At 31.2% G+C, this 57,671-nt stretch carries 43 protein-coding genes (1 of these 43 only partly in view); 10 read left to right on the top strand and 33 right to left on the bottom strand.

Annotated features, from left to right (window positions below):
- Window positions 1–48: 48 nt before the first annotated feature.
- The 6 genes from rplT (at window position 49) to rlmF (ending at window position 9,150) form a co-directional block, all read left to right on the top strand.
- Window positions 49–393 carry a 50S ribosomal protein L20 gene (gene rplT, locus G6N05_RS08560; protein ID WP_091312626.1) on the top strand — a complete coding sequence of 115 codons (345 nt, stop codon included), beginning with the start codon at window positions 49–51 and terminating at the stop codon, window positions 391–393.
- Between the two features lie 145 nt (window positions 394–538).
- Window positions 539–3,451 carry a sensor histidine kinase gene (locus G6N05_RS08555; protein WP_166126811.1) on the top strand — a complete coding sequence of 971 codons (2,913 nt, stop codon included), beginning with the start codon at window positions 539–541 and terminating at the stop codon, window positions 3,449–3,451.
- A gap of 5 nt (window positions 3,452–3,456) precedes the next feature.
- On the top strand, window positions 3,457–4,209 hold the full coding sequence (locus tag G6N05_RS08550) for a LytR/AlgR family response regulator transcription factor (protein ID WP_166126806.1): 753 nt from the start codon (window positions 3,457–3,459) through the stop codon (window positions 4,207–4,209).
- 91 nt (window positions 4,210–4,300) lie between these two features.
- The gene (locus tag G6N05_RS08545) at window positions 4,301–7,267 is read left to right on the top strand and encodes a choice-of-anchor Q domain-containing protein (protein WP_166126801.1); all 2,967 of its coding nucleotides are present in this window, start codon (window positions 4,301–4,303) and stop codon (window positions 7,265–7,267) included.
- Between the two features lie 117 nt (window positions 7,268–7,384).
- Complete coding sequence (locus G6N05_RS15540; RefSeq protein ID WP_187003001.1) at window positions 7,385–8,122, top strand: glycine-rich domain-containing protein; 738 nt, start codon at window positions 7,385–7,387, stop codon at window positions 8,120–8,122.
- A 113-nt stretch (window positions 8,123–8,235) separates the two neighbouring features.
- Entirely contained in the window at window positions 8,236–9,150 is a 915-nt protein-coding gene (gene rlmF / locus G6N05_RS08535) for a 23S rRNA (adenine(1618)-N(6))-methyltransferase RlmF (RefSeq protein WP_166126798.1), read from the top strand.
- A gap of 356 nt (window positions 9,151–9,506) precedes the next feature.
- Here rlmF and G6N05_RS08530 read toward each other — a convergent pair whose 3' ends face one another.
- Complete coding sequence (locus G6N05_RS08530) at window positions 9,507–10,349, bottom strand: isoaspartyl peptidase/L-asparaginase (protein ID WP_166126794.1); 843 nt, start codon at window positions 10,347–10,349, stop codon at window positions 9,507–9,509.
- An 87-nt stretch (window positions 10,350–10,436) separates the two neighbouring features.
- Entirely contained in the window at window positions 10,437–11,309 is an 873-nt protein-coding gene (locus G6N05_RS08525; protein WP_166126790.1) for a cyanophycinase, read from the bottom strand.
- A 290-nt stretch (window positions 11,310–11,599) separates the two neighbouring features.
- Here G6N05_RS08525 and cphA point away from each other — a divergent pair, with 290 nt between their 5' ends.
- Window positions 11,600–14,224, top strand: coding sequence for a cyanophycin synthetase (gene cphA, locus G6N05_RS08520; protein ID WP_166126786.1), 2,625 nt, complete (start codon window positions 11,600–11,602; stop codon window positions 14,222–14,224).
- 110 nt (window positions 14,225–14,334) lie between these two features.
- Here the strand turns inward: cphA and G6N05_RS08515 are convergent, their stop codons facing one another.
- From G6N05_RS08515 to G6N05_RS08405, 23 genes are all read right to left on the bottom strand, one after another.
- Window positions 14,335–14,841 (bottom strand): hypothetical protein, encoded by a 507-nt coding sequence (locus G6N05_RS08515; RefSeq protein WP_166126783.1) that lies wholly within the window; start codon window positions 14,839–14,841, stop codon window positions 14,335–14,337.
- A gap of 20 nt (window positions 14,842–14,861) precedes the next feature.
- On the bottom strand, window positions 14,862–15,773 hold the full coding sequence (locus G6N05_RS08510) for a glutaminase (RefSeq protein WP_166126779.1): 912 nt from the start codon (window positions 15,771–15,773) through the stop codon (window positions 14,862–14,864).
- A 292-nt stretch (window positions 15,774–16,065) separates the two neighbouring features.
- Window positions 16,066–17,196, bottom strand: a complete 1,131-nt coding sequence (locus tag G6N05_RS08505) for a PepSY-associated TM helix domain-containing protein (RefSeq protein ID WP_166126775.1) — start codon at window positions 17,194–17,196, stop codon at window positions 16,066–16,068.
- An 82-nt stretch (window positions 17,197–17,278) separates the two neighbouring features.
- Window positions 17,279–18,469, bottom strand: a complete 1,191-nt coding sequence (locus tag G6N05_RS08500) for an MFS transporter (RefSeq protein ID WP_166126772.1) — start codon at window positions 18,467–18,469, stop codon at window positions 17,279–17,281.
- A 1-nt stretch (window position 18,470) separates the two neighbouring features.
- Window positions 18,471–20,201 (bottom strand): IucA/IucC family protein, encoded by a 1,731-nt coding sequence (locus G6N05_RS08495; RefSeq protein ID WP_166126767.1) that lies wholly within the window; start codon window positions 20,199–20,201, stop codon window positions 18,471–18,473.
- 19 nt (window positions 20,202–20,220) lie between these two features.
- Window positions 20,221–21,150 (bottom strand): hypothetical protein, encoded by a 930-nt coding sequence (locus tag G6N05_RS08490; protein WP_225875146.1) that lies wholly within the window; start codon window positions 21,148–21,150, stop codon window positions 20,221–20,223.
- A gap of 116 nt (window positions 21,151–21,266) precedes the next feature.
- Window positions 21,267–23,591: a TonB-dependent siderophore receptor gene (locus G6N05_RS08485; RefSeq protein ID WP_166126758.1), complete on the bottom strand. Its 2,325-nt coding sequence runs from the start codon at window positions 23,589–23,591 to the stop codon at window positions 21,267–21,269.
- A gap of 508 nt (window positions 23,592–24,099) precedes the next feature.
- A complete protein-coding gene (locus tag G6N05_RS08480) occupies window positions 24,100–25,011 on the bottom strand; it encodes a glutaminase (protein ID WP_166126754.1) in 912 nt (303 codons plus the stop codon).
- Between the two features lie 62 nt (window positions 25,012–25,073).
- Window positions 25,074–25,772 carry a response regulator transcription factor gene (locus G6N05_RS08475; protein WP_166126749.1) on the bottom strand — a complete coding sequence of 233 codons (699 nt, stop codon included), beginning with the start codon at window positions 25,770–25,772 and terminating at the stop codon, window positions 25,074–25,076.
- A 3-nt stretch (window positions 25,773–25,775) separates the two neighbouring features.
- Window positions 25,776–27,359: a sensor histidine kinase gene (locus tag G6N05_RS08470; protein WP_166126746.1), complete on the bottom strand. Its 1,584-nt coding sequence runs from the start codon at window positions 27,357–27,359 to the stop codon at window positions 25,776–25,778.
- Between the two features lie 70 nt (window positions 27,360–27,429).
- The gene (gene coaE / locus G6N05_RS08465) at window positions 27,430–28,017 is read right to left on the bottom strand and encodes a dephospho-CoA kinase (protein WP_166126743.1); all 588 of its coding nucleotides are present in this window, start codon (window positions 28,015–28,017) and stop codon (window positions 27,430–27,432) included.
- Window position 28,018: 1 nt separating this feature from the next.
- Complete coding sequence (locus G6N05_RS08460) at window positions 28,019–29,014, bottom strand: glycosyltransferase (protein ID WP_166126740.1); 996 nt, start codon at window positions 29,012–29,014, stop codon at window positions 28,019–28,021.
- Window positions 29,015–29,102: 88 nt separating this feature from the next.
- On the bottom strand, window positions 29,103–33,110 hold the full coding sequence (locus G6N05_RS08455; RefSeq protein WP_166126735.1) for a GEVED domain-containing protein: 4,008 nt from the start codon (window positions 33,108–33,110) through the stop codon (window positions 29,103–29,105).
- 147 nt (window positions 33,111–33,257) lie between these two features.
- Complete coding sequence (locus G6N05_RS08450) at window positions 33,258–37,166, bottom strand: T9SS-dependent choice-of-anchor J family protein (RefSeq protein ID WP_166126732.1); 3,909 nt, start codon at window positions 37,164–37,166, stop codon at window positions 33,258–33,260.
- Between the two features lie 160 nt (window positions 37,167–37,326).
- Complete coding sequence (locus G6N05_RS08445; protein WP_166126726.1) at window positions 37,327–41,226, bottom strand: T9SS-dependent choice-of-anchor J family protein; 3,900 nt, start codon at window positions 41,224–41,226, stop codon at window positions 37,327–37,329.
- A gap of 167 nt (window positions 41,227–41,393) precedes the next feature.
- Window positions 41,394–42,584, bottom strand: coding sequence for an enoyl-ACP reductase FabV (gene fabV / locus G6N05_RS08440; protein ID WP_166126721.1), 1,191 nt, complete (start codon window positions 42,582–42,584; stop codon window positions 41,394–41,396).
- 57 nt (window positions 42,585–42,641) lie between these two features.
- Window positions 42,642–44,294, bottom strand: coding sequence for a DNA repair protein RecN (recN, locus tag G6N05_RS08435; protein ID WP_166126718.1), 1,653 nt, complete (start codon window positions 44,292–44,294; stop codon window positions 42,642–42,644).
- 1 nt (window position 44,295) lies between these two features.
- The gene (porD, locus tag G6N05_RS08430) at window positions 44,296–45,180 is read right to left on the bottom strand and encodes a type IX secretion system protein PorD (protein WP_166126714.1); all 885 of its coding nucleotides are present in this window, start codon (window positions 45,178–45,180) and stop codon (window positions 44,296–44,298) included.
- Window positions 45,170–46,381, bottom strand: a complete 1,212-nt coding sequence (gene coaBC, locus G6N05_RS08425) for a bifunctional phosphopantothenoylcysteine decarboxylase/phosphopantothenate--cysteine ligase CoaBC (RefSeq protein ID WP_166126709.1) — start codon at window positions 46,379–46,381, stop codon at window positions 45,170–45,172. Before coaBC ends, porD begins: the two co-directional genes overlap by 11 nt.
- Before the next feature lie 15 nt (window positions 46,382–46,396).
- Window positions 46,397–46,711 carry a DNA-directed RNA polymerase subunit omega gene (locus G6N05_RS08420; RefSeq protein WP_091312562.1) on the bottom strand — a complete coding sequence of 105 codons (315 nt, stop codon included), beginning with the start codon at window positions 46,709–46,711 and terminating at the stop codon, window positions 46,397–46,399.
- A gap of 8 nt (window positions 46,712–46,719) precedes the next feature.
- Entirely contained in the window at window positions 46,720–47,526 is an 807-nt protein-coding gene (locus G6N05_RS08415) for an outer membrane protein assembly factor BamD (RefSeq protein ID WP_166126702.1), read from the bottom strand.
- Between the two features lie 85 nt (window positions 47,527–47,611).
- Window positions 47,612–48,490 (bottom strand): 4-hydroxy-tetrahydrodipicolinate synthase, encoded by an 879-nt coding sequence (dapA, locus tag G6N05_RS08410; protein WP_166126698.1) that lies wholly within the window; start codon window positions 48,488–48,490, stop codon window positions 47,612–47,614.
- A 1-nt stretch (window position 48,491) separates the two neighbouring features.
- Window positions 48,492–49,010, bottom strand: coding sequence for a DUF6913 domain-containing protein (locus tag G6N05_RS08405; RefSeq protein WP_394351460.1), 519 nt, complete (start codon window positions 49,008–49,010; stop codon window positions 48,492–48,494).
- A gap of 46 nt (window positions 49,011–49,056) precedes the next feature.
- Between G6N05_RS08405 and G6N05_RS08400 the strand changes: the two genes are divergently transcribed.
- Together G6N05_RS08400 and G6N05_RS08395 are read left to right on the top strand one after the other, a co-directional pair.
- A complete protein-coding gene (locus G6N05_RS08400) occupies window positions 49,057–49,839 on the top strand; it encodes a 5'-nucleotidase C-terminal domain-containing protein (RefSeq protein ID WP_166126693.1) in 783 nt (260 codons plus the stop codon).
- A 26-nt stretch (window positions 49,840–49,865) separates the two neighbouring features.
- A complete protein-coding gene (locus tag G6N05_RS08395) occupies window positions 49,866–50,783 on the top strand; it encodes a bifunctional metallophosphatase/5'-nucleotidase (protein ID WP_166126690.1) in 918 nt (305 codons plus the stop codon).
- On the opposite strand, the gene G6N05_RS08390 is transcribed toward G6N05_RS08395, so the two are convergent.
- The 7 genes from G6N05_RS08390 to rpsF form a co-directional block, all read right to left on the bottom strand.
- Window positions 50,770–51,492 (bottom strand): hypothetical protein, encoded by a 723-nt coding sequence (locus G6N05_RS08390; RefSeq protein WP_166126688.1) that lies wholly within the window; start codon window positions 51,490–51,492, stop codon window positions 50,770–50,772. The two genes, G6N05_RS08395 and G6N05_RS08390, sit on opposite strands and share 14 nt — an antisense overlap.
- Window positions 51,492–52,172, bottom strand: coding sequence for a hypothetical protein (locus G6N05_RS08385; protein WP_166126685.1), 681 nt, complete (start codon window positions 52,170–52,172; stop codon window positions 51,492–51,494). The genes G6N05_RS08390 and G6N05_RS08385 overlap by 1 nt, the downstream gene beginning before the upstream one ends.
- A complete protein-coding gene (ligA, locus tag G6N05_RS08380; protein ID WP_166126682.1) occupies window positions 52,165–54,156 on the bottom strand; it encodes an NAD-dependent DNA ligase LigA in 1,992 nt (663 codons plus the stop codon). Before ligA ends, G6N05_RS08385 begins: the two co-directional genes overlap by 8 nt.
- A gap of 1 nt (window position 54,157) precedes the next feature.
- Window positions 54,158–54,634: a DUF6495 family protein gene (locus tag G6N05_RS08375; protein ID WP_166126679.1), complete on the bottom strand. Its 477-nt coding sequence runs from the start codon at window positions 54,632–54,634 to the stop codon at window positions 54,158–54,160.
- A 79-nt stretch (window positions 54,635–54,713) separates the two neighbouring features.
- The gene (gene rplI, locus G6N05_RS08370) at window positions 54,714–55,157 is read right to left on the bottom strand and encodes a 50S ribosomal protein L9 (protein WP_166126676.1); all 444 of its coding nucleotides are present in this window, start codon (window positions 55,155–55,157) and stop codon (window positions 54,714–54,716) included.
- 61 nt (window positions 55,158–55,218) lie between these two features.
- Window positions 55,219–55,506, bottom strand: a complete 288-nt coding sequence (rpsR, locus tag G6N05_RS08365) for a 30S ribosomal protein S18 (RefSeq protein ID WP_091312528.1) — start codon at window positions 55,504–55,506, stop codon at window positions 55,219–55,221.
- A 2-nt stretch (window positions 55,507–55,508) separates the two neighbouring features.
- A complete protein-coding gene (gene rpsF / locus G6N05_RS08360; protein ID WP_166077748.1) occupies window positions 55,509–55,850 on the bottom strand; it encodes a 30S ribosomal protein S6 in 342 nt (113 codons plus the stop codon).
- A 177-nt stretch (window positions 55,851–56,027) separates the two neighbouring features.
- Between rpsF and G6N05_RS08355 the strand changes: the two genes are divergently transcribed.
- Window positions 56,028–56,726 (top strand): LytR/AlgR family response regulator transcription factor, encoded by a 699-nt coding sequence (locus G6N05_RS08355; RefSeq protein WP_166126671.1) that lies wholly within the window; start codon window positions 56,028–56,030, stop codon window positions 56,724–56,726.
- A gap of 56 nt (window positions 56,727–56,782) precedes the next feature.
- Here the strand turns inward: G6N05_RS08355 and priA are convergent, their stop codons facing one another.
- Window positions 56,783–57,671 carry the 3' portion of a replication restart helicase PriA gene (priA, locus tag G6N05_RS08350; protein WP_166126666.1) on the bottom strand. It continues 1,553 nt past the right edge of the window, so the window shows 889 of its 2,442 coding nt (coding positions 1,554–2,442); its start codon lies beyond the right edge, outside the window; the stop codon is at window positions 56,783–56,785.

The raw sequence follows: 57,671 nt of genomic DNA, 5'->3' as shown, positions 1-57,671 counted from the left end.
AAGTCGAAAGTACTTAAAGTCGCCTTACTACAAAAAACATTTAAAATTATGCCAAGAGCAGTAAATTCAGTAGCTACAAGAGCTAAAAGAAAAAGAGTATTAAAACAAGCAAAAGGATTCTTCGGAAGACGTAAAAACGTTTGGACAGTAGCTAAAAATGCGGTAGAAAAAGCAATGTGCTATGCATACCGTGATAGAAAGCAAAAGAAAAGAAACTTCCGTGCATTATGGATCATGCGTATCAACGCTGGTGCAAGACAATACGGAATGAGCTATTCTCAGTTTATGGGTAAAGTAAAAGCTAACAACATCGAATTGAACCGTAAAGTTCTTGCGGATTTAGCTATGAACCACTCAGAGGCATTTGCAGCTATCGTAAATAAAGTGAAATAATCAACGTTTAATCATATTTATTCTTACTTATACAAAATCCCAACTGAAAGGTTGGGATTTTTTTTTAAGATTACTTTAGCAAACAGGAATGCGTTTTCAGAAATAATAATCAGAAAAGTATTTAACATTTATTAATATTGCAGTATTGAAAAAAGCAATCCAATATATCATATTCTTTTTTGTGTTCGTTTTTAAAACAAGCGCACAGGATCCTAAATACATAAAATTAACTGAAAAAGATGGTTTACCAGATATTGAGTTTTATGATATCTTAGAAGATAACAAAGGATTAATATGGCTGGCTGCTGATAAAGGCTTATACAGTTTTAACGGAAAAGACTACAAACATTACAACAACTCGAACAAAAGAGGTAACTCCGTATTTGGTTTAAAATTAGACCATCAAAACAAACTTTGGTGTAATAATATTTCCGGCCAATTTTTTAACATTAAAAAAAATAAATTAGTATTGTATTTAGATTTGAAAAATGAACTTAGAGGAGAACTCGCTGAGTTTTACTTTCTAGAAAATAAATTGTATATATTTTGCACTTCGTTCATTTATGTTTTGGATTTAAATTCGAAAATTAAAACAAAAATCCCATTACCAGAGACAAAAACTAAACCAATAATTAGAGCCAGTTGCAAACAAAAAAATCAAATTTATTTCACAATTGATGATAAGGTTTTTACAATTAATGAAAAAAATCAACTAACTAATAAAAAGATAAGTATTCCAAAATACGGAAGTAATATATTTCCGAAATTCTTCACCTATAAAAAAGAGAACTATTTTTTGTTATATGACAATGAATTAAACACGAACAAATTTTACAAAATAAATAGATTCGAGTTACTTGAAGTACAATTTCCAGCAGACTTATTACATACCAAAATCATTACTATTACAGAAAATGAAAGCAAATTATGGTTCAGTACCGCAAAAGGAATTATAATTGTTACTAATAAAAACCATCAATTTTACTCTGAAAATACTTTTTTAAAAAATGATTTTATTACTAAAACCATTTTAGATAAAAATAAAACCATATGGGTTAGTACTCTAAACAATGGAATTTACATCATTCCAAGTTTAAATATAAAATGGTTAAATGATGTAGTCATTAATGATAATATTTCTACTATTGAAAAAATATCTCCATCAAAAATTGCTGTAGGAACATCTAATGGAAATGTGTTTATCCAAGATATATCTAATGGAATAAAAGAAGATATTTCTATTAATGAAAAAAGAAAAATATCGGCATTGTTATATTTAAAAAATAAAAACCTATTATTAATTAGTAATGAAGTTGGTGCCTATTGTTATGATTTAAACACCAAAAAAACAACTGATTTAAACACTATAGCCAATTCAAAAGATTTACAATATATTGAAAAAAAGAACTTAATAATTAATTGTAGTTTTAATTGCGCCAATCTGTTTACATTAAAAAACAACCAATTCGTTTTATTCAAAGTTTTAAATAAAAGTAGAGCCTACAGGTCTTTTTATGACAAAGAAAACAACTTAATTTATGTTTCTTATGTTGATAATTTAATTGTATATGAAGCTAACTATAACAGTAAAATTATTAAATACAACAACAAAAGTATAATCGCAAAAGACATTTGTAAAACTCAAAATAATATCATTTGGATCGCAACTTTTAACAATGGAATATTGGGTTTTAAAAACAACAAATGCATTAAAAAAATTGATTTAAAAACAGGTTTAAAATCTGAAATCATTCAAGATATTAAAAGTGATGGTGATATTTTATGGATTGTGACAGATGTAGGATTACAATCATTTAATACAACAACAAACCAGTTTTTTCCAACATTAATAAATAACAATTTAAACGTTGGGAATATTAATGGTTTAATCATTAACAATGACAACATACTGTTCTCCAATCAAAAAGATTTTTTTGTAATGGATAAAAATACCAACTTAAAATCTTACAAGCCAAATGAAATATTAATAACATCAATAAAAATAAACGAAAAAGACACCTTAATAAAACCTACTTACTCCTTACCATATGACAAAAACCGTATTATGGTTGACTTTCATATTAATGGATATTATCCTGACGATGAATTACTTTATGAATACAGACTAATAGGACAAAATGAAAATTGGATTCCAATAGATGCAAATACTAAAAGTATCGGTTTTAATGGTTTACCATCTAATAAATACACTTTAGAAATTAGAGTTAAAGTTTTAAATACAGACCAATATTTATACAAAAATATCTTTTTTACCATCAACCAACCCTTCTGGAAAAAATGGTGGTTTGTTCTAACCTTGCTCCTATTTGCATTTGGAATTATCATTTTATTTTATAAAAACAAACTTCGTCAAAAAGAAAAAGAAAAAATTCAAGCTTTAAAAAATGCAAAATTTGAAAATAATCTGGCCGTTCTTAAATTAGAGAATTTGAAATCTCAAATGAATCCGCACTTTATATTTAACGCATTAAACTCCATACAAGAATATATTGTTTTAAATCAGAAACATTTAGCCAGTTCCTATTTGTCGAAATTTGCCGATTTAATAAGGGCTTATTTAGATCATAGTTCAAAAGGTTTCATAAGTTTATATGAAGAAATCGAATGTTTAAACATTTATTTAGAGTTAGAAAAACTAAGATTTGAAGATAAGTTTAGCTACGAAATTAATAATTTAGTTTCAGATGATTATATAAAAATCCCAACAATGCTAATACAACCTTATGTAGAAAATGCTATTAAACACGGTTTATTACATAAAAAAGAAAATCGTATTTTAACGATAACTTTTATACATTTAAATGAAGAAAACAGTTTAAAATGTATCATTTTAGATAATGGTGTTGGGCGAGAAAAAGCGTTACAATTACGTCAAACAAAGCATGAATCGTTTGCTACAAATGCCAATGAAAAAAGATTAGAGTTATTAAATTTTGGAAAAGATAAAAAAATTGGCTGCGTAATTGATGATTTATTAGATGAAAACAACAATCCAAATGGCACCCAAGTAACTTTACTTATACCCATTTTAAAATAAAAATTATGAATGTATTAATTATAGATGATGAGCCAAAAGCCAGAAATTTGTTAGAGATTTTAATTACTGAAAATACCAACAAAATTAAGAACATCTTTCAAGCAGAAGACTTACTTACAGGCGTAAAACTAATCAAACAACACAAACCACAAATTGTGTTTTTAGATATTGAAATGCCCGAACATTCCGGTTTAGATATTTTAAATTTTATAGACAAAGACGAACTAAATTTCGAAATAATTTTCACGACAGCTTATAGCGAATATGCTATAAAAGCTTTTCAACTTTCGGCTATCGACTATTTATTAAAACCTTTACGAGCTGAAACCGTAAAAAATGCTTTAGACAAGGCTTTTCAATTTATTGGTAAATCAGAAATCAGCTTAAAATTGGAAGAATTAAAGCAAAGTCTAAAAACATCAAATTTTAATAAAATTGGTTTACCATTTACTGACGGATTCAAATTTGTAAATATTGACGATATTATACTTTTGGAAGCTGATGGAATGTATACCATCGTAACTACAACAGAAGAAACCGATTTACTAGTTTGCAAACCCTTGAAACATTTCGTAGAACTTTTAGAAAAAAATTCCAACTTTTATAAACCACATCGCTCCTATTTAATCAATTTAAAATACATCAAAGAATACATCAAAAAAGATGGCGGATACATAATAATGGATAACAACAAGTCCGTTTCCATATCTAATGATAAAAAAGAAGAATTTTTAACCATTGTTCAAAATATTGGTTAATGCTTTAGCAAGTCAAAAACCTATTTCAGAAAGTCGTTTTAAAACGGCTTTTTTTTATGCTGAAATTTGTTATTATAAAAAAATAAAATTTATGAGAACAAAATTATTATTTCTGACATTAATTTTAAGTAGTTTCTTTGCGAAAGGTCAAACCATTTATGTAAACCAAAATGCCACAGGTTCAAATAATGGAACATCTTGGGCAAATGCATTTGTAAGTTTACAAACTGCTCTAACATCAGTAACTACAACGAACAAAACCATTTGGGTTGCAGCAGGAACTTATAAGCCAAGTCCTTCAAATCGAGAGACTTCTTTTACATTTAATTATTCAGGAACAAGCATTTACGGAGGATTTATCGGTACAGAAACGCTACTTTCTCAAAGAAATTCAAATGCAAATATTACTACACTTAATGGTGATTTATTAAGCAACGACAATTCTTCTTTGTTACCAGCAGAAACAACAAGACAAGATAATTCTTATCACGTGGTACAAATGAGAGGAAACATACAAAACATAATTATTGATGGTTTTACAATTTCTGGAGGTAACGCAAATGGCGTTGCAAATAATCTTTGTACTACAAGTGCCAACCTACAATCTTATCATTTACGTGGTGGTGCTATTTATGCTAATCCGTATGCAGGCGGACATAATTTAACGGCATTTGTAAGAAATTGCATTTTAGAAAAAAATTCAGGAACCGATGTGGCGGTTTATTCTGCATTTCATCCTTGTGGAATTACAGTTCTTTCAGACGATGTGAATTTTGAACAATGCACAATAAAAAACAATTATTCTGGTGGTAATAGCGCCATGTTATTTAGTGGTTCTAACGGATATAACACCTATTCGAGAGGTGCCATTATTAATTGTTTATTTTACAACAATACAGCCGTTAATGCATCTTGCATCTATTTAGGAGCAAGTACAGCAAGTGGTGGAAACGCAACTGGAATTGATGTGGATATTATTAATTCTACTTTTTCAAATAACATTGGTGCAAACGGAAATGTGATTACCATGACAAATGCAAGTAATTCAAGAGTTAGAAATTGTATCATTTATGGAAATGGAAGTACTACTCCATTAATAATTTCAAACGGAGCATCAGTAGTAAACAATTGTATTTTTGAAGGTGGGCAAGCAAGTACCACAAATTTAAATCCACAATTTACAGATGCATCCACAAACAATTACACTTTAAGTTCTAATTCTCCAGCAATAAATATTGGTAACAACACTTATACAACTGCAATAGTAGATTTAGCTGGAAATTCACGAGTTTTCGATACAACTATTGATTTAGGCGCATATGAATTTAGTGGTTGTACAGCACCAACTAACATAGTAACCTCTTTGGTTACAGGAACATCAGCAACAGTAACTTGGAACAACATTGCAGGAGTTACCTATAATTTAGTTTATGTAATTACTGGTCAACCAATTGCATCAGGAACAGAAATTACCAATATCGCTACAAATACGTACAATCTTACCAATTTAGATCCAAGTACAAAATATGATATTTATATAAGTAAAAACTGTACGGCATCCATCAATTCTGGTTGGACGGTTGCTACTTCTTTTCGAACTTTAGGTCCAATATATGTAAATCAAGCCGCAACTGGTAATGGTAGCGGTTCCTCATGGACAAATGCTTATACTACTTTAGACGAAGCTCTTTTAGGAATAACAACATCAATAACTGAAATTAGAGTCGCACAAGGAACTTATAAACCAAAAACTATAGGTTTAGCTAACCCTAGAAAAGCAACGTTTACTATTCCTCCAGGCGCACAAATTTATGGCGGTTTTAATGGAACAGAAACCACATTAAGTGAAAGAAATCCGTTGTTAAACATAACTACTTTAAACGGCGATTTAATCGGAGATGACAACACAACAATTGTACATACTAATGCTGCAAGAAACGACAATGCGTACCACGTAATATCGTTATTTGGAAACAACACACCAATTTTAATTGACGGATTTACCATTTCTGGAGGTAATGCAAATGGAAGTTTAGATTATACTTTAGGAGCAAATTCTTTTGACGATACCAGAGCTGGTGCCATTTATGTAAGTACCAAAAATGCATCAAACGTATATTGCGATGTTAAAAATTGTATTTTAGAAAAAAACACAGGATCAGATGTTGGTGTTTACGCTACCGTATCTGTTTTATCTGCAAATAGTTTAACCGTAAATTTCGATAAATGTATCGTTAGAAACAACCAATCTTCTGGCGGATTTAGTAATCTATTTTTCTACAGTTTTAGTAACAGTACCAATACAAGAACCGCTTATAGTACCATTTCAAATTGTTTATTTCATAACAATGTTTCTAACTATGCAGGTGGCGGGCAAGGTTCGTCATGCATTACTAATTACCAAGACGCAACTGCTGGTGGAAATTTCTCTACCTTATCAGTTTTAATTACAAATTGTACGTTCACAAATAATACCGGACCAAACGGAAAAGTACTTTCTTTATTAAACGCATCAAACACAAGAGTTGCTAATTCTATTATATACGGAAATGGCTCTACAACTCCAATATATTTAAACTCTACTGTTAACAATGTACCAACCGGAAATAATAACATTATTCAAGGTGGTCAATTAAGTGGTTTAAATAGTAATCCGTTATTTGTAAGCACAACAAATTTTCAATTATCAACTGGTTCTCCAGCTATAAATTCAGGAAATAATTCATATGTGAATGGAACAAAAGATTTATTAGGAAATGCAAGAATTCACAACACGACTGTAGATATGGGAGCTTATGAATATGATATGGCTTTAAATTCTGTATCTTTTCAAACAGAAAATAATTTTAAAATTTATCCGAATCCAACTTCATACATTTTAAACATTTCGATTACAGATGAAATAAAAGGAATAGAAATTTATTCATTAGAAGGAAAATTAGTTATAAGTAGTACCGAAAAAATAATAGATGTTTCTAGATTACAATCTGGATTCTATATTTTAAAAGTCATCAACCAAGAAAACAATTTATCAACTAAGAAATTTCAAAAAATATAATTAAATCCAATGAAAATCCCAACTGAAAGGTTGGGATTTTTTGTTTTAACCAAATCATTACTTTAGTTTAACTATTACATAATACAAAAGTTTTAAACTTTGTAATAATTAAATTATATGATAAAAGAACAAAAACTACTTTGGGAAAAAATTACCCAATTTAAAATTGATGATGAAAATAGTGATTTTACATTTTCAAAACGGTTAGCTCGAGAAAACAATTGGTCCCTCGAGTACTCAAAAAAGGTTATAGATGAATACAAGAAATTCATCTTTTTATGTTGTGTAACTAAAACTGGCGTTACACCATCAGACCAAGTGGATCAAGCTTGGCACTTACATCTCACCTACACCAAATCCTATTGGATTGATTTCTGCAAAAACACGTTAGAAAAAGAAATACATCACAATCCAACCAAAGGAGGAAAATCAGAAGCAACTAAATTTGATGATTTTTATTCGAAAACTAAAGAAGATTACAAAACGTTATTTGAAAAAGAACCACCAATTGAAATTTGGCCAAGTAACGAAAATCGTTTTAGTGAAATTGATTTCAAAAGAATCAATACACAAAAGAATTGGATCATAAAAAAACCGACTTTAAGCGAGAGAAATAGATACTTGACCTTGTTCTTTCTTCTTACTTCCACGTTCTTAATTCAAGCAACATTTTTAGATGATGATAGAATTTCAGCCATAATTTTAATTCTTCTATTTATTAGTATCGTTTACAATCAGGTAAAAAAGAATGGTGGTTCAGGATGTTCATCAGGTTGCTCCACAAGTTCTGGAGATAGCGGATGCAGCAGCAGTGGTTGTAGTGGTTGCGGCGGTGGCTGTGGTGGTGGAGATTAATTTTTTTTAAAACTATATTAATTATTTATATTCTAACTTCTGTTAGAATTTTTTGTTTATAAAAATAACTGATACTATTTTATTAATCGTAAATTTGCAACTTACAATAGTATATGGAAAACAATGAAACAAACCTTTCTTTTGAAGGTTTACACCCAAGAAACAAACATATTGGAAGATATGATTTTGCACAATTAATTAAAACGCATCCCGATTTAAACTTACATTTATTCTTAAATAAAGCAGGAGAAAAGTCTATTGATTTTTCTAATCCAATTGCAGTAAAAGCCTTAAACAAAGCGTTATTAATGCACTTTTACAATTTAGAATATTGGAACATTCCGAAATCTAACTTATGCCCTCCTATTCCAGGAAGAGCTGAATACATTCATCATATTGCCGATTTATTAGCGGCTTCAAATGGCGGAGTGGTTCCAACAGGAAACGCCGTTAGAATTTTAGACATTGGCGTGGGCGCGAATTGCATCTACCCAATTATTGGAAATCATGAATATGGTTGGACGTTTGTAGGAACGGAAGTCGACAAACAATCTTTATTGTCGGTTGAAACCATTTTAAGCAAAAACCCAAAATTAAAAGAAAACGTAACGGTTCGTTTTAACGATAACAAACGCCATGCTTTAAAATACATGTTAGAATCGGAAGAAGTTTTCGATTTTGTAATTTGTAATCCGCCTTTTCATGCATCTGCTGAAGAAGCAGCAAAAGGTTCGGAACGAAAAAGTAAAAATTTAGGTCAGAAAGCAACTGACAAACCGGTTTTAAACTTTAGCGGAAATAATAACGAATTATGGTGTGAAGGTGGCGAACTTGGATTTTTAACCAATATGATTTTTGAAAGTGTACACTTTAAAAGTCAATGTAAATGGTTTAGCGCAATCGTTTCTAAGAAAACAAACCTGAAACCGCTATACAAACAAATGAAGAAAGTAGAAGTTAAAAACAGCACAACACTTCATTTAACGAATGGAAACAAAACAACTCAAATTATTTGCTGGCAGTTTTAGTAACTATTTAAATATATAATAAGTTATAATATAAACTTTAGCTGTTATAATTCGATATTAAAAATAATATGTTTAGAAAAAAACATATCAAAACACAAACAACTAAAAGAACAAATCCAAAATTCGCATTTGTAAAAACAACTAGAATGTCGTTTTTACTATATTGTACCTCTTTTTTCATACTACTATTTTTTATAATATAAATATAGTATGTTAAATTAAAGTGTAACTTTTAAATGTTATGAGTGACATATATTTGTGTATGAAATACAGATTTATTTGTATAAAAAAAATTAAACAAAAACACCTGATACATTTTAAAACGTATCAGGTGTTTTTTATTGTTATTGATTTTCTTAATTAAAAACCTCTTCCTTTTCGCCATCAAAACTAGCAAAAACCATACTTGGATGCGAATCTTGATGAAACACATTTCCTTTCGAATCAATAGCAATCGCACCAGCAAAACCATCATAAGGTAATAATTCGTCAAACGTTTTAGCAAAAGCATCTTGTAACGAAAAACCATCCGTAACTCGCGTTACAATTTTTGCTGCTGTAGCATTACTTACAATATCTTCACCCACTCCAGTTAAACTTACACCACAAAATGGGTTGGCATAATTTCCTGCAACTGTAGCCGAATCCGAAATTCTTCCCACTAATTCAAAACCTTTTCCTCCAGTTGATGTCGCAACAGCAATTTTTCCATCTTTATCTAAAGCTACACAACCCACAGTTCCTAAACCTAACGATTTCACTTTAGCTTCATATTCTGCTCTTCTTTGTGGTATTTCAGTTGAAAACGCTTCAAATCCGTGTTGTCTTGCATAATTCGTTGCGCCACTTCCACCTAAAATTCGATCGTCTTCTTTCATTAAAACTTGGGTGACTTGAATGGGATTTTTAACGTTTTCAATGTTAATTACACCGCTCATTTTCTGCGTTTCGCCATTCATTAAAGCTGCACTCATTCGTATTTTTCCGTCGCTTTGTATTTGCGAACCAATTCCTGCATTAAATAAGGCATCATCTTCCAACATAGAAACCGCAAAAACCACTGCTTCCAAAGCAGAATGTGTTTGTAAATAGTCGTGAGATTTTTTTACAATACGAAGTAAAGCTTCTTGTTTAGCAACTTTAGTTTCAATATTTGTAGAGGATTCCGAAAAGAAACCACCGTGGATTATTATTTTCATTTTAGGTATTGGGTTATAGGTGTTGGTTTAAAGAAACTAGAATAAAGTTTTTCAACTTTTGCCTTTTCCCTTTTCCCTTAAACCTAATTAAACGTATTGCGAACTCTGAATCGTCATTCTAAACGTATCCAAATTAAAGGTATCGTTTTTACTCATAACGTGTGTCACTAAATGATTAATAGAAATCGGTTCACCTAATTCAATTTGAGTCAAGTTTGTATCTTTTATTTCTCTTCCGTCCACTAAAATAACAAGTCCTGAACCAATAGCTTCCATTTGTTTACCGTTAGTTATCAGTAAACCTGTATCTTCTCCTAAACCAATTCCTAAAACTTTCGGATTTCCAACAACCGCTTGAAACAAACGTCCAATTCTTCCGCGTTGTACAAAATGGGTATCGATAATTACACCATCAATTAAACCTAATCCCGAAGTAATTTTCACTTCACCTTTTAATAAAGCTTCACTACTACTTCCTTGATAAATCATATTGTTTGATGCTGCTGCAGCTCCAGCGGAAGTTCCAGCGTATATAAAATCTTCGTTTCTATATTTGTTAATTAACATATCGTCAAAAGCAGTTCCACCAAGCATTGATGTCAATCGCAATTGATCTCCACCAGTAAACATAACTACATCTGCCGCTTTTAATCTTTCTAAAACTTCTGGATCCGAAGCCTGCTTTCTTCTTTCTATATGAAGTACATCAACATTAGTTGCACCTAAAAAGTTTAAAGCTTTCACATATTCTGGACCGATTTCTCTAGGAATCGTTGAAGCTGTAGTAATTACTTCAATTCTTGATTCATTTTTATGCTTAGATTCGTCAATAATTCTCTTTAAAATTCCTCTTTCAAAAAAGTTTAAATTATTACTTGCATTTTTATCCAAATCGGTTTCAGTAAAACTCCCTTTATCAACCGCACCGCCAATTATGACTAATTTACCTTGTATATTCATTTGGTAAAAATAGCCAAAAACTTAATTAAAGCAAATCAATTTTCTTTTTATGAAGCAAAACTTATCTTATACTTTTCAACAATTGTCGCGCTATCCGTTAAATCTTTTATTTTTTGTTGCCTTCGAGAGCCTCAGGCAACAAAAAATAAAAGGATATCGTTCCTATCGGGGTTAAAATACAAAAAATCAATTTCTTAAGACATTTGCTTAAAATATTCTCAATAAAAACATTTCACAATAACAAAAAATCCCTATTTTTAACAAAATTCATTACAAAATATCACACCAAAATGAAAATCGATAAAATTCAAGCCCTTCGCGGACCTAACATCTGGAGTGTTCAACGTAAAAAGTTAATCCAAATGCGCCTTGATTTAGAGGAAATGGAACAATTTCCAACTAATAAAATTGAAGGTTTTCGCGAACGTATTGAAGCTATGTTTCCTACTATGATTGAACACCGTTGTTCTGAAGGTTGTCGTGGTGGATTTTTCTCTCGTGTCGAACGTGGCACTTGGATGGGACATGTGATTGAACACATTGCTTTAGAAATTCAAACCCTTGCAGGAATGGAAACCGGTTTCGGAAGAACTCGAGAAACCAAAACACCTGGTATATATAATGTAGTTTTTAGTTATACTGAAGAAAACGTTGGAATGTTTGCTGCAGAAAGTGCCGTTGCCATTGCAGAAGCTTTAATCGCCGGAACACCTTATGATTATGAAGCTGATATTCAAAAAATGCGCGAAATCCGAGAACGTGTTCGTTTAGGACCTTCAACTGGAAGTATCGTAGAAGAAGCCGTTGCAAGAGATATTCCATGGATTCGTTTAGGAACCAATTCACTTGTACAATTAGGTTATGGTGTGAATCAAATGCGTTTTCAAGCGACAATTACTTGTAAAACCAGTAACATCGCCGTAGATATTGCTTGCAACAAAGAAGAAACGAAACGCATGTTAGGAAATGCGTCAATTCCTGTGGCTAGTGGTGGGATTTGTGTAGATGAAGAAGATTTAGATGCTGTAATTAGAAAAATAGGTTTCCCAATTGTAATCAAACCTTTAGATGGAAATCATGGAAAAGGCGCCTCTATTAATGTAAAAAACAGAGAAGATGCAGTAGCAGGTTTGGCTTATGCGAAAAATTATAGTCGAAGAGTAATTGTAGAAAAATTTATCACTGGTTTCGATTTTAGAGTTTTAATTATCGATAATAAATTGGTCGCAGCTGCAAAACGCGAACCGGCACACGTAAAAGGAAACGGAACAAATACGATTCAAGAATTAATTGACGAAACCAATAAAGATCCAAGAAGAGGTTACGGACACGAAAATGTCTTAACTCAAATAGATGTCGACAGAGATACTACAGATTTATTAGAAAAATTAGGGTATACCTTAGAAACGGTTCCTAAAAAAGAAGAAGTAGTTTATTTAAAATCGACTGCGAATTTAAGTACAGGTGGAACTTCTGTAGATGTGACAGACATGATGCATCCAGAAAATATTTTCCTTTGCGAACGCATTTCTCGTGTGATTGGTTTAGATGTTTGTGGTGTAGATATTATGGCTGAAAATTTAACACAACCGTTAAAAGAAAATGGGGGTTGTATTTTAGAAGTCAACGCTGCTCCAGGATTTCGTATGCATTTGGCACCTTCTGAAGGTTTACCAAGAAACGTGGCAGCTCCAGTAATTGACATGTTATATCCGCAAGGAAAACCAAGTAGAATTCCAATTATTGCTGTAACAGGTACAAATGGCAAAACCACTACTACCCGATTATTAGCACATATTGTTAAAAATAATGGGTATCGCGTTGGATTTACCACATCCGATGGAATTTATGTTCAAAATCATTTGATGGAAAAAGGTGATACCACCGGACCAATTTCTGCAGAATATATTTTAAAAGATCCAACCGTAGAATTTGCTGTTTTAGAAACGGCTCGTGGTGGAATTTTAAGAGCTGGTTTAGGTTTTTCTCGTTGCGATATTGGAATTATTACGAATATTCAAGAAGATCATTTAGGTTTAGCTGATATTCATACTTTAGACGATTTAGCTCGTGTAAAAGCTACCGTTGTTAAAAGTATCAAAAAAGATGGTTGGGCAGTTTTAAATGCAGAAGATGAATATTGCATGAAAATTGCAAATGATTTAAGCTGCAATATTGCTTATTTCAGTTTAGATGAAAATAATGCGACGGCATTAAGATTAGCAAAAGAAGGTAAAATTGTAGCCGTTTACGAAAATGGTTTCATCACTATTAAAAAAGGAGAATGGAAAATTCGTGTTGAAAAAGCAACTCATGTGCCATTAACTTTAGGTGGAAAAGCCAGATTTATGATTGCAAATGTACTAGCAGCCACTTTAGCCGCTTATTTACAAGGTTTCAAAACGGAAGATATTAGTTTATCGTTACAAACATTTGTTCCAAGTGCAGCTCAAACACCTGGAAGAATGAATATCTTCGATTTTAATAAATTTAAAGTCTTGATTGATTTTGCACACAATCCTTCTGGTTACAGAGGAATTGAGGAATATTTAGAAAGTGTTTCTGCAACCAAAAAAATCGGAATTATTGCTGGAGTCGGTGACAGACGTGATGAAGACATTAAAGAATGTGCGAAAATCGCAGGAAGAATGTTCGATCATATTATTATTCGACAAGAAAAGCATTTACGTGGTAGAACAGAAGAAGAAATTAACGGTTTAATTTTAGCTGGAATTGCAGAAAGTGGCAGAAATGTAACAACAGAAATAATAACTGCAGAAGTAGAAGCTTTAAAACACGCTATGGATAATGCTGAAGACGGCAGTTTTATTACTGCTTTAAGTGACGTGATTGATAACGCCATTGAGACGGTTCAAGATTATTTGGATAAAGAAAACGAGGAAAGTAAAGCTTAAAAAGCAAATCAATATAATTATTTTATTCAGACCTGACAGGTTTTAAAAACCTGTCAGGTCTTCTTATTTAAAAAATCGACATTCCAGTTACCGATAGCGTTGATTTAACTTTATTGAAAAACTACTGGTTTTGTTGATTTTGGTATTTTTACAATATGAAATGGTTGGGAAACATCTGAACTGATACCATTAGTTAAATTTTGTACAGATACAACTCTATTCGATTGATTTTCAACAACATTTGTAATATCTACTGTAGAGGTGCTATTAGAAATTGGATTTCTAAATACTGCAATTATATCAAAGCTGTTAAAATCAATATTTGTTTCTGTAAAAGTAGCTGAAACGTTATTAAACTCATTCATTGATATTAAAAGCGCATCCCATTGTGTTTGATTATTAATTAGAACATTCTGCAATGGTGTACTTGGATCTGAAATGCTATTCTTACCAATTAAGATTGGAGTTATTGGAGTTATAGCATTAGTAGTAGGTTGGCTGTCATCGCTATTATTACAACTAAATGATAAAAATAAAACTAAACTTAAACTTAAAATTAATGTTTTACTCACAACTAAAATATTGTTTTTTTGGTATTCGTGAATTGTTGATTTCATGATATTTAACATTTTAAAAATTAAAAAATTGACATTCCTGTTTTCGTAGTCAATTGTTCTAAAGCGTACATGCCTAATTCGGAATTTCCTTTTTCGTTTAATCTTGGATTCCATGTGGCGACAGAAAATTGTTTCGGTAAAACCGCGGCAATTCCACCACCAATTCCACTTTTTCCTGGCAAACCTACTTTATAAGTGAATTCTCCTGATTCGTCATAAAATCCGCAAGTTTGCATTAAGGCGTTTATTCTTTTGGCTTGACTAGAAGTTAAAATTTGTTTTCCATTTTTTGAAATGCCTTCATTCGCTAAGAAAAAGAAAGCATCGGCTAATTCTTTACACGTCATTTCAACAGAACATTGATGAAAATAGAAATCTAAAACTTTATCCACATCGTTATTAATATTTCCAAACGATTTTAAAAAATTGGTTAAAGCGGCATTTCTAAAACCAGTATCTTTTTCAGATTGGGCAACTTTTAAATTGTAATTAATCGTATCACATCCTGAAATTTCTCTGATAAAATGTAAAAATTCTTCTTTTGGATTTTCTAAACAAGAAACCAACATATCTGCAATGACTAAAGCGCCTGCGTTAATAAATGGATTTCTCGGAATTCCTTTTTCGTATTCTAACTGAACTAAAGAATTAAAAGGATTTCCTGAAGGTTCTACTCCTACTCGTTCCCAAATTTTTTCACCCAAATGAGAAAAAGCTAAAGTTACCGATAAAGCTTTTGAAACAGATTGTATGGAAAACTTTTCATTACTATCACCAACACTAAACTCTTTTCCGTCAATAGTTGTAAGGCAAATTCCAAATTTATCTGGATTTACATTCGCTAATTCTGGGATAGTTGTAGCGATATTACCTATTATTGGTAGTGATTTAGATTGTAAGTATATTTCTTCAAGGATTTGCTGATAGTTCATTTGGCTGACTTTATAAGCAAATATAAATAAAAAGGCTACAATTTTAGACTGAACCCAAAAGTTTGGACAAATTTATAATTAATTTTGATAATAATGAGCTCGATATTGTATCGGGCTCATTTTGTTTAAATTTGATTATAAATTTGTCCAAACTTTTTGGGGCAGTCAAAAAACTTTAGTTCTTTGGATTTGCGGATTTAAGAAAATATATTAATAGAAAGTTTTAGGTAACTAAAACAAGTGAATACCGTTTATAAATTTTAGTTTCCTTGTGTTAATATACATTGTTCATTCATTTTTTATTTTTCCTCCCCCACCAAATCATAAAACCTGTTATTGGTAAACTTGCCGCAACAAGACTGGCTAAAAAAGCCAATATTTTTCCGGGGAGTCCTAAAATTATACCTGTATGAATATCATAATTCATAGCAATGAGTTTTTCGCCGTTGTTTTTATTTTCATAATTAGATCGGTGTAATTGCTTGCCGGAGTATTGGTCGAACTGAATTTCATCTTCATTATAACCTACTTCTTCTCCTCTAAATCCATAAATTCTGATTACATCACTCCTTTTTTCTGGTGGAATCAAGCTGTAACGATTTGCATCTGGAATTTTAATTTTAGCGCTATTTAGTGCAATATCTAAAGGCTGTTTTAATGAAACCAAGGTTGTATCGGATAGTTTTTCTATTTGTTCTGGGGGTGTTATGGATTCTGATAGAATGACATAAACTGTTGCCTGAAACCATTGTATAGAGAAAATCATTCCTGTTAATGCTAGTATTAAGGTAATGAACATTGTATAAAAGCCTAAAATATTATGGACATCATAATTTTTGCGTTTAAACTTTGTTGTGTCTTTCCATCGAAACCAAAAGCGTTGTTTTGCAGCAGCTTTATTTTTTGGCCACCATAGAATAATGCCTGTAATGAGCATAATTACAAATATTAGTGTACTATAGGCTACAATGGGTTCTCCAATTTGACGGTTTATCAAAAGACAATAATGTAGCATTTCGACAATAATAAAGAAATTGTATTTATAATTTATATTGCCTGTAACAGCTCCTGTATATGGGTTGATGAAAACGGATTTGTATGTTTTGACTGTTCCAAACCAAGTGTTTGCATCTTCATCACCTGATTTGTAAACCATAAATTCCCAAGCCCGATTTTTTTCTTTGTATATTGTTATACGAGTTGATGGTGTAGATAATGTTTTATCTGCGATTTCTTTTAGTTTGGTAACTGCTATTTTTTTAGTACTTTGCGGAGCAATAAAGAAAGTATCCTTGTAGTATATGTCAGATATTTCTTTTTGAAAAACAAAAAGACAGCCCGTTATGGAAATTATAAAAACGATAATTCCAGTTGCTAATCCTAGCCAAAGATGTGTTTTTTTAATAAGTTTTTTGAAAGACATTTTTTACATATTTAGAAGAAGTAAAATGAGATTTAGTTAATTTTTTACTCAACTTTATTATTAAAATTTAGAAAAAAAATAATTATTTAACCATCATTCTTTCTGATTTTACAATTTTAACTAGCATAATCAGACAAATTAAAACACCCATTGTGAGTGTTGCTAAAAAGATATCTGTTTTAGTAGCTAATCTTGTAAACACTAGTAAGCCCAACGAAACGAATCCGCTATCGGCAATGATAATTGACATTAATTTTCCTCGTATTAAATCCGGAGCATTCTTTTGAAAAATTATTCGACTCATACTTCTAAATGATTGTGTAAGAAATCCAAAAAGAAAGATTAAAAAATAGAAAAGGAACTGAGGTAGTTTAAAGTAAAATGTAATCAATATAACTCCAGAGAAAAATGCTAATAGATACCATTGCATTGTTTTTTTATCGGAACTGCCAAAGATTCTTGATAAAAAAATGCCAGCCAAAACAGCCCCTCCAGATTCAATTCCTGAAATTATTCCAAATTCTTTTACACCCAATCCTAAGCCCTCTTTTACATATATAGAAAGCATTGCTCCAAAGGGAAATAGTAAAAGCATCATCAATATACTTGTCTTTACACAATTGAATAGAATAGGGGATTTATACACAAAGGCAATTACTTCTTTGTATGACTTTACAATAGAAATTCTTTGAACATTTTGTTTTATATGCGTAATCTTTGGAATAAAAAACAGCACTATAAACGAGGGAATTTGAAAACATAAATCGATCCAAAAGACATATTTAATGTCCCATTTCAATATCATAAGCGAAGCCAATATAGGTGCTAAAATGGCTGCTAAATTTAATCCTGTTGCGTAAAATCCGACTGCCTTTGTAATGGCTTCTTTTTTGACTAAATCTGGTAAAATTGCATTTCGAATACTGGGTTCAGCGCCATCAAATATGCTTCTCATAAAGAGTGCCATTGCAAGCAAGAACCAATGTGGTTTTAAAATTGTTGAAACTAAAATGGTTTGAATAAAAGACATAAGCATAATTCCCGCATAAACAAGTATGATCATCTTCTTTCTATCGTAAATGTCTGCCCAATAACCTCCTATAAATCCCATAAAGAATCGTGGAAAAACTCGAAAAGAAAGGACTTGACCCAATATTGCAACAACGGAATAGGTTTCTAATAAATACCAACTTAAAGTAGTAAGTGCCATATATTCTCCCAAAGCTCCTAAAAAAGTACAGGATAAAAAAAGAGGATAAAATTTGTCTTTCATTTTAAGATAATAAAGGATTCGGAATTCGAGAAAAGATGGTTTTGTCCTCTAATCGCATTCTTAGTAATGATTTTATAGGCATTGTTTTTGATAACAAAGCATTGTATAGTTGAAATTTAGATTCTTTTTCGCATTCAACACTGTCGATTATTTCTATTGAAACTTGTTTTGCGATTTCCCATAATGCTGAATCAGAAATTTTATAGTGACTACTAATCACTTCTATAAAACTTCCTATAAGGTTATAATATAACGAATGAAAAAATTCATCTATACAGTCTTGGTATGGCAAAATAGTTTTATGAGCATCTATCAAACATTTTTCATTATCAATTGCAAATGACGTTCCCTCAACTATTTGAACACTTCCTAAATCTCGATATATTAAGGTGATTGGCATTCCTTTTGAATCAAATTTTATAATGCAATTTTGTCCGTGTGAATCGATGGCGATACCCAATTTTAAAAAAATTTCTAATGGGAGGTATAAGAAAACTTTAAACAATTCAAACACATACAGTTTTATATCTATTTTTGAGGTTTGATGAAATTGAACTAATAAGGGTTTGTTTATTATTGGCGTTTTATGAATTAAGGAAGAAGCAACGATTATTTTTTCATTCGGTTTCGACATTAAAACCGGATTTTCTCGTAACATAAAAGAAAGTAATGGACCTTGTTTATTTGTCTTTTCAACATTCTCTTTAAAATGAACACCATATAAGTCGGGAACAATTACCCCTAGTTTATTCTTAACAGCGATTAATTGATTTGAAAGCTCTTTTAATTTTTCCGAAAAAACGATTCCGTTATAAATATCTCTTTTGGACAACAATCTAAATACACTCGTTACTTGAATACCCACTGGAACTTTTACGTGCATTCCTAAATCATTTTCATTTTTAGAACAGAGTGCTAATGTTCTAAATGAGAGTGTTGGCATAGCGTGAATTTTTTGTTCGACAATTCGTATTATTCCACTTTCTAGTTCCGCTTTAAACTCTTTTTTAACTACGTGTTCAAAATGCCAAGGATGAACTGGAATGATTATTTCGTCGGAATTTATCTGAATAGACAATTCATTTTTTAAAAAAGTTATCCAAGAAGAGTTATCTCCATATTGTTTTACATAATCTGAAGAAATAGCCAATAAATGTAAAGGTACTTTGTTGAAAAATTCGGGACTGTATTTTAATAATTCATCTGAGGATAATCCAACTTTTGTTTTAGTGCATACGTGAATTGGATGCCCTTTAAAAGGTAATGATTCCGAAATACAAAGGCCATTATTTCTTTCTCGGCAGGTATTACATACAGAAATCGAATCGATTTCGGCTAAAATCTGTTCAATGTTTTCATTCTCCCAATCAAAAATGGTTTTCATATTTTCATATGAATTTGTGACTTCATTCACTATGACCTGTCTTCTTTCTGTGGGAATATCCCAAATATCTAGAATAAAATTTAGAAGTTTTATAAAAGAAATATCCTTAAAATTACCCTCGGAATCAATTTCTACTACGGGTTTATTATTAGTGTCTATTTGATCTGAATAATTTAAAGAAACTAATAATAATTTTTTTGTATTTGGAATCCTGTAATAATTAATATTTGTTCTTAAATCTTTCCAAAACACACTATCATTAAGGTCGTTGCTTTCGTTTATTAGAGATTTTATTAATCGTTTTATAATTTCTTTTTCGGCTAACAATCCGGCTGTTTCTTGTTGCATTTTATTATCATAAATTTAATTAATCTTTAAACAAATAGTCCAAATATTTTTCGGTTACATTTCTAGATTTTCCAAATAAAGGAAATTCGTGGTCTACTAAGCTAGGTCTTGTATTAACTTCAATAACGTTAAAACCCGCTTTTTTAAAAGGTTTTGTAATATCATCACAACGAACATCAAGTCCAGCAATATCAATATCAAGAAAGTTAATTAACTCAATAACTTTCTTATTTATTGAAGGATGCACGTTATCTGTTGCATCGTGTGCTACAGAACCTGTCCAGCCATTACCACAGTTTCCTAAATAGATTTTTTCTCCTTTTGGCAAAATATCAGAAAGTCTCTTGTTTGATTTTGCTAACAAATCGCTTAATCCTTCTATTGGGATTTCAACAAGCATTTCTGTTGGTTTTTCATAGACAACAGTTTTAGTGATTCTTCTATTTTCATTTTCAAATTGTACTAAATTTTCAATCGTGTGAATTCCGTCTCCAACAACACTGGGCCATTCATTCCAAAGAACACCAGTAACTTGTCTGTCAATAACTAAAAATCTATAATCTAATCCGGTGGCTTGTTGTTGCAAAATAGCTTGAGTACTTACCTTTTTTACATTATTCAGAGCTTCCTTCAACTCGTTTGTATTCTGAACATTCATATGTATTTCTGCACCTTTATTAGTGTCGAATGGTTTTACTACAATTGGAGCAAATTTTTCTAGAAATAACAATTCGATTTTACCTATTTCGCTGGCAAAAATAAAAGCAGGAATTGGGTAGTTATTTTCTTGTAGGAGATAATTGCAAGCAATTTTATTTTCTGTAATTGCACCGGCTATGTGTGTAAGACTTGGCGAGATTGCTCTATTTATTACAACTCGTTTTTTTCCTTTTTTTAATTCGATGAAGTCTTCAACTCCAGGAACAAGAAACTCGCTTTCTATTTGCATTTCCTTGGATTTTTGAAAGATCATCCAGCTATGAATATTACGTATTTTGAATTCCATATTTAGCGTTTGGTATGAGGGCGTTTGAATAAGTTTTCAAACGCCCATTAATTAATTTGTTAGAATTTAAATGACATAGTACAAACTACATTGCGAAGTGCTTGTGGTTGTGCATCGCTATTCCAAAATTTTTGGTTGGTTAAGTTGTTTAGTTTTAAACCCAGACTCCACAATCCCTTTTCATAAGTTATTGCACTGTTAGCTATGGTGTAAGAAGGAATTGTCATCGTGTTTGATGCATTCCAAAAAACATCTCCCACGTGGTTTCCTCCAAATCCTACTCTAAGATTCTTTGCAAAACCACCTTTGATTTTATAATCAACCCATAAATTGTATATGTTTTTGGGAGCACCTGCAACACGTTTATCGATAAGAGAAGCTTCGCCCGAGATAAATTTATTTTCATTATAACCAATCCCTGTAATAACATTAAAATTATTTGTTAGTTGAGAAGTAACTTCAAATTCAAACCCTTTACTTTTTTGTTCGCCATTTTGTTGTGTAAATCCTAAAGCATCTACCCAAGTAGCATTACCTATTTTAATTTCATAAGCACTTAAAGTAGTTGATACTCTTTTATCTAAAAATTCAGTTTTTACACCTAATTCTTTCTGATTGGCTTCTTTTGGAGCCAAACGAAACTGGCTTCCGTCAGGTTGGTCAACAGGTCCTTGATTGATAAACCCATTCATATAATTACCAAACACAAAAACATTATCTTTTACTATTTCATATACCATTCCTATTTTTGGAGATAAAAAGGTTTGTTCAAAATCATCTTTTACTTTTACATTATTTTCTATGCTAGGACTGTTAATAAAATGATCCACACGAGCACTTAACATAGCCGAAAGTCTAGGCGTAAAATTAATTACATCAGAAAAATAAGCACTAATGCTTGATTGTGTATTATCCCAATGCCCCGCATTTTTTGTAGCTAAAATTCCATCTATTTTTGCTTTTATGATTGGTGCAAAATCAGTATTTATATCTATTTGGTCATATTGAGCCCAAGTAAAGTTTAATTGTGTGCTATTTTGAGTATAATCGGCTCCTGCCAAAACTCTGTTTCGTATTGAACCTAATTTAAAATCACCATTAAAATTTTGTTGCAATTGGAAATAGGATAATTTTCTTCCACTATACAAACCAACGTTTCTAATAATTGTGTGGTCATCGACCCATCTTGGATATAACTGATAGCTATAATCTACATATCCCTTGCTCGAATTAACATTTGTAGTCGAAGTCCAACTATCTGAAATTTTATATGTTCCTTTCAAAAATAGATTGGTTATATTGGTTTTAGAATCTACATCATTTCCGCCAATGTATTTCTTATAAGAAATTGGAATGTCCTTAAAATTAGTAAAGGTCACACCCGAAGTAAAAAACGGATAAGGTTGCTGTGTTCTTGAGATGGTTGCCAATTCTGCTTCTGCCAGAATTTGGAATCTATCACTTACTTTATATAAAAAACTAGGTGCTATCGTAGTGTTTTTCGCATAACCAATGTCTTGAAAAGTTTCCTGATCGCTATGAGAAGCATTGATTCTAAACAATGCTGTTTTATCGTCATTCAGTGGTTTATTTGCATCTAAAGTAAATCGGAGCAATCCATAACTTCCCGCAAAAATAGCAGCTTCACTCTTTGGAACATCATTTGGGGTTTTGGTAACTTTATTGATTAATCCTCCAAAAGAAACGGCATTAGCTCCATACAATGTCCCCGATGGCCCTTTAATTACTTCGACTCTTTCAATATTAATCGGATCTGTTTCGGCTCTAAACTGGGTTGCCATTCCGTTTCTAACCGCATTTCTAGTTTCAAAACCCCTAATCCATGCCGTTACCGCACCTGTAGGATTATTAAAAGCGACAACCCCCGCAGCATTGTTCACCACATCTTTGTTATCGATCAACAACTGAGATTTTATAATCTCCTTAGGGACAACACTATAAACTTGTGGGTTTTCTGTGTTTTTTAAAGGAATCTTTGCCACGTCCTGACTTTCTTTTCCTATAAATCGATTAAAAGCAACCCCTTTTATTATGATTTCATTTAATTCTGTCACTTTGCTGACAAGGGTAAAATTAATTTCGTTGTGACCAGAATTAACTTTAATGGTTTCTGTATGCACCACTATTCCATTAGCATACAAACTGATTTTGAGTTCTTGTTTAAGTGTAATATCATCAAATTGATAATACCCTTTTACATCCGACTGCGTTTCGATTTTAAAATCATCTATTACTAGTTTGATTTGTCTCGCGGGTATTCCGTCAGATGTTTTTACATTTCCGGCTATTGAATTTTTTTCCTGACAATAAGAAATCATTGTAATGAGCAAAAATAAAACGGCAAATCGATTCTTGTTTTTCATATCTTAAATTTAATTAATGTAAATAATTTTTCACAAAAGTAAATAATTATTTATATTAAATCTAATTAAAAATTAATTTATTTTGAATAATTCTAAATAAGGTTTTTTTAATAGTTGTTTTGACTTGTCCTGAAATAGCGCTACACAAAAAGTATACTTATAGAAAAACATGAACAAAGTCGTTATGTAAAGCATACTCAAAAAGAATACGCATGTCTTTTAAATTGCAAATTGTGGAAGAAATTGAACAAGAAGAATATCAACTTACGAAGTTTGTCGTAAGTATGGAATTTAATCACGTTCAACAATTGTTGGTGGGTTTCGAAAATTAGGTAACTTTGATGGAAGAATCAAACCACATGCTAAACCCAAATCAAATGTATTAGCAAAACAAACTAATAATGAAAACCTATAAAACTTAAACAGCACCAAAAACCTTTTTGATGCTGTTTAAGTTTTATAGGTTTTTGTCTAATAATCTGTAACGATTATTTAGGACTAGTCCATTTTAAAAAATTGACATTCCTGTTTTGGTTGTCAATTGTTCCAAAGCATACATTCCTAATTCGGAATTTCCTTTTTCGTTTAATCTTGGATTCCATGTGGCGACAGAAAATTGTTTCGGTAAAACCGCAGCAATTCCACCACCAATTCCACTTTTTCCTGGTAAGCCAACTTTATATGTGAATTCTCCTGATTCGTCATAAAATCCGCAAGTTTGCATTAAGGCGTTTATTCTTTTGGCTTGACTAGAAGTTAAAATTTGTTTTCCATTTTTTGAAATGCCTTCATTCGCTAAGAAAAAGAAAGCATTGGCTAATTCTTTACACGTCATTTCAACAGCACATTGATGAAAATAGAAATCTAAAACTTGATCAACGTCATTATTTATATTTCCAAACGATTTTAAAAAATTGGTTAAAGCTGCATTTCTAAAACCAGTATCTTTTTCAGATTGGGCAACTTTTAAATTGTATTTAATCGTATCGCAACCTGAAATTTCTCTAATAAAATGTAAAAATTCTTCTTTTGGATGTTCTAAACAAGAAACCAACATATCTGCAATGACTAAAGCGCCTGCGTTTATAAATGGATTTCTCGGAATTCCTTTTTCGTATTCTAACTGAACTAAAGAATTAAATGGATTTCCTGATGGTTCTACTCCTACTCGTTCCCAAATTTTTTCACCAAAATGCGAAAAAGCTAAAGTCACTGATAACGCTTTTGAAACCGATTGAATAGAAAATTTTTCATTGCTATCACCTACACTAAATACATTTCCGTCAATTGATGTTAAGCAAATTCCAAATTTATCTGGATTTACATTGGCTAATTCTGGAATGGTTTTGGCAATGTTACCGATAATTGGCAACGATTTAGATTGTAAGTATATTTCTTCAAGGATTTGCTGACAGTTCATTTTGCTGACTTTATAAGCAAATATAAATAAAAAAGGCTACAATTTCTTGCAGCCTTTATATATTATGAATTGATTACTAATCGGAAACCTTCACCATGAATGTTTAAAATTTCCACACGTTCATCTGGTTTTAAATATTTTCTAAGTTTAGCGATGTAAACGTCCATACTTCTTGAAGTAAAGTAATTATCATCTCTCCAAATTTTAGTTAAAGCTAATTCACGAGGCATTAAATCATTTTCGTGTAAAGCCAACATTTTTAACAATTCTGATTCTTTTGGAGACAATTTTATTGGTTCTTCATTAGTAAAAGTTAAAAATCGTAATTTAGAATTCAAATGAAATTTACCGATATTGAATTCGAAAACCGTTGAATCTGGTTTAGATTCCGATGCTTTTCTTTGAATAATCGCTTTGATTTTCATTAATAAAACTTCAGAATCGAATGGTTTATTTAAATAATCATCTGCACCTACTTTATACCCTTTTAAAACATCTTCTTTCAAGGTTTTTGCAGTTAAAAAGATAATTGGCACTTCTGTATTTTTTTCTCTAATTTCTCTAGCTAAAGTATATCCATCTTTATAAGGCATCATGACATCCAAAATACATAAATCATAAGTGTCTTTTTTGAATTTTTCAAAACCTTCCATTCCGTTTTTAGCTAATGTAACTTCAAAATCATTTAATGATAAATAATCTCTTAATACTGATCCGAAATTTGGATCATCCTCTACTAATAATATTTTTTTCGCTTCCATATATTAATTTATTAATGGCAATTTAATTATAAATGTGCTCCCTTTTCCTTTTTCACTTTCCACAAAAACCTCGCCATTATGGTCGTCGATTATTTGTTTTACGTATGCTAATCCTAAACCGTGACCCTTAACGTTGTGTAAATCACCTGTGTGCTCTCTAAAGAATTTTTCAAAAACCTTTTTTTGAACAGCTTTTGACATCCCAATTCCATTATCTTCTATCTTAATTAGAACATAATCTTTAATATTTTCTGTATACACGTTAATAACTGGTTTTTCTGACGAATACTTCATCGCGTTATCCAAAATATTAACTAATACATTTGTAAAATGTACATCGTTTAATAATACTGTTGTTCTTGTAGCATTAAAATGTGTATGAACTTCACCTTCTCTATCTTCTAAAATTAGACTTATGTGATCAATCGCATCTTCAATAAACTCAGTTATTTCCTGTGGTTCTTTATCAATATTTAATTCGTTTCTTTCTAATTTTGAAATTCTAAGAACGTTTTCCACTTGGGCATGCATTCTTTTATTTTCGTCCTTAATCATTTGAAGATATTTTTGAACTTTCTCTTTATCGTCAATAATTTTCGGATTTTTTATAGCATCTAAAGCTAAATTTATAGTAGCAATAGGTGTTTTAAATTCGTGAGTCATGTTATTTATGAAATCTGTTTTTATTTCAGAAATCTGTTTTTGCATGATCAATTGTTTTAATGCACTTGTATAGGTAACCAAAATAATTACAACGAATAATAGGGTTAAAATTGTCATTGGCAACATAGAAGAGAATACAAAATTTGTTTTATTAGGAAATCTAAGCAACAATTTGTAATCTGTTTTTCCGTCTGCATCTAATAAAATAGGAACACTATAAGTTGTACATTTATCGTATCTAAATTCTTCAGATTTAACTTTTGTAGCTAAACCGTTTTTGTAAACTGCAAATTCATAAGGCGTTTTTAATTCTGATTTATGCAATTCAAAATTTAAAACATCGTTAACTAATTTAGAAGAAATTCTTTTTTGTATTTGGCGTTGTGAAACAATATCTCTAAATAAAAGCTCAAATTGAACACGATCTAAAATACCTAATTTTCCACTTTTTTGAATGGTTACATTAGGTTTTGAACTAATATTTGAACCACTACCATCTAATGAATTGTCTTTATAAATTTGAGTATTTCTTTTTGTATTAAAATCTCTAATTTTTATTGAACTTGCATTTTTATCAAAGAACGAACCGTCAATACCGAAATCTTCAGGAATAATTGTATTCGTATAAATTAATATTTCTTTTGTATCTGAATCTTTTTCGTAATAGAAAAGTTGTTTTAATTGTTCTTGTTTTGGTTCTCTACCCGTACTATCTTTAAATTTTTTGTACGAAGTATAAAAGTCAACCATTTCTTTATTGTTCAACTTTTCGGAAACATTATTTAAAACCACTAAAGCGTGATGTCTAAACTGTTCATCATTTTTTTGAAACGAACTATTAATCCAATACAATTGAACTAATATAATTCCTATCAAAGAAATACTCATTAAAAATACTAGTATTCTAAACCTTGTTTTATTCATTATAGCAAAGTTAAGGTGTTATTAACAACAGTTAAAACAATTAACCTATATTTAACAATTATGTTAAATTTCAAATATTATTTAAAATTTCAATCAAATTATCGACCTTTTTATACGTTATATTTAAATTCACATTTTCTATAATATAGGTCGCTAATTCTATTTTTTCTTCTTCTGGAAGCTGGTTTTTTATGATTTGTAGTATGTTCTCTCTTGATGTTGAATCTCTTTCTAAAACTCTCATAATTCTAGTTTCGATTGGTGCGGTAACTAAAATCGTTGCATCGCAATATTTTTGTCCATTAGTTTCAAATAAAATAGCTACTTCTTTAATAATAAATTTTGCTTTTTTGTTTTTCTTCAACCAATTATCAAAATCGTTTTTCACTTTTGGATGAATAATTTTATTCAGTTGATCTAATTTGCTTTTATTTTTAAAAACTAATTTACGAATAGCGTTTCTGTCTAATAATCCATTTTCTTGGATAACATGTTCCGAAAAAATAGTTTGTACTTCCTGAACAACTTCTTTGTCATTCATAATGTCCTTCGCTGCTTCATCGGCAATATATACTGGAATTCCTTTTGAAGCAAAATATTTTGCCACAGTGGTTTTCCCGCTACCAATTCCACCAGTAAGTCCAATAATTTTTGTCATCTTATCTTTTAAAAAACATTTTTGGGAAAGCTAATTCTGGTTGTTGTTTTAAAATATGAATTTTAATAAATGAAAGTAAAAATCCTTTTCCATAACCATAAAACTGAATTATGGCAGCAACTATACTATAAAACGCAATTTCCAATGATTTATTTTGCCATAATGAAGAAATAAATAACATTATAAAATAGAAAACGTAACAGTATAAAAAATAAGGAAAATTAAAAACCGTAAATAAAACTGAAAACAAAAAACCTAATAAAAATAAAGTAGGAAACCAAAATGTAATTTTTGTATATTCTGGATACCAAGAATTTAAAATGGGTCTGGCTAAGCCGAATTTATTTACTTGTGTGTGAAATTTATTCCAATCAATTCTGCGTTTATGATATACAAATGCTTTAGAAATTAATTTGGTTTTGTAACCCAATTTCCATAATCTGATGGATAAATCTGGATCTTCACCCGGATGAATATTTCCGAAACCTTTTGAAGCTTCGAATGCCTTTTTAGACAATCCCATGTTGAAACTTCTAGGTTGGAATTTATCTAATTTTTCACTTCCGCCTCTAATTCCGCCAGTGGTTAAAAAAGAAGTCATCGTAAAATTAATTGCTTTTTGAATGTTTGAAAATGAATCTAAAGCAGCATCTGGTCCACCAAAACAATCAACATAATCTTTAGACAATTCTTCATCAACTGTTTGTAAATAATTTGAAGGAATAATACAATCTGAATCTAAAATTATAAAATAATCTCCTTTAGCTACTTTCATCCCAAAGTTTCTAGAATCACCTGGTCCAGAATTCGTTTTAAAATAGTAACTCACATTTAAATTTGAATATTTTTCAATAATATGTTTACAAGTAATAGTAGAGCCATCTTCAATAATAACAATTTCATAATCATTAGAATAGGTTTGTTTTGTCAAACTTTCTAACAATTCTTCAATTTCATCTGGACGGTTAAAAATGGGTATTATTAAAGAAAAATGCATATCAAAATTTTATATAAACAAAGATATATATAAAAACAAAAAAGTCCCGATTTCTCGAGACTTTTAAGTAAAAAAATTATGTATGAAATTATTCTTTAATAACTTTAATTGTGTGAACCATATCATCAACAGCAATATTAACGATATAAGCTCCTGCTGGTAAAGCAGACATGTCAATTTGGTTTTGAGTATTGTTAACTCGTTTAGATATAACTTCTTGACCTAACATATTTACTATCTGTATAGTAGTAATGTTTTCATTATAATCAATATTCAAGATATCTCTAACTGGGTTAGGATATACATAGAAAGATTTATTATCAAAACTATCATTACTTAAAACAACATCAACAGAAATATTATCAACAAATAAATAAAACTGATTAGCAGTTGAATATGCATTAAATCCGAAATAATACACACCAGATACTGTTGGGGTAAAATTAACCAAATTATTTGTTGGAGTTGCGTTAACAACATTTGTATGATCTACTAATACAGTTGTCATAGCTGATGCTAAAGCAGATGTTCCGTATGCCACTTTTAATTTTTCAGGAAAAGTTGTTCCGGTAGATCCATAGTCATAAGCAATTTTATAATTTGTTCCTGCTGTTAAATTAATTCCATTTGTATAAAACCAAACATTAGCAGCATTTCCAGAGTTATATGTATATCTAAGTGCATTAGTAGTAAATCCATATCCTGGATTACTAGCTACAGCCCATAAATTTCCTGAACCAATATTTTGTTGAGAAGTACATAATGGTAAATTAGGAACAGTTGTTGTTTCAAAATTTTGAGTATAAGGAACATTTCCTGGTGCACAAGAAGTAGTAAAACTAATTGTTGACCAAGTACTAAATGATCCAGCTCCACAGACAGAACGAACATGGAAATAATAAATTGTAGATGCTGTTAATCCTGATGCAGAATAAGTAATTGCTGAAGTAGCAGTTCCTGAACCAGCTGGATTCGTAGCAACATTATCTAATACATATTCGTAGCCTACAAGTGCGCTTGGTACAGCTGCCCAATTTAAATTTGCTGCAACATCGGTAACATTAGAAACAGAAACACTTGGAGCGCCACATGCTGGCGGAGCAATTACAGAAATTGTATAATCTTCAAATTCAGCTCTTGTAGATGCAGCACAAGGATTACTAGGGTTTGTAGAATTAAAATCAGTAGTGATTCTCATTCTATAGTTACCTAAAGCAGTTCCAGCTGGAATCGAAATTAAACCAGTAAACGGACCATTACCGTAAGCAGTCGTGTTAAATACTTTTTCTGTTGCATTATCGAAAACTAAATTATTATTCCAATCAATCCAAATCGAAAAACCTGCAGTACCACCAACAATAGCAGCATTAAAATTGAACGAACTGGTTGCAAATCCTTCAACAAATTGACTACTTGCATTAAGATATCCTCCAGTTGTATATCCTGTAGCTAAATTTGAAATATTTTGAGAACCACCTGTTGTAGTAAAATTATTCACATAAGTAGCAGTGTTTGTACTTGAAGGTAAACAATAACCTGTATAAAATGAAATTGGTCCTGTCCAAGAACTAAAATCACCAGCACTACAATCTGAACGCACAAAAACATAATATAAAGTTTCTGGAGTTAAGCTTGACAAAGCCGCAAAAGTGTTTGTGGTTGGTGTACCTGCAGTTACTGGAACTGTATTTGAAGTTGAAACAAAATATTCATAACCTGTAGTTGGACTTGGAGTTGTGGCATCCCAAGAAATATTTACCGAAGTAAAAGTAGCACCTGAAGTAACTAAATTTAAAGGCTCGATACAACTTGGTGTTAATCTTACTAAGAAATTATCTAGTGAAAAATCAATATCAGCTGTACCATTTGTTGCACCTTCAACTGCTCTAAAAGCAATTCTAATATTTTGTCCTGAATAGGCATCTAAATCAATAATATTAGGAGTACCCGTATTAGATGGTTGATTTGTATTGTTATATGTAAAAACTGGAGTCCAGTTTGTTAAACCTGTCGTAGAAACTAAAACTTCAATATAATCATCAGCTTCCCAAGCTGTTGTTGGTAAATTAGTTGTACCAAATTGAGTTGCAGCAGCATCAAATTTTAATTCATAACCTGTTGCTGGAATAATTATTTCTGGAGAAATAAACCAATCGTTAGCGCCTGTAGTCCAAATTTCATTTCTTACTGCACCTGTAGTACCAACATTTGCGAATCCGTCAGCAAGCCAACCTGAACCTGTTAAAGTAGTTGGGCCAGTTGTTAAATCACCACCCGTTCTGTTAAACCAACATGCATTTGGTAAAAATGTAGCAAAATTTTCTAAAACTGGTGCTGATAATGGAGCACAACTTGTTGTAAATGAAATTGGTCCAGACCAAGAACTGAAATCACCAGCACTACAATCCGAACGTACAAAAACGTAATATGTAGTTTGAGGTAATAAACCTGATGGTATTGCAAATGTGTTTGTAGTTGGTGTACCTGCAGTTACTGGAACTGTATTTGAAGTTGAAACAAAATATTCATAACCTGTAGTTGGACTTGGAGTTGTGGCATCCCAAGAAATGTTAACTGTAGATGATGTTGCACCTGCAGAAACTAAATTTAGAGGTTCAATACATGAAGGGGTTAATCTTACTAAGAAATTATCTAGTGAAAAATCAATATCAGCTGTACCATTTGTTGCACCTTCAACTGCTCTAAAAGCAATTCTAATATTTTGTCCTGAATAGGCATCTAAATCAATAATATTAGGAGTACCCGTATTTGATGGTTGATTTGAGTCATTATATGTAAAAACTGGAGTCCAGTTTGTTAAACCTGTCGTAGAAACTAAAACTTCAATATAATCATCAGCTTCCCAAGCATTTGTTGGTACATTAACTGAGCCAAATTGAGTTGCAGCAGCATCAAATTTTAATTCATAACCTGTTGCTGGAATAATTATTTCTGGAGAAATAAACCAGTCGTTAGCCCCAGTAGTCCAAATTTCATTTCTTACTGCACCTGTAGTGCCAACATTTCCGAATCCGTCAGCAAGCCAACCTGAACCTGTTAAAGTAGTTGGGCCTGTTGTTAAATCACCACCAGTTCTGTTAAACCAACAAACATTAGGTAAAAATGTTGCAAAATTTTCTAAAACTGGAGTAGATAATGGAGCACAAGTTGTTGTGAATGAAATTGGTCCAGTCCATATACTTTTGTCTGCGGCACCACAATTACCTCTAACCCATAAATAGTAAGCTGTACTAGGAGATAATGCGCTAAGATTAGCAGTTACAACTCCGGTAGCTGTTGTACCATTTGGTATAGTAGCTGGTGTTGGTGCAGTTGCGCTCGTAGAATAGTAATATTCATATCCGTTTTGAGGTTGAACAACGTTTTCAACCCAAGTAGCTGTTGCTGTTGTAGTTGTAACATTTGAAACTGCCAAAGTATTTGGTGCGTTACAAGATACTAAAAAATCAAAACCAATTAATGGTCTTCTATAATTTCCAGATGCTAAAGTTGCAGGATAAGTACCTGTTGTATTATTTGTATACTTAGTTGTATTATTATTTGTTGTACTAATACAAGGTGCTGTATATTCGTAACTCCAAGTAATTGCTGAGCTTGCAGTTGTGTTTTGATATTCAGTAAACACCGCTAAATTTTGTGTTCCTGAATAAGTAAATGTACCAGTTAATGGAAATGACTTCCATCCTGCTGTGCTTCCGGCAATTGTTGAAGGATTACTGTCATATACTAGCGTTGCGCCAGTTGTAGCAGTTGCCCAATCTAATGATGCAGCTCCCCAATCTGTACTAGAAACTTCTTTCAAATAGATTTTAAAATTAGGAGTTCCTGCTATTGTTCCTGTAGTAGAAATCCTTTTAAAGTACATATTAGTCAGTTGTAATCCAGACAAAGTAGCTAATTGCGAAGCTGGATAAATAACCGCAACTCTACTTGTAGCATTAGCCGTGGCTATACTACTCATAGGTCCATATGTATTTGTACCTAACTCGGCACTACATGAATTTATTGTCCATATTTGCGCATTACCAAAGGTAAATGCTAATAACAAACAAAATAAAAAAATAATTCTTTTCATAGTCAAATTGTATTAATAATTATCGTTAAAATTATCATTCTTATTGAATTTAACCTAAAAAACATCAAAATATCAAAAAAAATCAAAATATTGTTATAAAAAAAAAGCCCCGATTTCTCGAGGCCTTTTTTAAAATTGAAATTAAGATTATTCTTTAATAACTTTAATCGTATGAACTGTATCTTCTACAGTAATATTAACAACATAAGCACCTGATGTTAAAGTAGACATATCAACTTGAACGTCATTAGAATTTGTTTTAGAATTTAAAACTTCTTGACCTAATAAGTTAACAACTCTAACATTACTAATTTCTGTTTTATAAGATAAATTTAATACATCTTTAACAGGATTAGGGTAAGCTACAAATGAATTTTTATCAAATGAATTTACACCTAATGTTGTATCAACTGTAAAATCAAGAGTTACACCCCACGAACCACTATAACATGGATTTGGCACGGCTTGACCTGTATCTGCAGTTCCAATTCTCATTCTGTGAGTTCCAGATGGAGCAGTTAATGGCATTATAAATGATGCGTCAACCGTATTTGGTTGAGCTGTTGTACAAGCAATACCAGTTTTAACTAATTCGCCAGCATCATCAAAATCAAAATCATTATTAAAATCTATCCAAATATTAACATCATAATCATAACCTGTGCTAAACGTTAATTGAACATTTGTATTAGCACCAGGTGCAACAATTTCAGAAACTGCAGTTAAATTAGTATAAGTAACTACTGAAATTGGATTTGTTGTAGCACCAACTACTGCTGAAGTTATACCTGAATTATCAACACTTGTTGGTACTGAAGTACAATAACAACCAGTAGCCGAAGTAATAAATGATTGCTCTAAACAACCAGTAGCAGGTCCTGCAGCATTATAAGGTACAACTTTCCAAAAATAAGTTGTTCCTATTGTACCTGAAAATGAATATGAATTCGAACTAACGTTAACTGCATTAGCAACATCTGTTCCACCTGAAGTCGTTCCGATAGTAATATAGTATCCTGTAGCTGCTGGTTCAACATTCCAAGTTAAATTATTAGAAAAATTTCCACATGCATTTGGTGTAGCTACTAAATTAGTAGCACAAACTGGAAGTGTTGATGGTGATAATTTTAATTCAACATCATCAATAGCAACATACCATGGACCAAAAGTTGGTTCATTTACTCGATATGCGAAATAATAAGTTCCTGAAGTTACTGGAACAAATGTTCTAGTAGCTTGTGCATAAGGCTGTAATTCTATTGTACCTGTACCAGGAACAACATATTGAGGTCCTAATTGAGTTGCACCTGTTGAATTTTGAGCATTATTTACATAAAAATCAACAGTCCAAGTTGTATCTCCATCACCTTGAATCCAAGATGAAAAGTCGTAAGATGTACCCGCTACTAAATTAAAAGCTGGAGTCCACATAAATTCATTTGTTGCTCCATATGCATCTCTCAAGTAATTTGCACCTGAACGTGGTGTATTATATGTAGTTGCATTTGAAGTTTGCCAATCACCATTTTCTTCAGACCAACAAGATGGAAAAGCTGGTACTGTTACAGCATCAAAATTTTCAACCCAAGGTAAAGTAGTAATAGGCGCACATTGCGTAGTAAATGGAATTGATACCCAAACACCAAAACTTCCTGCGCCACAATCAGTTCTTACATGTAAATAATAAACTGTTTGAGGTGTTAAACCTGAAGCTATGTAAAAAGTAGCTGTTGTAGGTGTTCCTGATGCTGGTGGTGTTGCTGAAGTTGTAATAGCATATTCTACGCCAGCAGCAATTGTATCCCATGAAGTATCAGCTCCCGAAGAAGTAATATTTGAAACTACTAATCCTGTTTGATCAGGACAAGTTGGCATTAATTCCCAAACAACATCATCTACATAAACATTTGTATATGTTGATGTAGATAATCTTCTAAATGCAATAACTGATCCTGGACCAGTAAAAGTATCAAAATTAACTGTATAACTTTGAAATGTAGTTGTAATATCAACAGCTTGAACCAATGTAAAAGTACTTGCATCAGTTGGATCTGTTAAAACTCCAATTTCTAAATCTTGTGTAGCTGAATTATTTCTAGCATTGAATTTTAAACGATGTGTACCTGCACTTAAATTTGTTAACATTGGAGAAACCAACATAATATTATCTGTTGCTGCAGAACTAGAGTTATACATATCAACACTATTAGGTGCAGATGCACTTACAAAATTTACTGTACCAACACTTGCAAAAGTAGATACTGTTGCACCTGAAATAATTTTACTCCAACAATTAGCTAAAATTGGTGTAGTAACTGAATCAAAATTTTCATTAAAACCAGTAACTGGTGCACAGGCAGTAGTAAACATTTTTGATGTCCAATTTCCAAAAGTACTACCAGCACATGTAGATCTCACGTGTAAATAATAAACAGTTTGAGATGATAAACCAGAAGCTATGTAAAAAAGAGCTGTAGTTGGAGTACCAGATACTGGAGGTGTAGCTGATGTTGTAACTGCATATTCATAACCAATTGATCCACCTGCTGCCATATCATCCCATGAAGTATCAGCTCCAGAAGATGTAATATTTGAAACCACTAATCCAGTTTGATCAGGGCAAATTGGTGATAAACGTACTTGGAAATTATCAATAGAGAAATCAATATCAGCTGCCCCATCTGCAGTTCCTTCAACAGCTCTATAAGCAAATCTTACAGTTTGTGAAGCATAAGCATCTAAATCAATTGCTAAAGAAATAGCAGTATTTCCAGGTTGATTTGCATCAGTATAAGCGTGTAATAATGTCCAGTTAGTAGTTCCTGTAGAAGAAACTAAAACTTCAATTGAATCATCTGATTCCCATGGAGTTGTTGGCGCGTTTGTACCACCGTATTGAACTGCTGCTGCATCAAATTTTAATTCATATCCAGTTGCAGGAATTGTAAATTGAGGAGAAATAACCCAATCATTCGCAGAAGCAACAAAAACATTATATTTAAAGGCTCCTGTTGTACCAACATTTCCTAAACCATCTACTTGCCATCCATTTGGTCCAAAAGTTGCTGGACCAGCAGTTAAATCTCCACCGTCTCCTTGAGACCAACATTGATTTGGTAAGAAAGTATTAAAATTTTCTAAGTGTGGTAAAGTAGTGATTGGCGCACAAGCTGTTGTAAATGAAACTGGTCCATTCCAACCACTAAATGTACCTCCACAATCTGTTTTTACAAATAAATAGTATACAGTTTGTGGTAATAAACTTGAAACACTTGCATAAAGATTAGATGTTGGAGTTCCTGATCCCGCAGGAGCAATATTTGAAGTTGAAACTACATATTGATAACCAACTGCAGATGCTGAAGATGATGCATCCCAAGAAACATCAGCAGTATATGCTGTAATATTTGCAGAGACTAAATTTAATGGAGCTAAACAACTAGCAACATTACCAACAGCAACTAATATAGGTCTAGTTGTAGTAGTTGTACCAGTAGCTTGTGTACATGGAGCTACTGCAGAATCATTTCTGTAATAAACTGTTTTTACATCTGACGTTGTTGAATTTGCACAACTAACATTTGATGTCCAAGCTCCTGAAGCTAAACCAGCACAAAGCTCAATAATAACGTTTGAAGTTCCATCCCATACAAAAGGTGTGGTTAATGTAAACATAACATTTCCAGTTGCTGATGGAGTGAAATCAGCTGGACCATAAACTACAGTTGCACCAGAAACAAAAGTTCCAGTTAAAACTGTAGATGCAGTACTCATCATTGAAATTTTGTAATTTTCTTGTAATGTACTTGTATTCAAAGCTGTCGCAACCCATCCAATTTCTGTAATAGGACCAGCAACTAAACCAGCACCTGTCATTTCAGCCGCAGTGTACAAAATTTGAATTCTTTGTGTTTTGTAATTGTCTTGCAAAGGCGAAGGGTCTTCCCAAGATGCATTTGGAGTTCCATCATCAACTCCAACAACCACAGTCCCGGTTTGGGCAGACATTTGCCAACATGTGAATAAGGCAAATAACCATAAAGTAATTTTTTTCATTATTAAATAATTTAATGTTTAGTAATCGTAAATAAACAAAAAAATAATGAAATGTTAATCCAACCAATAATTTTCACCGACGAAAAACGAATAACATCGATAAAATGAAAAAATCCCGAATAAATCGGGATTTTATAACATTTGAGCTGTAAATTGTGAATTATTCTTTAATGATTTTTATAGTGTGAACTGTATCTTCTACAGTAATGTTAACGATGTAAGCTCCTGCAGTTAATGCAGACATATTAACTTGTATATCATTAGAGTTTGTTCTAGAATTTAAAACTTCTTGACCTAATAGGTTAACAACTCTTACATTATTAATTGCTGTTTTATAAGATAAGTTTAATACATCTTTAACTGGGTTTGGATATGCTACAAAGCTTGTAGTATCAAAACTAGCAGAACCTAAAGTTGTATCAACTGTAAAATCAAGAGTAACACCAAAATTACCATTATAACATGGATTTGGAGGAGCTTGACCACTATCAGCAGTTCCAATTCTCATTCTATGAGTACCAGATGGAGCAGTTAAAGGCATTGTAAAAGAAGCATCAACAATATTTGGTTCAACAGCTGTACAAGCAATTCCAGTTTTAACTAATTCACCTGCATCATCAAAATCAAAATCATTATTAAAATCTATCCAAATATTAATATCATATGTATATCCTGTACTAAATGTTAATTGAACATTTGTATTTGCACCTGGAGCAACTACTTCAGCAACTGCAGTTAAATCTACATAAGTAACATCTGAAATTGGATTAGTTGTAGCTCCAACAATAGCTGAAGTAATACCTAAATTATCATTTGAAGAAGGAACTGAAGCACAGTAACATCCAGTAGCAGCAGTCGTAAATGATTGCTCAACACAACCTGTTGCTGAACCAGCTCCATTATAAGGAACAATTGTCCAGAAATATTGAGTGTTTACAGAACCTGAAAAACTATATGCATTTGTACCAACACTTACAGCATTAGCAATATCAGTACCACCTGTAGTTGTACCAATAGTAACATAATATCCTGTTGCAGTTGCCGTAGCATCCCAATTTAAATTATTTGAGAAATTTCCACAAGCATTAGGTGTAGCAACTAAATTAGCTGCACATGCTGGTGGTATAGATGGAGATAATTTTAATTCAAAATCATCAAAATTAATTCCATTTGGTGGATTTGGTGCAACAACATGAACTCCGAAAGAATAATCTCCAGCAACAGTTGGTGTAAAATTAAGAAAAACCTGTGTCCAAGTTGGACCTTGATAGCCAGTAACAGTAGATAAAGTAGTTGTCATTGCTGCACTACTTTGAGAGTTTCCTACTCCAACAGTAACATCATAACCAACTGTAGCATCTTGAGTTCTAACATAATAACTGAAGGTATATGAAGTACCAGCTGCTAATGTAAACATAGGTGTAAACGCCCATCCATTTGTACTCCAAGTTCTTCCTAAAGAGTTTACTCCTGTATTCGCTACAGGGAATGTTTCAATGTTCCAATCACTTAAAGTATTTGAATATCCCCAACATTGTGGAAAGATATTTGTACCTGTTGCTACAGTTTCAAATCCTTCATTCCAAGGTAAAGTACCTACAGGCACACAAGCAGTTGTAAAAGTTGTTGTAGCCCAATTACCATAAGTACTACCAGCACATTCAGATCTTACATGTAAGTAATAAACTGTTTGAGGTAATAATCCTGAAGCTATATAAAAAGTAGCAGCAATTGGAGTTCCTGATGCAGGAGGTGTTGCAGAAGTTGTGATTGCATATTGATAACCAACCGCACCTGAACCAGACATATCATCCCATGAAGTATCTGCACCTGAAGAAGTAATGTTTGCTACTACTAATCCAGTTTGATCTGGACAAGTTGGAGATAATTCTAATTTAAAATCATCAAAATTAATTCCATTTGGAGCTCCAGGAGCAACCACATGTACACCGAAAGAATAATCACCATTAGTCAGCGGTGTAAATTCGTGATTAACTTTAACCCATGCTGGACCTTGATAAGCAGTAACAGTTGATACAGTTGTTGTCATTGCTGCACTATTTTGAGAGTTTCCTACTCCAACAGTAACATCATAACCAACTATAGCATCCTGAGTTCTAACATAATAACTAAATCTATAAGAAGTACCCGCAGTTAAAGTAAACATAGGTGTAAAAGCCCATCCATTTGTACTCCAAGTTCTACCTAAAGAGTTTACTCCTGTATTCGCTACAGGGAATGTTTCAATGTTCCAATCACTTAAAGTATTTGAATATCCCCAACATTGTGGAAAGATATTTGTACCTGTTGCTACAGTTTCAAATCCTTCATTCCAAGGTAAAGCAACTATAGGCGAGCAAGCAGTTGTAAAAGATGTTGTAGCCCAATTACCAAAAATACTACCAGCACATTCAGATCTTACATGTAAGTAATAAACTGTTTGAGGTAATAATCCTGAAGCTATATAAAAAGTAGTTGCAATTGGAGTTCCTGATGCAGGAGGAGTTGCAGAAGTTGTGATTGCATATTGATAACCAACTGCACCTGTTCCAGACATATCATCCCATGAAGTATTAGCACCAGTTGAAGTTACACCTGAAACTACTAAACCAGTTTGATCTGGACAAGTTGGAGATAAACGAACTTCTAAGTTATCAACTGAGAAATCCACAACAGCTGCTCCATTAGCTGCACCTTCAACAGCTCTAAAAGCAAATCTTACTGTTTGCGTAGCATAAGCGTCTAAATCTAAAACATTAAGACTACCAACATTTGAAGGCACATTAGTATCAATATAAGTATATAGTGGAACCCAATTTGTCATACCTGTTGAAGTAACTAATACTTCTACAGAATCATCTGATTCCCAAGCAGTTGTCGGTGCTACTGTTAATCCACCTTGAGTTGCAGCAGCAGTAAATTTTAATTCATAACCAGTTGCAGGAATTGTGAATTCTGGAGAAACAACCCAGTCATTATCTATTGCACCATCAAGTGTAACTCTAATTGCACCAGTTGTTCCAACATTTCCTAAACCATCAACTAACCAACTTCCAGTTCCAATGGTTGCTGGTCCAGCAGTTAAATCACCATTATCAGCTTCTGTCCAACAAATAGGTAAAAATGTATTAAATGGTTCTAAATGTGGTAATGTCGTAATAGGCGCACAAGCCGTAGTAAATGAAATTGGTCCATTCCAAGCACTAAAATCAGAAACAGTACAATTTGATCTTACAAAAACATAATATGTTGTTTGTGGTAATAAAGATGAAAGACTTGCAAAAGTATTTGTGGTAGGAGTACCTGCTCCAGTAGGAGCAACATTTGAAGTTGAAACTACATATTCATAACCAATTAAAGGAGTTGATGAAGTTGCATCCCAAGAAATATCAGCAGTAAATGCAGTAATATTAGCACTCACTAAATTTAATGGCGCTAAACATGAAGCTACATTACCAGTTGCAACCAATAATGGTCTATCTGTTGATGTTGTTCCTGTTGCAGTTGTGCAAGGAGTAGTTGCAGAATCACTTCTAAAATATACAGATTTTATTCCAGTAGTAGTTGAATTTGCACAACTAACATTTTCTGTAAAAGTACCAGTAGCTAAACCAGCACAAACTTCAACAATTACATTTGAAGTTCCATCCCATACAAAAGGAGTAGTTAATGTAAACATAACGTTACCTGTTGCAGACGGAGTAAAATCTGTTGGTCCGTAAACTACGGTTGCACCAGACTCAAAAGTTGTAGTTAAAACAGTTGATGCTGTACTTTTCATAGAAATTGTATAATTTTCTTGTAAAGTACTTGTATTATTTGAAGTAACAACCCAGCCAATTTCAGTAATATTACCAGCAACTAAGCCAGCTCCTAATAATTCTGAAGCTGTGTACAAAAACTGAACTCTTCCAGTTTTATAATAATCTTGCATTGGTGATGGATAACCTGTTGTTGTATTTGGTGTACCATCGTTTACACCAACTACAATAGTGCCCGTTTGGGCAGTCATTTGCCAACACGTAAAGAGGGCAAATAACCATAAAGTAATTTTTTTCATTGTTTACTGTATTTAATTTGTTAAGTAATTGTAAATAAACAAAAAAATACTTAAAAAATAATACAAACCACTTATTTTATCGATGAAATACAGATATTATCGTTATAAAACAAAACAAAAATCCCGATAATATCGGGATTTCAAAACATTTATGTTGATTTTTGTTATTACTGCATGCTTGGAACAAATACCATTTCTGATGTATCCGCTAGATAATCAACACCATTAAATCCGAATCCAAATAAGTTTAAGAAGTCTTGTTTGTAACCTGCTAAATCTCCAATTTCTGAAAGATTTTCTGTAGTTGCTACTTCCCATAATTTAGAAACTTGAGCTTGTACATCATCACGCATTTCCCAGTCGTCAATTCTAATTCTTCCTTTATCGTCAGTTGGAATAGCATTTCCGCTAAATAACCTATTAGAATATAAACGTTGTATTTGTTCAATACAACCTTCATGAATTCCTTCAGCTTTCATCGTTTTGTATAATAATGAAATATATAATGGAATTACTGGAATAGCAGAACTTGCTTGAGTAACTAAGGCTTTATTTACCGAAACATAAGCTTTGCAATTTACATCTTCTAATTGTTTTGTAATTTCGAAAGCAGTAGCTTCTAAATGATCTTTTGCACGACCAATTGTTCCTTTTCTATAAACTGGTTCTGTAACTTCTGGTCCGATATAAGAATACGCTAAAGTCATCGCATCATTTGCTAAAACACCAGCATCTTTTAAAGCAGTCATCCACATGGACCAATCTTCACCACCCATTACAACTACTGTATTATCAATATCTTCTTGATTGGCTGGTTCAATAGAAACTTCAGAAACATTTCCTGTATGAAAATCAACGGTTTTGTTTGTGAATTTTCCACCAATTGGCTTTAATGTAGAACGATGTAAAACACCTGTTGTTGGATGCATACGAACTGGAGAAGCTAAACTATAAATTACTAAATCAACTTGACCTAAATCTTTTTTAATTAAATCTATAGCTTGTTGTTTAATTTCATTTGAAAACGCATCACCATTGATACTTTTTGCATATAAACCCGCTTTTGTAGCTTCAACTTCTAATGCTGCAGAATTATAATAACCTGGCGTTGCCGTTTTCCCTTCACTTGGTTCTTTTTCAAAGAAAACACCAATTGTAGCAGCATCACAACCAAATGCACTTGTAATTCTTGAAGCTAAACCAAAACCTGTTGAAGCACCAATTACTAAAACTTTTTTTGCTCCATCAATTTTACCTTTTGATTTTACATATTCAATTTGATTTTTTACATTTTGCGCACAACCTTCTGGGTGAGCTGTTAAACATATAAATCCGCGCATTCTTGGTTCTATAATCATAATTTTATATTTTATTGTTGTTGTATATATTCTAAATCTATTACAAAAGTATAAATTTTAATTTAATAATGTTTTAGCATGTGTTAAGGCTGAATCAGTAATTTGTTTTCCTGATAACATTTCCGCAATTTCCACTATTCGTTCCTCTGAATTTAATTTGACAATTTTAGAAATCGTGTTTTCTGCGATCGTTTCTTTTGAAACTTTATATTGCGCATCTCCTTTTGAAGCAATTTGAGGTAAATGCGTAATGGCAAAAACTTGTCTGTTTGCACTCATTTTACTCATGATTTCACCCATTTTAAATGCAATTTCTCCAGAAACTCCAGTATCAATTTCATCAAATAAAATGGTTGGCAATTGAGAGAAATCAGCCAAAACAGATTTAATTGCTAACATAATTCTCGACATTTCTCCACCAGAAGCTACTTTTTTAAACGAACCTAAACTTGTTCCTTTATTGGCTGAAAACAATAATTCTAATTCGTCTTTTCCGTTAGATAAAAACTGATTAGAAGGGATTAATTCCATTTTAAATTGCGAATCAGGCATTCCTAATTGGAACAAAATAGAAGAAATTTTATCTATAAAAATTGGAATGGCTTTGCTCCTATTTTCTGTAATCTTTTTAGCAGTTGCATTTAAGTCTGCTGTTTTCGCACTTAAATACGCATTTAATTTATTAATTTTTTCTTCTAAATTATCAACTAAAAGTACTTTTTCATCCAATTGATTTCTAATTTCAATTAAATCTTCAATGCTTGAAACTTGGTGTTTCTTTTGTAAATCGTAAATAGTTTGTAATCTTCCAGAAATAAATTCTAATCGTTCTGGATTGTAAACGTTTTTCTCTACTAAATTGAAACTTGAATCTGTAATGTCTTCTAATTCAATTAATGAAGAGTTTAATCTTTCGTATAATTCAGAATAAGATGTAGAAAAGGGTGCGATTTTATGGAAAGCATTTTTACATTCTTTCAAAGCATTTATAAATCCGAATTGTTCTTCATTAGCACTTGAAACCAATTTACTTAAAGTTTCGCTAATTAATTCCGAGTTGTTTAAACTCAATAATTCTTCTTCTAAATCAGCTTGTTCATTTGGTTGTAAGCCCACTTGAATTAATTCATTTAACAAATATGAATTATATTCTTGAGCCGTAAACAAGGTGTTTTTATCTGCAATTGCTTGTTCTAATTCTTTCGATTTTTGTTTGAAATCTGATAATAAAATCAAAAATTCTTTTAGATTTTCAGAATTGGAACCAATCGCATCTAAAATAGAAATCTGGTAATTTTGTTGTTCTAATTCACGTGTTTGATGTTGTGAATGTATATCGATAAGATTTTCTGCTAAAATTTGAAGTTCTGATAAATTGACTGGCGTATCATTAATGAAAGCTCGTGATTTACCTGAAGGCAAAATTTCTCTTCTGATTATTGTAGTATTTTCGTAATCTAAATCATTGGCTTCAAACAGCCATTTTAAATTGTATTTCGACACTTCAAAACTTGCTTCAACAACACATTTTTTCTCTTTATCTTTAAGAGAAGACAAATCCGAACGATTACCCATTATCAAACCTAAAGCACCTAATAATATAGATTTTCCAGCACCAGTTTCTCCAGTAATGGTAGCAAACTGATTAGCAAAATTAATATTAAGCTGTTCTATTAAAGCGTAATTTTGAACTGATAAAGATAAAAGCATATTACCTTATTTTATTCCATTTAGAAGAATTTAACGGAGAAATTGTAGCTAAATTATCTTTAACTTTTGAAATATCCATAACTGGTCCGCCACTGAAAATATTAACAAGTTCATCTGTTTTGGCATCAAAAAAAGTTCTCGCTAAAAGTGAATTTGGTCTCACTTTATGCAATTTCAATAATGTTTCAATAGCATTCATTATTTCAAATTTCCCTGTTTTTAAATCGTCTGCCATTTTATCTAATCCATTAATATGATATTGATAAAGTGTTTCTCTGTAGGCATCAAAAGTATTAGACATTAAATCTGAAATTAAGTTATATCTAGTCGTTTTTTTACCAGTTTGAACCCATCCTGAAAATCCACTAGGTTGTGCTACATTGGCTATATTTAATGCACTTTCCAAATATTCTGAACCACCTTTATCTGAAAATGTATCAGCATCAGAAGCTAAAACAATATTCGCATAAAAAGATAAAACAGAAACTAAGTTTGAAGTAAATGAATTTTTATCATAAACTAAATTTTCAAATTCAATGTATTTAAAACTTACATCCTTATCGTTAATATTAAGAATAGGTGTAGTAAATGTTGAATTAAAAACTGGCCGTGTTGAATTAACTTGTAAAGTAACTTCAAAATTATTAGCTTCAAATTTATTGATAATGAAGAAAAAAGAGCAATTTACTTTTTCATTTAGTTTTGTCTCTTTATCAGAAAATTTTGTGTTATTTAAAAAATCGAAAACTTGTTTCTCTAAATTCTTAAAAATCTGAGTATTCACGCTTGTTACCTGATCAGAATTTATTGAAACTACTGCTTTTAATTCTTGTGAAGATACACAAAAAGTACTTAAAACAAATAATATTAAAAATTTAATTCGCATATTTTTTCACAATTAGGTTAACAATATCTTCTGCAACTAATTCTTTAGATTTTAAAGGATGCTCAAATATATTAAAATCTTTATCAATAAAAGTAACTTTATTTGTTGGCTTTCCAAAACCAGCACCTTTATCGTTTAAAGAATTCAAAACAATTAGGTCTAAATTCTTTTTTTCAATCTTAATTTTGGCGTTATCTATCTCGTTCTCTGTCTCTAAAGCAAAACCAATTAAAAATTGATTCTTTTTTATTTGACCTAAAGATAGTAAAATATCTTTATTCTTTTCCAATTCAATAGTAAACGTAGCTTCTGTCTTTTTTATTTTTTGAGTGGCTACATTTTTTGGTTTATAATCGGCAACAGCAGCGGCGGCAATAGCTACATCCATATTTTCGAAATACTGATGACAAGCATCGTACATTTCGTCTGCAGAAGTTACTCGGATTACATTAACCAAACTGTGTTTCATTTGCAAATGTGTTGGTCCGGAAACCAAAACCACTGCTGCGCCTAAATTTGCGGCTGCAGTTGCAATATCAAATCCCATTTTACCAGAAGAATGATTTCCTATAAAACGAACAGGATCAATTGCTTCAAAAGTTGGACCAGCTGTAATTAATATTTTTTTACCTTTTAAAGGCAATTTACTTTCCAAATCTTTTTCAATAAATTGAATGATGTTTTCTGGCTCAGCCATTCTACCTTCTCCACTTAAACCACTTGCTAATTCACCACTTTCAGCAGGAATTATTGTGTTTCCGAAACTTTGTAATTTCTCGAAATTTATTTTTGTGGTTGGATGAATGTACATATCTAAATCCATTGCTGGAGCGAAATATACAGGACATTTTGCAGATAAATAAGTAGCCAAAAGCAAGTTATCACAAGTTCCAGAAGCCATTTTCGACAAAGTATTTGCTGTTGCAGGTGCAATTAGCATATAATCTGCCCATAGTGCTAATTCTACATGGTTGTTCCAAGTAGCATTTGCATCTTCTTCGTTGTAAAACGTACTATAAACTGGTTTTTTTGAAAGAGTTGATAATGTTAATGGTGTAACAAAATCAATAGAAGCAGGTGTCATGACAACTTGTACATGTGCACCTGCTTTTATAAGAAGTCTTACTAATGAGGCTGTTTTATAAGCAGCAATTCCGCCAGAAACACCTAGCAAAACGTTTTTACCGTTTAAAACAGACATCAATATAAGTTTAAATTATTTAGTATCTCTATGATAAATTTTATCCTCTAACCATTCTTGAACAGCTAAAGCATGTGGTTTAGGTAATTTTTCGTAATATTTAGAAACTTCAATTTGTTCTTTATTTTCGAAAACTTCCTCTAAACTATCATTATAAGTAGCAAATTCGTCTAACTTATCTAATAATTCTTTTTTGATTTCAGAATTAATTTGATTTGCTCTACGTGCTATTATAGTAATTGCTTCATATACATTTCCAGTTGGCTCTTCAATTACACTTTTGTTGTAAGTTATTGTGTTTACTGGAGCATTTGTTTTCTTTAAATCCATAATAATGATTAATTTGTATATTGTTTCAATTCTTTATCTACTGTTTCAAGCATTTTATTAGATTTCTCTAAATACTTGGTATCTGCCTTAAATTTGATTAAACTTTGATAATATATTTTAGTCGTATTTAATCTTTCTTGCTTTTTAGAAGGAATACTATTTAATGCCAATTTGTACATTGAATCGTATTTGTAAAACAAAGCGTCTTCTTTAAATTTTGAACCTGGATAATTAAAAATAAAATTATCTAAAGCTTTAATTGCTGCGTTGTAATCTCTTGTATATTCTCCAATTGTATTGTATTGTTTTGCAATTTCAAAAGCTTTTAATTCTAGCTTTTCTGATAATACTTTTACAATTTCGTTTGCTTTTGGCAAATATTGAGAATTTGGATATTTATTAGCAAAAACTTGAATTTTACTTAATGCTTTTTCCGTATCAACTTGATCTAAACTATAAACTGGTGAAACTTTACTATAACTTTCAGCTCCTAAAAAGGCAGCTTCTTCAACATTAGCACTTTTTGGGTAACTACTTGCGAAACTTTCAAATTGATATCCGGCTGAAATATACTGTTTTGTAATGTATAAAGCTTTTGCATAATTAAAAAAAGCACTTTCTCCTTGAGGTTTTCCTCTGTAAGAAGTAGCGTATTGTTCAAACAATCTGATTGCTTTACTATACTTTTTCTTTTCAATTTGTGCTGTAAAAACTTTTGTTTTGAATTCTACATCATCAGATTTTAAAGCTTTTTGATATTCACTACAAGATGATAATGTTAGTATTGCTAAAAGTATATATAAAAATTTGTTCATATTTATTATTAAGTTATGCCTTTTGCACACTTTGAAAAAGCAACTGCAAAGGTAGATATATTTTTATGTTTTACAAAAAAGATTTTTATCCTAAATTTTTAATGAAATTTGATAGTCTTCCAGATAAATTTTCATCAACAGATACTAATGGCAAACGCACCGTATTTTCAGATAAACCCAAGTGTTTAAAGACTTCTTTAATACCAGCTGGATTACCTTGCTCGAAAATCATATCAATTGAATCGGCTAATTTGTAATGAATTTTATAAGCTTCAACTGCTTTTTTGTTTAATCCTAAACGTACCATTTCTGAAAATTCTTTCGGAAAACCTTCACCAATTACAGAAATCACTCCTGCTCCACCAGCTAAAACCATTGGTAACGTAATCATATCATCACCAGAAATCACTAAGAATCCTTCTGGTTTAGTTTGAATTAATTTCATCGCTTGAACGATATCTCCTGCTGCTTCTTTAATTCCGATAATATTTTTGAATTCGTTTGCTAATCTCACAACTGTACTTGGCAACATATTACTTGCTGTTCTTCCTGGAACATTATACACAATAATTGAAATTGGTGACGCTTCCGAAACCGCTTTAAAATGTTGGTAAATTCCTTCTTGAGTTGGTTTATTATAATAAGGAGAAACCGATAATATCGCAGCAAATTGAGATAAATCTCTTGTTTTTAATTCTAAAACGACATCTGCAGTATTGTTTCCACCAACACCTAAAACCATTGGTACTCTAGCATTATTAGCAGTTATAATTGTTTGAATTACTAGTTCTTTTTCCTCTGCATTTAAAGTTGCGCTTTCTGCTGTTGTTCCTAATATTACTAAATATTCTACTCCGCCTTCAATAACGTAGTTTGTAATTTTAGCTAAAGCTTCTGTATCTACAGAAAAATCTTTTTTAAAAGGTGTAACCAGCGCCACTCCTGTTCCGATCAATGATTGCATGTTATATTTTTTTTAGTATTTTTAAATATTTAAATAATTCCGAAATAAATTCCGTGTAATTTTCTGCTACTGTATTTATTGACAAATGGTTAATTCTTTTATCAATGGTTTGAAAACCTACTTTAAATTTAGCTTTTGAACTTTTAGTTACCAATAATAATGTTGGCTTTTGAATGTCGTAATAACTAATTAACAAATCAAAATGTTGGTCCGTAAAATTAGTAACTCTTTCGCTTTTAAACAACCCTCCAAACGAAATATCTTTTCTAAAAAAATAATCAAATTTTTCCAATAATGTTTTCTTATTCTTGTTCACAAAAGATAAAATTTCAATATTTTCTTTTGCAATTCCGTGCTTCTCAATTTCTTCGATTAATTCTTCTTGACTAGTAAAATAGTTACTATCAATTAATACACCAACCGTAACAATTTTGTCTGGAGACACTTGCAGTTGATAATTTATTAACTTTTTATTTACCTTTCTTTTAAGAAAAAAATCCTTTATTATTTTAGAAATCATTGTAACTTTACTTCTTTTGCAAAATTAAAGTAATCTATTGGAATATATGACATTCAAAAGTAAAAATACTTATCTTCATTACACAATTTTTGTTACAACTTTAACATTATTAAGTTTAGCTTCTTGTAAAACGAAATCCTACAACAATTATTTAGTTGAAGGAAAAAAAATTGAAGTCAATAAAAATTACACTAAAAACGAGAGTATAGATTCCTATATTACTCCATATAGAAACCATATTAACAAAGATTTAGACAGCATTATCTCCTTTTGTCCAGAAACCTTAGACAAAAGCAAAGGAGAATGGCAATCAAATATTGGAAATTTTATGTCAGATGCTTGTATGGAAATGGCCAATCCTGTTTTTATGAAGCAACAAAATAAACAAATTGACATTATTCTTTTAAATAGTGATGGAATTCGATCTATAATTCCGAAAGGAAATATTACAAAACGAAATGCTTTTGAAGTGATGCCTTTTGAAAACAGTTTAATTGTAATTGCCTTAAAAGGTGAACAAATTAAGGCTTTAGCTCAACACATTATTACCGAGAAAAAGCCACATCCTTTAAATGGATTGAAAATCATTTTGAATAAAGAAAACGTAATTACCAATATCCTCTTCAAAGACCAACCCATTGAAAATAACAAAATTTACTATGTTGGAACTTCAGATTATTTAGCAAATGGTGGCGATAATATGACTTTTTTTCTTAAAAATGAAGGTGCTTACGATTTGAATTATAAAATAAGAAATGTGTTAATCGATTATTTTTATATACACAAAACTATCGAAGCTTCCAATTCACCAAGAATTATTAAAGAATAATACGGTACTAAATTCAGCATAAACAAATGAAAAGAAGAACTTTTATAAAAAATACGGCAGCAACTTCAGCTTTGGTTACACTTAGCGGCATTTCGCTATCAAGTTTTACACCTGTAAAAGAGCGTAAAATTACGATTTTACACACGAATGATGTTCACAGTCACATTGATCCTTTTCCAGAAAATCATCCAAAAAATCCTGGAATTGGTGGCGTAGCTAGACGTGCGAGTTTAATTGAACAAATCCGTAAAGAAGAAACCAATGTTTTACTATTAGATGCTGGCGATATTTTTCAAGGAACTCCTTATTTCAATTATTATGGTGGCGAATTGGAATTCAAACTAATGAGCATGATGAAATACGATTTAGCCACTATGGGAAATCACGATTTCGATAATGGAATTGACGGTTTTTATGCGCAATTGCCACATGCCAATTTTGAATTTGTTTCTGCCAATTATGATTTTAAAAATACAGAATTAAACGGAATTGTAAAACCTTATAAAACATTCTTTAAAGACGGAATTAAAATTGGTGTTTTTGGTTTAGGCGTTCAATTAGAAGGTTTAGTTGATAAAAAACTATATAAAGAAACCGTTTACAATCATCCGATTGAAATAGCTACTGATATTTCAAAACAATTAAAAGAAGTGGAAAAATGTGATTTAATTATCTGTTTATCGCATTTAGGATTTGATTACAAAAACGAACCCGAAAAGCCTTCTGACATCAAATTAGCGGAAGCTACACAAGATATCGATTTAATTATTGGTGGTCATACCCATACTTTTTTAGACAAGCCAATTATCAAAACAAATAAAGTAGGAAAAAAAGTTGTAGTGAATCAAGTTGGCGCTTATGGAATAAACTTAGGTAGAATTGATTTTTATTTGAGTGATGATACAAAATACATTAGTCAAGAAAAAAATATTATTGTTCAATAAGCTCTTTATCTCTTTTTAATAAATATTTCAGTAAAAAGTAGTAAACTGGAACTTCAACTAAACAAATTAGATACTTAAATACAACATGTCCATTGTAATATCTATGTATTGAAAAACATAATTCTGATAAAAAGATACAAAGTATCGTTAAAAATAAATACTTAGTCTTCTTTGATTTTTGCTGAATGAAGTTAAAAAGAGAAAGTATAAATAAAAGTAAAAAAACTATTAGGTATTGAAACACTATGAATTTCTCCGCTGCTTTTTCAATTGGTTTATAAGTAAAAAACCAATAAAGCAGTACAATTCCAAATATAGTTAAAAGTACTATTCCAAGTTTTTTTCTATACAAGGCGTTTTTATAAAAATATTTTATATCCGTTAAGCCATAATAAAACAATATATAAACACTAAGCATATATAATATTGTAGCGTAAACATAAAAAGATCTTATCTCTAAAAGCGTGGAATTATCAGAAATAAAAATCAGAACTAACAAAAGTATATTTAATACAGTACGTTTGCTGTTTTTATTCGTTAAATACAAAAAAGCAATAATGGGAATTATTATAGGCTTTACAAGTACTGCATAATCTGTCATCTCTAATATCCTATCAAAAAGAAGATATAAGAAATAAAAAATAAAATAAGCAGCTAAAGGAATTATCTCTAAATCACGCTTTAATAAACTCTGAATATTGTTTTTCATTATTTACCTTTTGCTTTAATCAAGCAAAAAGTTACGAAAAAATAATAAGATAATAGTTGAGTTATTAAATTTACTGATTTAAAAACCCAATTATATTCTATTTTTACGATAAAAATATAGAACATATCAGACATAATAAATGCAATTATTGTCGTCACTAAAAAAAGATTTGAAACAGAATGTTTCAAATAATAAGATGCCGTAGAAAACACCGCCAATAGCAACAAAACAAAGCCGTAAAAGTGCAACAAGCATTTTTCTAAAGCAGAATCCGTATCAATAATTAAAATAATACTAATGTATAAATAAATTAAAAATGCTAAAACAAAAGCTAATGTAAAATTAATCCCATTATAGCCTTTAATTTTGAAAAGAGGAATTAAGTCTTTAACAACGAAATACAATAAAATCAAATAAGGAATCAAAAAAAGAAACACGGAAATTAAATAATATTGTTTTTCATCATATAATATTAACATTTCAGCAATGTAATAAAATATAAAACTTACGACTACTCTATATTGAAAATTACCTTTAGATTTTATAATATAATAATAAAGTAGAATTGGTAAAAACAAAGGTTTGGAAAGAACTTCTAAACTATCTAAATGCAATAGTGAAGAAAAAAAATATAAAACACAAACAACTATAAAACTATATAAAATTGTTTTCTTACCCATTTATCATTTTTTGAAATTGATATTCATCAATTATTTGAATTTTTAACTGATTCGCTTTTTCTAATTTAGCCGGCCCCATTTTTGCACCAGCAATGACAAAATTTGTTTTGGCAGAAATAGAACTTCCTACTTTACCACCATTATCTTCAATAGCTTTTTTCAAATCATCTCGAGAATATACTTCAAAAACGCCTGACACTACAAAAATTTGCCCTTCTAAAACATTGGAAACAGAAGTAGAAAGTTCATTTAATTCAAATTGTACTCCAACTTCTTTTAACTTGTTTATAATTAATTTGTTTTCTGCATTTTGAAAGAAATCCATAACACTTTGAGCAATTCTTTCTCCAATTTCATCAACTGTAACTAAATCTAGTAAATCTGCTTTTGCTAAGTTATCGATATTTTTATAATGTTTGGCTAATTTTTTAGCAACTGTCTCGCCAACATATCTAATTCCTAAAGCATATAAAACTCTATCAAAAGTAATTTCTTTTGACTTTTCTACACCAGAAATCAGATTATCTGCAGATTTATCAGCCATTCTTTCTAAAACAACAACTTGTTCTTTTTTCAAATCGTATAAATCGGCATAATTTTTAACTAAGCCGGCATTGAAAAGTAAAGCGACAGTTTCACCACCTAAACCTTCAATATCCATTGCTTTTCTGCTAATAAAATGTTGAATTCTTCCAATGATTTGCGGCGGACAACCATAAAAATTTGGACAATAATGATTGGCTTCACCTTCACTTCTTGTCAATTCGGTATTACATTCTGGACAATTTGTGATATAAACCGTAGGGTTTTCTTGATTTCCTCTGTTGGCAACTCCAATAATCTTTGGAATAATTTCACCGCCTTTTTCTACAAAAACTTCATCGTTGACACGAATATCTAATTTTGCAATTTGGTCGGCATTATGTAAAGAAGCACGTTTTACAATAGTTCCCGCCAATTGTACAGGTTCTAAATTCGCAACTGGAGTTATCGCACCCGTTCGTCCAACTTGATACGAAATCGATTGTAAAATCGTACTCACCTGCTCTGCTTTAAATTTATAAGCCATTGCCCAACGTGGCGATTTTGCTGTGTAACCTAATTCTTCCTGGAAATGAATGTTGTTGATTTTCACTACAACACCATCCGTTTCATAAGGTAAATTATGACGATTTTTGTCCCAATGTTCGATAAACTCAAAAACTTCATCTATATTTTTAGCAAGTTTACTCTGACTAGGCACTTTAAAACCTAATTTTCGAGACAATTCTAAACCTTCATATTGCGATGTGATTGGTAAATTATTTCCAATCATACTATATAACAAGCACTCTAACGGACGTTTCGCAACTTCCGCACTATCTTGTAATTTTAAACTTCCTGAAGCTGTATTTCTTGGATTGGAATAAGGCGTTTCACCAATTTCAATTAAGTCTTGGTTCATTTTTTCGAAACCTGCAAATGGCAAAACAATTTCACCACGAATATCAAATTTATCAGGAAAACCAGCATTTAATTGTAACGGAACAGATTTTATCGTTTTGATATTATTTGTTACTTCATCGCCTTTAAAACCATCACCACGCGTTACGGCACGAACTAACTTTCCGTTTTCGTACGTAATACTTATAGAAGCGCCATCGTATTTTAATTCGCAAGTAAATTCTAAAGGCACATCGCCTAAGATTTTCTGACAACGTGTTTGCCAATCTAGCAAATCTTCTTTTGAATACGAATTATCCAAAGAAAACATTCTGTATTCGTGTTCAATTGTATTGAAATTTTTCGTAATTGTTCCTCCGACACGTTGCGTTGGCGAATTTTCATCAAAAAATTGAGGATTTGCTGTTTCTAAATCTTGTAATTGTTTCAATTTAGTATCGAAATCAAAATCCGAAATCGTTGGATTATCTAACACATAATAATTATAATTGTGTTGATTTAATTCGGCTCTTAATGATTGAATTGTTTCTAAAAAAGTCATATTACGATACTTTTATTAATGCAATTAGTTTGATATATAATTCGCCTTTACTAATGATTCCGCCATTTTCAATAATTTTGAAAACTTCTTCATTTCTATTATCAGCAACTTCTTTTTTTCCTGTTTGAATAGTTACAGCATCAGTAAAAAGATTATTACCTAACCATTCTAAACCTTCCGTTGTAAATAAATCGACTTCTTCATTTGAAGTTTGAACAATTAATGATTCTAATAAATCATCATGACATTTAAAAAGAAAAATATGATGTTTAGAAAAATGATCCACAAAACGAACATTCGTTATGGCTTTATCCCATATTAAATCTGAAAAAACATCAATTTCTTGTAAAGCGATTTCTGGCTTATTTGTTTTTAATTCGTCCCATTCTTTTTTATCAATAGTTTGGGTTGCTAAGAAGGTAATAAACTCAGGATGAAGTTCTTCTAATTGTTCTTTTGTTAATCGGGTATATTTCATATTCAATACATATAGGATTTGTAAAAATAAAAAAAGCGTTGCAATTGCAACGCTTTTTAAAGAAATATTTTAAATAAAATTATGCTTTTTCAGCAACAATTTCATAAGGTAATTCAATGATTACTTCTCTGTGTAAACGGATAGTAGCATTATATTTACCAGTTCTTTTAACAATACCAGACGTGATAAATTTTCTGTCGATAGCTTGTCCGTTTGCTTCTAAAGCTTGCGCGATATCTGCATTAGAAATTGATCCGAATAATTTTTCACCACCTGCTTTTGCAGTAATTTTTATCTCTAAAGCTTTGATTGCTTCAGCAGTTGCTTTTGCATCTGCAACAACTTTAGCTTCTTTATGAGCTTTTTGTTTTAAATTCTCAGCTAATACTTTTTTAGCAGAAGAAGTAGCTAAAATAGCAACTCCTTGAGGAATTAAAAAGTTACGACCGTATCCGTTTTTTACAGTTACTACATCATCTTTAAAACCTAAATTTTGAACGTCTTGTTTTAAAATTAGTTCCATTTTGTTGTCCTTTTTTATATAAGTTAGGTTCCGCTAAACGAAAACCAACAAATGATTAATATTATTTTAATAAATCCGCCACGTAAGGCATTAAAGCTAAGTGACGTGCTCTTTTCACAGCAACAGAAACTTTTCTTTGGAATTTTAATGAAGTACCAGTTAAACGTCTTGGTAAAATTTTACCTTGCTCGTTTACAAACTTTAATAAAAAGTCACCATCTTTATAATCGATATACTTGATACCAGATTTTTTGAAACGACAATATTTTTTTTGTTTGTTAGTATCAATGTTTAAAGGAGTAAGATATCTGATATCTCCTTCTTTTTTACCGTTGTTAGCTATCGACATGATTAGTTACCTTTAGTTTTTAATTTTTCTCTTCTTCTTTCAGCCCAAGAAATAGCATGTTTGTCTAAAGAAACAGTTAAGAATCTCATGATTCTTTCGTCTCTTCTGAATTCAGTTTCTAAAGAAATGATTAATTCAGCTGGAGCTTGAAATTCAAATAAATGGTAAAAACCACTTTTTTTGTGTTGGATTTCATAGGCTAATTTTTTTAAGCCCCAATCCTCTTTTGATACCATTTTAGCACCCTTAGAAGTAAGAAAATCTTCAAATTTGCTTACTGTTTCCTTTACCTGAACATCAGATAAAACGGGATTCAAAATGAAAACAGTTTCGTAATTTTTCATTTGTACGTATTTTTTAAATTGGGTGCAAAGATATACAATTATATTTAATTTACAAATCCTACAATAAGTATTTTTTTTTAACATAATATTAGTTTATTCTCAATATTTTTCTTATTTTTATCCTGTTAATTAAAATTAAATGATAGAATCTTATCACTTAATTAATCCCTACAACCTATGAAGTTAAATACTATTGTTGTTGATGACAGTTCAATTCAACGTATAACTATTGCAAAATTAATTTCCGAACATACTAATTTAAGATTAGGTGGAGACTTTTCGAACGCATTAGAAGCCAAGAGTTATATCACAAATAATCATGTTGATTTAATCTTTTTGGATATTGAAATGCCTCATATCACAGGTTTTGATTTACTTGATGGATTAAAAATAAAACCTCTAATTGTTTTCATCACTTCTAAAGCAGATTATGCCGTGAAAGCATTTGAATATTCAGCCTTAGATTTTTTACAAAAGCCAATAAAGAAAGAACGTTTCTTAGTTTCTGTAAAGAAAGCATTGGAAATGCATCAACTAAAACATGACCAAACTCATGATGATCACGGTCCGCACTTAATTATCAAGAGTAATCTTAAAAAGATTAAAGTTTATACTTCTCATATTAAATGGGTAGAAGCTTTTGGTGATTATATTAAAGTGGTAACTTACGAAGACACTCATTTAGTGTTATCTACAATGAAAGCTTTCGAAACGGAACTTCCAAAAGATAATTTCTTAAGAATTCATAAATCGTACATTATCAATTTAGATAAAGTAGAACGTTTCAACAGTAAACAAGTAGAAATTGACGGAGAAAAAATTCCATTAAGTAGAAACAAAAAAGAAGAAATTATTACCATTTTAGAAAGTTATTAAATAAACTGTTCTCGATACATTCCGATTAAAAATCGGAACACTCGAACTGACGTTTATTAATAATCTACATTAATTGTAGTTTTAATAGAACGATACTGCGAAGTCGCCTCAAAACTTATCAAAGCTTTTTTGATAAGTTTTTTTGTTTGTATTAAATTCGTGTTATTCGGAATTTTGATAAGAATCGTTCTGATGTATTCATTTCTGATTCTGTTAATCGCTGGTTCTTCCGGACCTAAAATTGGAACAGGAATTGATTGCTTCAAAACATTATACAACCAAGTGGAGCCTTCACGAAGTTTTTCGTAATCTCTATGTTTTAATCGAATTTGTAACAAACGGAAATACGGCGGATATTGAAAATTACGTCTTTCATATAATTGTTCGTTAAACATCCCTAAATAGTTATTATTCACGACTTGTTGAATCGTATTATGCATTGGGTTGTACGTTTGAATGACTACACTTCCCTTTTTTGCTTTTCTACCAGAACGTCCTGCAACTTGCACCATCATTTGATATGCGCGTTCGTAAGCACGATAATACGGTTGATTTAATAAATTATCTGCATTTAGAATTCCGACTAAAGTCACATTTTCAAAATCTAAACCTTTGGCAAGCATTTGTGTACCGACTAAAATATCAATTTCTTGATTTTTAAACGCATCAATCATTTTTTCGAAAGCAAATTTTCCACGAGTCGTATCTTGATCCATTCGAGCAATTCGTTTGGTTGGAAATAATTTTATTAACTCCAATTCCACTTGTTCCGTACCAAAACCTTTTGCTGAAATATCTAAGGAATTACAAGCGTGACAATGGGTTGGTTTCGCCATACTATGTCCGCAATAATGGCATTTTAAATGATTTTTATATTTGTAATACGTTAAACTCACATCGCAACTTGGACATTGAGGTACGTGTCCGCAAGTCGTACATTCAATA

This window comes from Flavobacterium bernardetii (assembly GCF_011305415.1).
Classification (GTDB): Bacteria; Bacteroidota; Bacteroidia; order Flavobacteriales; family Flavobacteriaceae; genus Flavobacterium; species Flavobacterium bernardetii.
This window is presented reverse-complemented; position numbering and strand designations above follow the sequence as displayed.

Coding starts and splice junctions, on each gene's coding strand:
- rplT (WP_091312626.1), top strand. CDS start 49: ATGCCAAGAGCAGTAAATTCAGTAGCTACAAGAGCTAAAAGAAAAAGA.
- G6N05_RS08550 (WP_166126806.1), top strand. CDS start 3,457: ATGAATGTATTAATTATAGATGATGAGCCAAAAGCCAGAAATTTGTTA.
- G6N05_RS08545 (WP_166126801.1), top strand. CDS start 4,301: ATGAGAACAAAATTATTATTTCTGACATTAATTTTAAGTAGTTTCTTT.
- G6N05_RS15540 (WP_187003001.1), top strand. CDS start 7,385: ATGATAAAAGAACAAAAACTACTTTGGGAAAAAATTACCCAATTTAAA.
- rlmF (WP_166126798.1), top strand. CDS start 8,236: ATGGAAAACAATGAAACAAACCTTTCTTTTGAAGGTTTACACCCAAGA.
- G6N05_RS08530 (WP_166126794.1), bottom strand. CDS start 10,349: ATGAAAATAATAATCCACGGTGGTTTCTTTTCGGAATCCTCTACAAAT.
- G6N05_RS08525 (WP_166126790.1), bottom strand. CDS start 11,309: ATGAATATACAAGGTAAATTAGTCATAATTGGCGGTGCGGTTGATAAA.
- cphA (WP_166126786.1), top strand. CDS start 11,600: ATGAAAATCGATAAAATTCAAGCCCTTCGCGGACCTAACATCTGGAGT.
- G6N05_RS08515 (WP_166126783.1), bottom strand. CDS start 14,841: ATGAAATCAACAATTCACGAATACCAAAAAAACAATATTTTAGTTGTG.
- G6N05_RS08510 (WP_166126779.1), bottom strand. CDS start 15,773: ATGAACTATCAGCAAATCCTTGAAGAAATATACTTACAATCTAAATCA.
- G6N05_RS08505 (WP_166126775.1), bottom strand. CDS start 17,196: ATGTCTTTCAAAAAACTTATTAAAAAAACACATCTTTGGCTAGGATTA.
- G6N05_RS08500 (WP_166126772.1), bottom strand. CDS start 18,469: ATGAAAGACAAATTTTATCCTCTTTTTTTATCCTGTACTTTTTTAGGA.
- G6N05_RS08495 (WP_166126767.1), bottom strand. CDS start 20,201: ATGCAACAAGAAACAGCCGGATTGTTAGCCGAAAAAGAAATTATAAAA.
- G6N05_RS08490 (WP_225875146.1), bottom strand. CDS start 21,150: ATGCAAATAGAAAGCGAGTTTCTTGTTCCTGGAGTTGAAGACTTCATC.
- G6N05_RS08485 (WP_166126758.1), bottom strand. CDS start 23,591: ATGAAAAACAAGAATCGATTTGCCGTTTTATTTTTGCTCATTACAATG.
- G6N05_RS08480 (WP_166126754.1), bottom strand. CDS start 25,011: ATGAACTGTCAGCAAATCCTTGAAGAAATATACTTACAATCTAAATCG.
- G6N05_RS08475 (WP_166126749.1), bottom strand. CDS start 25,772: ATGGAAGCGAAAAAAATATTATTAGTAGAGGATGATCCAAATTTCGGA.
- G6N05_RS08470 (WP_166126746.1), bottom strand. CDS start 27,359: ATGAATAAAACAAGGTTTAGAATACTAGTATTTTTAATGAGTATTTCT.
- coaE (WP_166126743.1), bottom strand. CDS start 28,017: ATGACAAAAATTATTGGACTTACTGGTGGAATTGGTAGCGGGAAAACC.
- G6N05_RS08460 (WP_166126740.1), bottom strand. CDS start 29,014: ATGCATTTTTCTTTAATAATACCCATTTTTAACCGTCCAGATGAAATT.
- G6N05_RS08455 (WP_166126735.1), bottom strand. CDS start 33,110: ATGAAAAGAATTATTTTTTTATTTTGTTTGTTATTAGCATTTACCTTT.
- G6N05_RS08450 (WP_166126732.1), bottom strand. CDS start 37,166: ATGAAAAAAATTACTTTATGGTTATTTGCCTTATTCACATGTTGGCAA.
- G6N05_RS08445 (WP_166126726.1), bottom strand. CDS start 41,226: ATGAAAAAAATTACTTTATGGTTATTTGCCCTCTTTACGTGTTGGCAA.
- fabV (WP_166126721.1), bottom strand. CDS start 42,584: ATGATTATAGAACCAAGAATGCGCGGATTTATATGTTTAACAGCTCAC.
- recN (WP_166126718.1), bottom strand. CDS start 44,294: ATGCTTTTATCTTTATCAGTTCAAAATTACGCTTTAATAGAACAGCTT.
- porD (WP_166126714.1), bottom strand. CDS start 45,180: ATGCGAATTAAATTTTTAATATTATTTGTTTTAAGTACTTTTTGTGTA.
- coaBC (WP_166126709.1), bottom strand. CDS start 46,381: ATGTCTGTTTTAAACGGTAAAAACGTTTTGCTAGGTGTTTCTGGCGGA.
- G6N05_RS08420 (WP_091312562.1), bottom strand. CDS start 46,711: ATGGATTTAAAGAAAACAAATGCTCCAGTAAACACAATAACTTACAAC.
- G6N05_RS08415 (WP_166126702.1), bottom strand. CDS start 47,526: ATGAACAAATTTTTATATATACTTTTAGCAATACTAACATTATCATCT.
- dapA (WP_166126698.1), bottom strand. CDS start 48,490: ATGCAATCATTGATCGGAACAGGAGTGGCGCTGGTTACACCTTTTAAA.
- G6N05_RS08405 (WP_394351460.1), bottom strand. CDS start 49,010: ATGATTTCTAAAATAATAAAGGATTTTTTTCTTAAAAGAAAGGTAAAT.
- G6N05_RS08400 (WP_166126693.1), top strand. CDS start 49,057: ATGACATTCAAAAGTAAAAATACTTATCTTCATTACACAATTTTTGTT.
- G6N05_RS08395 (WP_166126690.1), top strand. CDS start 49,866: ATGAAAAGAAGAACTTTTATAAAAAATACGGCAGCAACTTCAGCTTTG.
- G6N05_RS08390 (WP_166126688.1), bottom strand. CDS start 51,492: ATGAAAAACAATATTCAGAGTTTATTAAAGCGTGATTTAGAGATAATT.
- G6N05_RS08385 (WP_166126685.1), bottom strand. CDS start 52,172: ATGGGTAAGAAAACAATTTTATATAGTTTTATAGTTGTTTGTGTTTTA.
- ligA (WP_166126682.1), bottom strand. CDS start 54,156: ATGACTTTTTTAGAAACAATTCAATCATTAAGAGCCGAATTAAATCAA.
- G6N05_RS08375 (WP_166126679.1), bottom strand. CDS start 54,634: ATGAAATATACCCGATTAACAAAAGAACAATTAGAAGAACTTCATCCT.
- rplI (WP_166126676.1), bottom strand. CDS start 55,157: ATGGAACTAATTTTAAAACAAGACGTTCAAAATTTAGGTTTTAAAGAT.
- rpsR (WP_091312528.1), bottom strand. CDS start 55,506: ATGTCGATAGCTAACAACGGTAAAAAAGAAGGAGATATCAGATATCTT.
- rpsF (WP_166077748.1), bottom strand. CDS start 55,850: ATGAAAAATTACGAAACTGTTTTCATTTTGAATCCCGTTTTATCTGAT.
- G6N05_RS08355 (WP_166126671.1), top strand. CDS start 56,028: ATGAAGTTAAATACTATTGTTGTTGATGACAGTTCAATTCAACGTATA.